The sequence below is a fragment of the Sorangium sp. So ce131 genome, assembly GCF_051519095.1.
Lineage (GTDB): Bacteria > Myxococcota_A > Polyangia > Polyangiales > Polyangiaceae > Sorangium.
On sequence record NZ_CP150455.1, the window covers coordinates 8866112 to 8923782 of the forward strand.

Annotated in this window: 43 protein-coding genes (2 of these 43 running past the window's edge); 21 read left to right on the forward strand and 22 right to left on the reverse strand. The window is 70.3% G+C overall.

The genetic code is table 11. The features are described 5' to 3' along the window. Nucleotides 1-634, reverse strand: partial view of a protoporphyrinogen/coproporphyrinogen oxidase gene (locus WMF43_RS31935; RefSeq protein WP_437670523.1) — the 5' portion only. The gene continues 437 nt to the left of window position 1, outside the view; the window shows 634 of its 1071 coding nt (coding positions 1-634); it begins with the start codon at nt 632-634; the stop codon falls past the left edge of the window. Nucleotides 635-878: 244 nt separating this feature from the next. Between WMF43_RS31935 and WMF43_RS31940 the strand changes: the two genes are divergently transcribed. Further along, nucleotides 879-2600, forward strand: coding sequence for an NAD-dependent malic enzyme (locus WMF43_RS31940; protein ID WP_437670525.1), 1722 nt, complete (start codon nt 879-881; stop codon nt 2598-2600). A 103-nt stretch (nt 2601-2703) separates the two neighbouring features. Here the strand turns inward: WMF43_RS31940 and WMF43_RS31945 are convergent, their stop codons facing one another. The 3 genes from WMF43_RS31945 to WMF43_RS31955 all read right to left on the reverse strand — a co-directional run bounded on the left by WMF43_RS31945 (nt 2704) and on the right by WMF43_RS31955 (nt 6728). After that, complete coding sequence (locus WMF43_RS31945) at nt 2704-3117, reverse strand: hypothetical protein (protein ID WP_437670526.1); 414 nt, start codon at nt 3115-3117, stop codon at nt 2704-2706. A gap of 193 nt (nt 3118-3310) precedes the next feature. Continuing rightward, nucleotides 3311-4798: a hypothetical protein gene (locus WMF43_RS31950; protein WP_437670528.1), complete on the reverse strand. Its 1488-nt coding sequence runs from the start codon at nt 4796-4798 to the stop codon at nt 3311-3313. A gap of 265 nt (nt 4799-5063) precedes the next feature. Next, the gene (locus WMF43_RS31955) at nt 5064-6728 is read right to left on the reverse strand and encodes a Ppx/GppA phosphatase family protein (protein ID WP_437670530.1); all 1665 of its coding nucleotides are present in this window, start codon (nt 6726-6728) and stop codon (nt 5064-5066) included. Nucleotides 6729-6778: 50 nt separating this feature from the next. On the opposite strand from WMF43_RS31955, the gene WMF43_RS31960 reads away from it, so the two are divergent. The 4 genes from WMF43_RS31960 (at nt 6779) to WMF43_RS31975 (ending at nt 10571) form a co-directional block, all read left to right on the forward strand. Continuing rightward, entirely contained in the window at nt 6779-7378 is a 600-nt protein-coding gene (locus WMF43_RS31960; protein WP_437670537.1) for a hypothetical protein, read from the forward strand. Continuing rightward, nucleotides 7375-7623, forward strand: coding sequence for a hypothetical protein (locus WMF43_RS31965; RefSeq protein ID WP_437670539.1), 249 nt, complete (start codon nt 7375-7377; stop codon nt 7621-7623). Before WMF43_RS31960 ends, WMF43_RS31965 begins: the two co-directional genes overlap by 4 nt. A 52-nt stretch (nt 7624-7675) precedes the next feature. Further along, the gene (locus tag WMF43_RS31970; protein ID WP_437670540.1) at nt 7676-7852 is read left to right on the forward strand and encodes a hypothetical protein; all 177 of its coding nucleotides are present in this window, start codon (nt 7676-7678) and stop codon (nt 7850-7852) included. 352 nt (nt 7853-8204) lie between these two features. Then, nucleotides 8205-10571 (forward strand): hypothetical protein, encoded by a 2367-nt coding sequence (locus WMF43_RS31975; protein WP_437670542.1) that lies wholly within the window; start codon nt 8205-8207, stop codon nt 10569-10571. A gap of 89 nt (nt 10572-10660) precedes the next feature. Here the strand turns inward: WMF43_RS31975 and WMF43_RS31980 are convergent, their stop codons facing one another. After that, nucleotides 10661-11188 carry a hypothetical protein gene (locus WMF43_RS31980; protein WP_437670544.1) on the reverse strand — a complete coding sequence of 176 codons (528 nt, stop codon included), beginning with the start codon at nt 11186-11188 and terminating at the stop codon, nt 10661-10663. A gap of 135 nt (nt 11189-11323) precedes the next feature. Continuing rightward, nucleotides 11324-12487 (reverse strand): class I SAM-dependent methyltransferase, encoded by a 1164-nt coding sequence (locus tag WMF43_RS31985; RefSeq protein WP_437670546.1) that lies wholly within the window; start codon nt 12485-12487, stop codon nt 11324-11326. 49 nt (nt 12488-12536) lie between these two features. Here WMF43_RS31985 and WMF43_RS31990 point away from each other — a divergent pair, with 49 nt between their 5' ends. From WMF43_RS31990 to WMF43_RS32000, 3 genes are all read left to right on the forward strand, one after another. Further along, nucleotides 12537-13475, forward strand: coding sequence for an aldo/keto reductase (locus WMF43_RS31990; RefSeq protein ID WP_437670548.1), 939 nt, complete (start codon nt 12537-12539; stop codon nt 13473-13475). A gap of 86 nt (nt 13476-13561) precedes the next feature. Further along, the gene (locus WMF43_RS31995; RefSeq protein ID WP_437670550.1) at nt 13562-14236 is read left to right on the forward strand and encodes an HAD family hydrolase; all 675 of its coding nucleotides are present in this window, start codon (nt 13562-13564) and stop codon (nt 14234-14236) included. 256 nt (nt 14237-14492) lie between these two features. Next, nucleotides 14493-15452, forward strand: a complete 960-nt coding sequence (locus WMF43_RS32000; protein WP_437670552.1) for an N-acetyltransferase family protein — start codon at nt 14493-14495, stop codon at nt 15450-15452. A 77-nt stretch (nt 15453-15529) separates the two neighbouring features. Here the strand turns inward: WMF43_RS32000 and WMF43_RS32005 are convergent, their stop codons facing one another. Further along, nucleotides 15530-17149: an ABC-F family ATP-binding cassette domain-containing protein gene (locus WMF43_RS32005; RefSeq protein ID WP_437670554.1), complete on the reverse strand. Its 1620-nt coding sequence runs from the start codon at nt 17147-17149 to the stop codon at nt 15530-15532. A 609-nt stretch (nt 17150-17758) separates the two neighbouring features. Between WMF43_RS32005 and WMF43_RS32010 the strand changes: the two genes are divergently transcribed. Together WMF43_RS32010 and WMF43_RS32015 are read left to right on the forward strand one after the other, a co-directional pair. Next, nucleotides 17759-19123, forward strand: a complete 1365-nt coding sequence (locus tag WMF43_RS32010) for an ABC transporter substrate-binding protein (protein WP_437670556.1) — start codon at nt 17759-17761, stop codon at nt 19121-19123. 83 nt (nt 19124-19206) lie between these two features. Next, nucleotides 19207-20349: a substrate-binding domain-containing protein gene (locus tag WMF43_RS32015; protein ID WP_437670558.1), complete on the forward strand. Its 1143-nt coding sequence runs from the start codon at nt 19207-19209 to the stop codon at nt 20347-20349. A 12-nt stretch (nt 20350-20361) separates the two neighbouring features. On the opposite strand, the gene WMF43_RS32020 is transcribed toward WMF43_RS32015, so the two are convergent. The 5 genes from WMF43_RS32020 to WMF43_RS32040 form a co-directional block, all read right to left on the reverse strand. Then, nucleotides 20362-21792 (reverse strand): hypothetical protein, encoded by a 1431-nt coding sequence (locus WMF43_RS32020; RefSeq protein ID WP_437670560.1) that lies wholly within the window; start codon nt 21790-21792, stop codon nt 20362-20364. Nucleotides 21793-22003: 211 nt separating this feature from the next. Beyond that, entirely contained in the window at nt 22004-22618 is a 615-nt protein-coding gene (locus WMF43_RS32025; protein WP_437670562.1) for a TetR/AcrR family transcriptional regulator, read from the reverse strand. Between the two features lie 223 nt (nt 22619-22841). Continuing rightward, on the reverse strand, nt 22842-26072 hold the full coding sequence (locus WMF43_RS32030; RefSeq protein WP_437670564.1) for a type 2 lanthipeptide synthetase LanM family protein: 3231 nt from the start codon (nt 26070-26072) through the stop codon (nt 22842-22844). A gap of 109 nt (nt 26073-26181) precedes the next feature. Further along, nucleotides 26182-26397, reverse strand: coding sequence for a mersacidin/lichenicidin family type 2 lantibiotic (locus tag WMF43_RS32035; protein WP_437670566.1), 216 nt, complete (start codon nt 26395-26397; stop codon nt 26182-26184). A gap of 194 nt (nt 26398-26591) precedes the next feature. Further along, nucleotides 26592-27641, reverse strand: a complete 1050-nt coding sequence (locus WMF43_RS32040; RefSeq protein ID WP_437670568.1) for a hypothetical protein — start codon at nt 27639-27641, stop codon at nt 26592-26594. Between the two features lie 664 nt (nt 27642-28305). On the opposite strand from WMF43_RS32040, the gene rph reads away from it, so the two are divergent. After that, nucleotides 28306-30924 carry a rifamycin-inactivating phosphotransferase gene (gene rph, locus WMF43_RS32045; protein ID WP_437670570.1) on the forward strand — a complete coding sequence of 873 codons (2619 nt, stop codon included), beginning with the start codon at nt 28306-28308 and terminating at the stop codon, nt 30922-30924. Between the two features lie 692 nt (nt 30925-31616). Further along, on the forward strand, nt 31617-33200 hold the full coding sequence (locus tag WMF43_RS32050) for a serine/threonine protein kinase (protein WP_437670572.1): 1584 nt from the start codon (nt 31617-31619) through the stop codon (nt 33198-33200). Nucleotides 33201-33388: 188 nt separating this feature from the next. Here WMF43_RS32050 and WMF43_RS32055 read toward each other — a convergent pair whose 3' ends face one another. Beyond that, on the reverse strand, nt 33389-34327 hold the full coding sequence (locus WMF43_RS32055) for a PEGA domain-containing protein (RefSeq protein ID WP_437670574.1): 939 nt from the start codon (nt 34325-34327) through the stop codon (nt 33389-33391). A gap of 298 nt (nt 34328-34625) precedes the next feature. On the opposite strand from WMF43_RS32055, the gene WMF43_RS32060 reads away from it, so the two are divergent. Beyond that, the gene (locus tag WMF43_RS32060) at nt 34626-37757 is read left to right on the forward strand and encodes a hypothetical protein (protein WP_437670576.1); all 3132 of its coding nucleotides are present in this window, start codon (nt 34626-34628) and stop codon (nt 37755-37757) included. 207 nt (nt 37758-37964) lie between these two features. Here WMF43_RS32060 and WMF43_RS32065 read toward each other — a convergent pair whose 3' ends face one another. Both WMF43_RS32065 and WMF43_RS32070 read right to left on the reverse strand, forming a co-directional pair. Continuing rightward, a complete protein-coding gene (locus WMF43_RS32065; RefSeq protein ID WP_437670578.1) occupies nt 37965-40331 on the reverse strand; it encodes a hypothetical protein in 2367 nt (788 codons plus the stop codon). 239 nt (nt 40332-40570) lie between these two features. Further along, nucleotides 40571-41938, reverse strand: coding sequence for a glycoside hydrolase family 16 protein (locus WMF43_RS32070; RefSeq protein ID WP_437670580.1), 1368 nt, complete (start codon nt 41936-41938; stop codon nt 40571-40573). 333 nt (nt 41939-42271) lie between these two features. Here WMF43_RS32070 and WMF43_RS32075 point away from each other — a divergent pair, with 333 nt between their 5' ends. After that, nucleotides 42272-43036: a hypothetical protein gene (locus WMF43_RS32075; protein ID WP_437670582.1), complete on the forward strand. Its 765-nt coding sequence runs from the start codon at nt 42272-42274 to the stop codon at nt 43034-43036. A gap of 82 nt (nt 43037-43118) precedes the next feature. Here WMF43_RS32075 and WMF43_RS32080 read toward each other — a convergent pair whose 3' ends face one another. From WMF43_RS32080 to WMF43_RS32090, 3 genes are all read right to left on the reverse strand, one after another. Continuing rightward, nucleotides 43119-44633: a glucose/sorbosone family PQQ-dependent dehydrogenase gene (locus WMF43_RS32080; RefSeq protein WP_437670584.1), complete on the reverse strand. Its 1515-nt coding sequence runs from the start codon at nt 44631-44633 to the stop codon at nt 43119-43121. 388 nt (nt 44634-45021) lie between these two features. After that, the gene (locus WMF43_RS32085; protein ID WP_437670586.1) at nt 45022-45498 is read right to left on the reverse strand and encodes an OsmC family protein; all 477 of its coding nucleotides are present in this window, start codon (nt 45496-45498) and stop codon (nt 45022-45024) included. Between the two features lie 292 nt (nt 45499-45790). Beyond that, nucleotides 45791-46429: an ABC transporter permease gene (locus WMF43_RS32090; RefSeq protein WP_437670588.1), complete on the reverse strand. Its 639-nt coding sequence runs from the start codon at nt 46427-46429 to the stop codon at nt 45791-45793. A 442-nt stretch (nt 46430-46871) separates the two neighbouring features. Here WMF43_RS32090 and WMF43_RS32095 point away from each other — a divergent pair, with 442 nt between their 5' ends. Continuing rightward, on the forward strand, nt 46872-47525 hold the full coding sequence (locus WMF43_RS32095; RefSeq protein ID WP_437670590.1) for a TetR/AcrR family transcriptional regulator: 654 nt from the start codon (nt 46872-46874) through the stop codon (nt 47523-47525). Nucleotides 47526-47552: 27 nt separating this feature from the next. Here WMF43_RS32095 and WMF43_RS32100 read toward each other — a convergent pair whose 3' ends face one another. After that, complete coding sequence (locus WMF43_RS32100) at nt 47553-48419, reverse strand: AraC family transcriptional regulator N-terminal domain-containing protein (protein WP_437670592.1); 867 nt, start codon at nt 48417-48419, stop codon at nt 47553-47555. 107 nt (nt 48420-48526) lie between these two features. On the opposite strand from WMF43_RS32100, the gene WMF43_RS32105 reads away from it, so the two are divergent. Beyond that, nucleotides 48527-49189 carry a glutathione S-transferase family protein gene (locus WMF43_RS32105; protein WP_437670593.1) on the forward strand — a complete coding sequence of 221 codons (663 nt, stop codon included), beginning with the start codon at nt 48527-48529 and terminating at the stop codon, nt 49187-49189. Between the two features lie 107 nt (nt 49190-49296). Here the strand turns inward: WMF43_RS32105 and WMF43_RS32110 are convergent, their stop codons facing one another. Continuing rightward, entirely contained in the window at nt 49297-50253 is a 957-nt protein-coding gene (locus tag WMF43_RS32110; RefSeq protein ID WP_437670595.1) for a helix-turn-helix domain-containing protein, read from the reverse strand. Between the two features lie 195 nt (nt 50254-50448). Here WMF43_RS32110 and WMF43_RS32115 point away from each other — a divergent pair, with 195 nt between their 5' ends. The 3 genes from WMF43_RS32115 (at nt 50449) to WMF43_RS32125 (ending at nt 52540) form a co-directional block, all read left to right on the forward strand. Beyond that, nucleotides 50449-51204, forward strand: a complete 756-nt coding sequence (locus WMF43_RS32115) for an SDR family oxidoreductase (protein ID WP_437670597.1) — start codon at nt 50449-50451, stop codon at nt 51202-51204. Nucleotides 51205-51531: 327 nt separating this feature from the next. Next, nucleotides 51532-51768, forward strand: coding sequence for a hypothetical protein (locus WMF43_RS32120; RefSeq protein ID WP_437670599.1), 237 nt, complete (start codon nt 51532-51534; stop codon nt 51766-51768). Between the two features lie 217 nt (nt 51769-51985). Further along, nucleotides 51986-52540, forward strand: coding sequence for a dihydrofolate reductase family protein (locus WMF43_RS32125; protein ID WP_437670601.1), 555 nt, complete (start codon nt 51986-51988; stop codon nt 52538-52540). Between the two features lie 5 nt (nt 52541-52545). On the opposite strand, the gene WMF43_RS32130 is transcribed toward WMF43_RS32125, so the two are convergent. Next, nucleotides 52546-52695: a hypothetical protein gene (locus tag WMF43_RS32130; RefSeq protein ID WP_437670603.1), complete on the reverse strand. Its 150-nt coding sequence runs from the start codon at nt 52693-52695 to the stop codon at nt 52546-52548. A 107-nt stretch (nt 52696-52802) separates the two neighbouring features. Next, nucleotides 52803-53864, reverse strand: coding sequence for an AraC family transcriptional regulator ligand-binding domain-containing protein (locus WMF43_RS32135; RefSeq protein ID WP_437670605.1), 1062 nt, complete (start codon nt 53862-53864; stop codon nt 52803-52805). A 347-nt stretch (nt 53865-54211) separates the two neighbouring features. On the opposite strand from WMF43_RS32135, the gene WMF43_RS32140 reads away from it, so the two are divergent. Continuing rightward, entirely contained in the window at nt 54212-56461 is a 2250-nt protein-coding gene (locus WMF43_RS32140; RefSeq protein WP_437670606.1) for a membrane dipeptidase, read from the forward strand. A 196-nt stretch (nt 56462-56657) separates the two neighbouring features. After that, on the forward strand, nt 56658-57671 hold the 5' end (the start) of the coding sequence (locus WMF43_RS32145; RefSeq protein WP_437670608.1) for a thiol-activated cytolysin family protein. It continues 2232 nt past the right edge of the window; the window shows 1014 of its 3246 coding nt (coding positions 1-1014); the start codon lies at nt 56658-56660; its stop codon lies beyond the right edge, outside the window.

Sequence of the window (57671 nt, forward strand, 5' to 3'; positions counted from 1 at the left end):
CGCGCGGGTACGCGAGCGACACGGTCACGCTGGAGAGGGTCGGCGCGCCGACGAGCGGGCGCGCCGGCTCGCCGAGCAGCGCGGCCGCGCCCGCGGCGTGGGTGGCGATCACCACCACGTCGGCGTCGATCGCGCCGCCGCCGGCGAGATCGAGCCGGAGGCCGCCGGCCGCCCGCGCGAGCGAGGCGACCGGGGCGGAGAGCCGCACGTCGGCGCGCGCCTCCACCGCGGCGCGCGCGAGGGCGTCGGTCAGGTGCGCCATGCCGAGGCGGAAGGTCCGGATCCCCTTGCCGAGCTCGTCGCGCGGCACCTGGAAGCCGAGGAACGCCGCCGCCTCGCCCGGCGCGAGCTCGCGCAGCGGCCCGCCGTCGTAGCCGAACGACCGCACTACCTCCTGGCCGACGAGCTCCTCGCCGAGGCCGAGCGCGCCCGCGAGCGCCGGGACCGCCTCGCTGCGCGCGATGAACCCCTCGGCGCCGTGCTCGATCACGAAGCCGCCGGTCCGCTCGGTCCAGAGCTGCCCCCCGACGCGCGGCGCCGCCTCGACGAGCGTCACCCGGTCGCCCGCCGCCGCGCGACGGTACGCGACGATGCACCCGGCCAGACCACCTCCGACGATGACGACACGACGCATCGCCCGTCTATACCACGAGGCGCGACGCGGGGCCGATCGTGCCTTGAGCCTCGGAGAGGAGCCGAACCGCGCCGGGCGCCCGGCGATGAGCAGCGATGTCCCCGCCCCAGCCCCTCTCGCCAGTCGCCGAGTTCGTCGACGGCCGGCGCCGGACAGGCAAGGCGGACAGACGCCGCGCGCCGCTCGTGAGCGCGGCGGACATCTCACCTGGTGATCTGCGCCGCCACGGCCTAGGCTGCTCTCCATGGCGAGGATCTCGAAATACTTCGACATCAAGAGAGACGCGCTCGGCCGCGAGTACATGGAGGTGTACCTCGACGGAATCGCGCTCCTCCGGCTGGTCATGACCAACAAGGGGACGGCCTTCACGCCCGAGGAGCGCGTGAGCCTCGGGCTCGACGGGCTGCTTCCGCCCCAGGTCAACACCATGGAGCAGCAGCTCGCCCGCGTGTACGGCGGGTTTCGCCGCGAGCCGACGCCGATCGCCAAGTATCAATACCTGCGGGCGCTCCAGGAGCGCAACGAGATCCTGTTCTATGCGCTGCTCGAGCGCTACCTCGGGGAGATGCTCCCCATCGTCTACACGCCGACCGTGGGCGAGGCGGTGCAGCAGTTCAACTTCCTCTATCAGAGCGCGCGCGGCGTCTCGTTCTCTCCCCTCAACATCGACCGGGCCCGGCGCGCGCTCGCGGGCTTCCCCTGGGAGGACGTCCGCATGATCGTCGCGACCGACTCCTCCGCGATCCTCGGGATCGGCGACCAGGGCTACGGCGGGCTCGCCATCCCGATCGGCAAGCTCGCGCTCTACACCGCGGGCGGCGGCGTGAGCCCGTTCCACACGATGCCCGTGGTGCTCGACGTGGGGACGGACCGGGCCGACCTCATCCACGATCCGTTCTACCTCGGCGTCCGCCAGCGCCGCCTGCGCGGAGAAGCCTATTTCGATTTCTTCGACAGGTTCGTCGACGCCGTGAAGAACAGCTGCCCGCGCGCCGTCATCCAGTGGGAGGACCTCTCCAAGGAAGCTGCCTTCTCCGTGCTGGAGCGGTACCGGAAGGTGCTCCCGTCCTTCAACGACGATATCCAGGGGACAGGGGCCGTCACGCTCGCGGGCGTGGCGAGCGCGTGCAGGCTGCGCGGCGAGTCGATCAAGGACCAATCGGTGGTGATCCTCGGCGCGGGGGCGGGCGGGATAGGCGTCGCGTGGGCCATCTGCCAGGGCATGATCCGGGACGGGCTCACCGAGGAGGAGGCGCGCGCCCGCATCTTCGTCCTCGACTCGAAGGGCCTCATCACGAAGGACCGCCCGGTGGAGGAGTACAAGCGCAAGTTCGCGCAGGACCCGGAGAAGATCGCCTCGTGGAAGAGGGCCGGCGCGGTGCCGACGCTGCTCGAGACGATCCAGAACGCGCGCGCGACCGCGCTCATCGGGCTGTCGGGGCAGCCGCGCGCGTTCAGCGAGCCGATGATCCAGGCGATGGCCGAGAACAGCCCGCGGCCGATCATCTTCCCCCTGTCCAACCCGACGAGCTCGTGCGAGGCGCTGCCCGAGGAGATCCTCGCCCTGACGAAGGGGAGCGCCCTCGTCGCCACGGGAAGCCCGTTCGCACCCGTGGAGATCGACGGCAAGACCATCCCCATCGGTCAAGGCAACAACGCGTTCATCTTCCCGGGGCTCGGGTTCGGCTCCATCCTGTCCGACGCGCGCGAGATCACGGACGGGATGGTGCTCGCGGCGGCCTACGCGCTCGTCGATTACACGGCGGAGAAGCACCTCGACAAGGGGCTCATCTATCCCCCGGTGGAGGAGCTCCAGGAGGTCTCCCAGCGGGTCGCCGTCGCGGTCATCCGGGCGGCGTTCGCGGACGGCGTCGCGACCAGCGCGAAGGTGGACGCCGAGGGCGCCGAGGCGTACGTGAAAGCGCGGTTCTGGCGGCCCAGGTACCTGCCGGTCGTGCGCGGATGACGAGGACGACGACCCGCCCCGGGGAGCGCGCGCGCGCGGCGACACCGCCGCGGGCTCCGCGGGGCACACGCCGCGGCCGCGAGCGACGAAGGGGGGCGCCGCCTCAGCTGAGCTGCGCCAGGAACTTCCGGAGCTGCTGCGACTCCACCATCGTCATCACCGGGACGAGCCACGCCTCCAGCGAGGTGGTGTCGCGGAACGCCTTCCGGCTCGAGTTGTGCGCGTCCCGGATCAGCCGCTCCACCTGGAGGCCGAGGATCGCGTTCGTCACCGGCAGCAGGTAGGCCGTCCGATGCACCGTGGCGTTCTGGACGCGCATCATCTCCAGGAACTTCTCCGCGCTCTCGGGCGCGAGCACGTCGACCTGGAGCAGCTCGATGCAGACGATGGCCCCGTGCCGGTTCTGGGTCACGATCCCCTGGATGCGGGCGATGCACGCGTCGACCTCCCCGGGCGGGAGCGGTGATCCAAGCCTCACCTCGATGAGGCGACCGGCCCTGTTGTCGACGGAGTACATGAGCAGAGCTACCGTAGCGTAGACGTTCGAGCCGGAGCGCGTCAATCCGCGGCAAATCTCTGCTCGTACGCGCGCACACGCCGGCGCCGCTTTTATCGCGCGGCCATGCCGGTGTGGTCGGTTGGCATCGGGCGACCGACGTCCCCGACATCGATGCGACAGCGGCCCGGCGAGGACGCCCGAGACGGCTTGCTCACACGTCCGAAGAGAAGATCACCTTGCCGGCGCGCGCCTCTTCCTCGGACGCCGCCTCCCGCTCGGCCTCGACGGCCTTGGCCTCGATCTCCAGATCGGGAAAGCGGTACCGGATCCCCTCGCCCGACTCGAGATCGACGTCGCCGCCGAGCGCCGCCACCTCGCGGGTGATCTCCTCCGGGCGCGGCGCCTCCCCCGCCGCCTCCTCCCAGGCCCGTCGCAGCGCGGCGTCCGTGATCGGCTCCCGGCGCTGCGCGGGCCCGACGCGGGCGAGGATCGCCTGCAGCACCGCCCGCCGGGCGTTCTGCCGGGCGAGCCGACGCTGCTTCAGCGGGCGCAGGAGCGCGCGGCCGAGCGGGAGCGCGAAGAGCGCGAGCGAGAAGACGAACGGGACCACGCCGAGCGCGACCGCCGTCCCCCCTGCGGGCAGCGCCCACAGCGGCTCCCCGCGGGCGAGCAGCCCGAGTTTCTCGATCGTGAGGTGCGCGCCGAGCGCGTAGGCGCTCATCAGCAGGTTGAAGCCGTTGAGCGCCACGATGAGCGCGTTCACCCCCTCGCCGTTCCCCGTGAGCGGCGGCAGCTCCTCGCGCTTCGCCCAGACCGGCGGCGGGGGCGGCGGCGACCCCACGTCCGCCGCCGTCCTGCGGATCGCCTCGAACCGGTAGACGATGCCGCCCTCCTCCGACACGTCGACCGTGCCGTCGTAGTCGAGCATCAGCCGCGCCATCAGCGGGTCCGCCTCGTCGCGGGGCAGCCCCGTCACGCGCATCACGTCGGCGAGCCCGATCCGGCCCCGCTGCGCGCGGATCTCCGCGAGCAGGAGCTTCTCGGTCTCGAGCGGATCGCGCGGGGCCGGCGCCGGGCCGAAGAAGAACCGGTTCACCTTCTCGTAGAACGGCGTCTCGTCCCTCTGCGGCGCGAGGGCCCGGCGCTCGGCGTGCGGCGCGTGCGACGACCACGCCGGCTCCGCCGTCCACACGAACGGCGAGAAGGGGTGGAACGTCCAGAAGAGCGCGTCGGCGACCAGGCGGAACAGGAAGTCGCCGGCGAACGATCCGGAGAAGCCGCCGCCCTCGCGCGAGTCGCTGCTCGATCGGGCGAACATCTGCGCGACCAGGATCGCGAGGAAGATCGCGACGTACGCGATCAGCACGATCGCGATCCACGCGCGGACGACGAAGCGGGCCGCGCCGGCGGCGCCGCGGAGCACCGCGCCGAGCGCGCGCTGGACGCGCGTGCGGGTCTCCCACGGCTTGGTGAAGCCGTGCGGGAAGCGGAAGAGCAGCTCGCCCTCGGTCGTCGCCTTGAGGTGGCCGCGGTGCTCGCTGACGAGCAGGTGCAGTCCGCTCTCGGCGTCGCGCAGCGGCAGGCCGCTCCTCGCCGACGCGTCGGCGAGCGTGAGATCGCCGGTGTGCCCGCGCAGGGCGGACTCGAGGATGCCGGCGGCGCGGCGGGCCTCCATCAGCTTCGGCGTTTCCAGTGTCAACGGTCGCTCGCGTTGGTTCCGCGGCGGGACCGCCGCGCTCGTCGCACGGTCCAGCCGCGCTTGGTCGCGGAGGCGAGGCTGCCCCCGTGCCTGGCTTCATGGTAGCGCGCCGGGCGCCGCGCAAAGGGCGCGGCGAGTTTTTCCGGCGTCAGATTCCGGCGCCAGCTTCCGGTGTCCGATTCCGGCGTCAGCTTCCGGCGTCAGCTTCCGGCGTCTGCTTTCGGCGTCTGATTCCGGCGTCTGCTTTCGGCGTCAGCTTCCGGCGTCAGCTGCCCGCGGTCGCCGCGGCGGGCGGCGGGTGCGACCTCGGCGAGGCGTCGATGATCCGCACCTCCAGGCCGAGCGCTTCGCGCAGCATCCCGGCCTTGGCGACCACCGTCCACTCCTCGAGCGCGCGGTCCTCCGCGCCCTGCACCTCGAGCACCAGCGTGTCGTTCTCGATGCGGCCGGTCACCTCCGCGACCTTGGCGCGGTGCTCGCGATCGAGCGCGTCCGCGATGCGCAGGATCGACGCCATCGCCTTCACCTTGGCGCGCGCGTCGCGCGAGAGCGCGCGGAAGTTGTCGTGCTCCATGCTGGGCGGGGACTTCCGGTGGTAACGCGCGATGTTCGCGACGAGCGCGCGCTCCTCCGGGGAGAGGCCCATGAGGTCGCTGTGGATGATGATGTAATAGCTGTGCTTGTGGTGCCCCTCGTACCGGACGAAGTCGCCGACGTCGTGCAGCAGGGCCGCCGCGCGCAGGAGGATCCGGTCGCGCGGGCCGAGGCGGTGGCGCGGGGCGAGGTCGTCGAAGAGCCGCTCGGCGAAGCGCGCCACGAGCGCGCCGTGCTGCTCGTCGAAGTGGTAGCGGCGGCCGAGGCGGGTGCAGGCGTCGGTGACGGCGGCGGTCTCGCCGCGGAAGTCGGGCCCAACGAAGTGGGCGTGGGCGAGGTCGACGAGCACGCCCTCCTTGAGGCCGACGCCGGGCGCGACGATGAGCGGCTGCGCGAACGCCCGGGCGATGCGGCGGAGGACCGTCGCGGCGGGGACGATGGTGTCGGCGCGGTCGGGGCGGAGGCCGTAGATCTGCGCGCGCTCCTCGGGCGTGCGCGCCGACATCTCGTCGAGCAGGCGCGACATCGCGGCCACGTCGATGGCCCGCCCCTCGGGCGGCGAGCCCGGCGCGGGGCAGAGGTCCGCGAGCGTCTCGATGTTGCCGCCCGTGCCGACGAGCAGGTCGATCCCGGAGCCCGCCCGCTCGCCGAGCAGCTCCGTGATCTCCCGCGTCGCCTCGACCATGACGCGGTCGACGTACTCCTCGACGAGCCGCCGGTGGCTCGCGTCGATGGGGCGGCGATCCTCGAGGAACGTCTCGACCATGCGCACGGTGCCCACGGGGAGCGAGCGCGAGAAGACCGCGCCGCGGCCGCGCAGCAGGGTGAGCTCGGTGGAGCCGCCGCCGATGTCGACGAGCAGCGCCGTCCGCTCGCCGAGCGCGACGCGCTCGCGGACGGCGAGCTGGACGAGCCGCGCCTCCTCGACGCCCTCGATGACCTCGATGTGGAGGCCGGCCTCGCGCGCGGCGCGCTCGACGAAGAGGTCGCCGTTCTGGGCCTCGCGCGCGGCGCTCGTCGCCACGGCGCGGTAGCGGTCGACCTTGGCGGCGTCCATCGCCGCGCGGAAGCGCCGGAGCGCCTCGCAGGCGGCGCCGATTACGCCCGACTCGAGCCGGCCCTTCGTGAACACGTCGTGTCCGAGGCGCACGGACGCGCGGTCGACGTGGACGTCCCGGAACGGGTGGAAGCGCGGCCCCTCGAGCGGCCCGTTCGAGGGCCCGGGGAGCGCCGGGTCCCAGCCGGCGCCGAACGCCCCGAGCGCCGGAGGATCGACGTCGACGATGCGAAGCCGTATCGCGTTGGATCCGATGTCGATCGCAGCGAGCCGCGCCATGTCGGGAGAAGTAGCGAAGCTCCGGGCCGTTGGCTACTCTCATCCCGCTCATGTGGAGGAAGCATCAACGCGGGTCGGGGCCCCGCCTTCGCGGACCCCTTCAGCATCGGCCTTCGGAGGGCGCTCGTCGCCTCTTCGCCGGCGCAATCCTGGGCGCGCGCCTCGCGCTCTCCGCCGCGGCGGCGGCCGGCGCGCTCGCGGTCGCCGGCTGCGGCGGGGGTGAGGCGCGCGCGCCGAACCCGACGCGCGCCCTGGACGAGCGCAGGGCGATCGAGGTGATCCGCAGGGCGATGGCGCAGGAGGGCGCGAAGCCGGCGCTCGGGCGCGAGGTCGAGCTGCTCAGCGGGGCGAAGGTCCGGATCGACGTCGGCGTGCAGGGCCGCTCGTACGGCGTCGCCTACGTGACCGGGGAGGACGCCCAGAAGCTCGGCGCCGCGATCCCGCCCGCGAACGGGCGCGATGAGAAGCTGCGCATCGTGCGCGGCGGGCCGGACGGCGCGGTCCGCATCGTCCTCCTCTACCAGGACAACTACTTCTTCGACGATCTCGTCGGCGAGTCGCACGAGCGCACGGCGATCAGCGCCGAGCGCCAGCTGACGCGCGACGTGCAGGACTTCATCACCTACGCGCGGACGCAGAAGTTCCAGTGAGCGCGCGGGCGGACGTGGACACGCGGCGCCGCGGCGAGGCCGAGCGCCTCGCGCGCCGGGCGCTCGGCGGCGGGGGGCTGCTGCTCGTGGCCGGGCTCGCGCTGGTCGGGGTCGGGCCGTCGGACGCGGGCATGGCGCTCACGGTGATCGCGCTCGCCGCGCTCCTCTACGGCATCCACAGCTTCGGCCGGCTGGGGCCGGAGCGGGACGGCCCGGGGGAGCGGGCGCAGCCTCCGCCGCCTTGAGGCTCGCGTTGAGGCTTGCGGAGCGCGGCGCGTTCGAGCAGCATCCGCCGCCATGCATCGCCCCACGCGTCAGCACCAGCACCTCACCGAGAAGCTCGCCCAGAAACAGCAGCGGAGCGCCCAGAGCTCCCGCAAGCCCGGCCGCAAGACCAAGCGGTGGGGCAAGTGGCTCACGCAGTACGCGCCGCTCGTCGCCGGCGCCGAGGCGGCCGCGCCCGCCGAGAGCTGAGCCCCGGCGGCCCGCCGCGCCGCGGGCTCCCCGCGCCGCCGCGCCGCCCTCCCCCGCCCTCTTCCTGTCCTCCTCCCTTTCAGATCCATCCAGGTCGATGACGACGCCGTGAGCCGGCGCGCGCCGCCGCCTCCCGTGAGGGTGGCGGCGCCGGCTTCGCGCGCGACTTTCTGTGATGGCGGCGTCGATCTCTTGCCACCTAGCCAAGAGCACGACCCCTCGCGAAGTCTGACTACGCGAGCGCCCGGCCGCCTGTCATCAGGTCCGCGCGAGACGAGCGCGCCGGCGCGACACGCGCATCGCATGCGACGCGCGCAAGGGACCACTCCATCTCTCGCGCAAGGAAGGATCCATGGTCGACCGTCCGCCGTCCCTCGCGGCCCGGGCAGCCGCGCTCTTCGCGTCTTCCCTCGTCGTGAGCGGAACATCGCTCCTCGGAGGGTGCCTGAGCCGCCCCATCGAACCGCAAGACACGCGCACGACCAACACCATCGTCGAGCGGCTACCGCAGCGCGTCGACAAGATCGATCTCCTCCTGACCATCGACAACTCGACGTCGATGAAGGACAAGCAAGATATCCTCCAGGACGCCGTGCCGGACCTCGTCGGGCGGCTCGTGAACCCCCGGTGCGTCGATCCGCTGGATCCCAAGAGGTCTTCCGCGCCGAAGCTGCCGAGCGATCCGTGCCCGTCCGGCATGGAGCGCGAGTTCCTGCCGATCACCGACATCCACATCGGCATCATCAGCACGAGCATCGGCGACCACGGCGCGGGCTCGTGCCCGGTGGAGGGGAGCTCCGAGACCGCGCACTTCTCCAAGAACGACAAGGGGCACCTCGTCGCCCGGAGCGACGTCGACGACGCGAGCAGCAATGACAACGATCCGCCCACCTACCAGGGGCTGGGCTTCCTCGCCTGGGATCCGGAGCAGAAGCTGAGCCCCGCGGGCGAGGCGGTCTTCGACGACCTCGCCGGCGGCGGCCTCGTGCCGACGCTGAAGAACATGGTGAGGGGCGTCGGCGACCGCGGGTGCGGCTACGAGTCGCAGCTGGAGAGCTGGTACCGGTTCCTCGTGGACCCCTCGCCGTACGCGAGCATCGCCATGGAGGGCCGCACCGCGGTGCTGAAGGACGTGGACGAGGATCTGCTGGCGCAGCGCCGCGCGTTCCTGCGGCCGGACTCGCTCCTCGCGATCATCATGCTGTCGGACGAGAACGACTGTTCGATCCGCGAGGGCGGCCAATCCTATGTCGCGGCGTATACCAGGAACAACTGGCGGATGTTCCGGCCGCGCAGCGAGTGCGCGGAGAAGGGCCCGGCGGACGCGTGCTGCAAGTCGTGCTGGGAGCCGAGGGGCGACTGCCCGGTGGACCCAACCTGCGGCCCCGAGGGGGAGCCGGCGCGGCTCACCGAGGAGGGGGAGGACCCGTACAACCTGCGCTGCTTCGACCAGAAGCGGCGGTTCGGGATGGACCTGCTCTACACGATCGACCGCTACACGAAGGCGCTGACGGAGCCGACGGTCGCGGACCGCGACGGCGAGATCGTCCCCAACCCGCTCTTCTCGGATCTCGACCCGACCGACGCGAACAACACGGTCCGGTCGCCGGATCTCGTGTTCTTCGCGGGCATCGTCGGCGTGCCGTGGCAGGACATCGCGCGCGTGAACGAGGCGGGGAAGCCCGACCTCATCGCGGGCAAGGACGGCGACGGCAACGACGTGGGCGGCTTCAAGAGCGCCAGCGAGCTCGCCCGCCCGAACGCCGGCGCCTCGAGCACCTGGGAGATCATCCTCGGCGATCCCGCAAAGTACGCGCCGCCCCTGGATCCGCACATGATCGAGTCCCCCAAGCCCCGGAGCGGGGAGAACCCGATCACCGGGACGGCCATCGCCGGCCCGGATTCGCCGGACAACGCCAACGACATCAACGGCCACGAGTGGTTCCCCGACGAGGGGTTCGGCGACCTCCAGTATGCCTGCGTGTTTCCGCTGAAGACGCCGATGGAGCAGGGCGACGACTGCAACGACGTGGTGGACCGCAAGAACCCTCTTTGCGAGAACAGGGCCGACGGCACGGACAGCCCGAGGCAGGTGAAGGCGAAGGCCTATCCAGGCCTGCGCCAGCTCCAGCTCATCCGGGATCTCGGAGACCAGGGCATCGTCGGATCGGTGTGCCCGAAGCAGCTCGAGGACAACCAGAAGGCCGACTACGGGTATCGGCCGGCGGTCGGCGCGATCATCGACCGCCTGAAGACGAAGCTCGGCGGGCAGTGCCTGGCGCGCGCCCTCACGCCCGACGAGAACGGGCAGGTCTCCTGCCTCGTCCTCGAGGCGCGCACCGTGCCCGACGGCCAGTGCCGCTGCGACGAGCACCCGGCGCGGCGGAAGGTGCCGGACCAGCACGCCGTCGCGGAGCGCGAGGTGCTCCAGGACCCGATCTCGAAGGCGAGCGGCAAGAACTGCGTCTGCGAGGTCGAGCAGCTCATCGACCCTGCCGAGCTCAAGGCCTGCCAGGACACGGCGCCGCCGGCGCCGGTCGAGGTCGGGGGCGAGCGGGTGAACGGGTGGTGTTACGTCGACCCGGGGATCGGGGTCGGTGAGCCCGAGGTCGTCGCCAAGTGCCCGTCGACGGAGCGCCGGCAGGTCCGGTTCACCGGCGAGGGCGAGGCGCTGCCCGGCGCGACGCAGTTCGTCATCTGCTCCGGCGACAGCCGGTAGCGCGAGGGCGCCGGCTGCCGAACGGCAGCGGCGCCCGCCCTCCCACGGACGCTCGGGAGGGTCGGCAGCGGCCTCTCACGGCTGACGGATCAGCTGAAGCGCGCCCGGACCGGCGCCGGCTCCTCGCAGATCGGACACACGTCCACGCGCTCGTCGATCTTGCCGCAGTCCTTGCAGTCGACACGATAGCCGTGGAACCCGGGGTCGTGCAGCTCGACGCTCGTCTGCGCCTTGTCCGCGCGCTTCCCTTCGTACTTCACGCGCGCCGGCACGAACGCGATCAAGCGCACCTCGATCTGATCGCACCGCGGGCACCGCTCCGGGACGGCGTACGTGCTCGTCGTCGTGAGCCCGCGCGCGAGGCCGCCTTCGCCGTGGCACCGCGGGCAGCGATCGTCCGTGAACAGCAGGTGCTGGCACGCGCCGCACGCGATCTCGTACAGCCCGTCGACGAACATCTCCCCCTTGTAGACCCACTTGACCCGGCCGACCGGCTCGCCCTCCATGAGCGGCACGAGCCCGTCCACGTAGGAGCGCAGGTTCAGCTGTCGCCCCCCGCACGAGGGACACCCCGCCTCGACGATCTCGGCAAACGCGCGCTCGGAGAGCCTGCTCATGGGGGCCGTCTTCTACCACGCCCCGGCCGCGCGAGGTCGAGGCAGGTGGCTGCCCGGTAGGGACCATAGAAGCGGTCGCCCCGGGTGTACGCATACAGCGAGGCGAGCGTCCCTGTATTCTTTGGCGACGCGGTACTAATTGCCCGCCGTGTGCGCGATCGCGAAGATGAGGTTCCGCTCGAGCCGGATCCCCTGCGGCGTGCGCCACGCCTCGAGCTCCTTGGCCAGCCGATCGCGCAGCTCGCGCTTCTCCTCGGGGCTGAGCTGCGAGAGGTGGTTGCCGAACGAGCCCGCCCCGCTCTGCCGGAAGATCTCGTCGACGTCGGCGGCGTGGTCGACGAAGGTGCGGATCTCCACCGTGTCCGCGATGAACCCGGTGCGCTCGAGCAGCGCCCGGACCTCGTCCACCGTCAGCTTGTGGGCGTTCGTGCCCCGCGCCTCCTTCCCGAGCTCGGCCAGGATCTTGCGCTGCAGCGGCTCGATCTGGTGCGGCCGCTCGCGCGATCCGGTGCTGAACCCGAGCTTGCCGCCGGGCTTCAGCACGCGCGCCGCCTCGCTCAGCGCGCGCTGCTTCTGGTCGTCGTTCAGCCAGTGCAGGACGCTGTTCAGGTACACGACGTCGAAGCTCTTCGTGGCGAAGGCGGAGAGATCCTCGGCGCGGCCGACCGCCGTCGCGAGGTTCGCGCGGGTCTTCTGCCGGGCGATGTCGACGCGGAGCGGGAGGGGGTCGATCGCCACCACGCTGCCCTCGGCGCCGACGATCTCCGCGACGTGCGCCGCGAGCCGGCCCGTGCCGGCGCCCACGTCGAGCACGCGCTGGCCGCTCCGCACGCCCAGCTCGGCGATGAGGAGCTTGCCGTGGTTGAATTGCCGATCGCTGCCGTGCTCGTAGGCCTGGGCGAGCTCCGGGGTGTCGAGTGCAAGGCTGATGGTGGTCATGAGGGCGGCCCGAGCAGGCGCCGTGCCGGCCACGGCGGGAGCGGCGGCGGCCGGCCGCGCGCGCCGGGGGTCCACGCCGCCGCGGGCGACCTGCGCGCCGCAGCCCGCGGCCGCCGCTGCTCCTGGGCCAGCAGGGCTGCTGCCCTGGTGCTGCACCGCGGACAGCGCCGCCGCCGGCGTTTCACGCGGCGGCCCCGAGGCGCCCTGCGCGCCGGGGGCCGGCGGGAGCGCCAGGGATCGCGGTCCCAGCAAGCCGACGGCGGCGACGGCGGCCGCATCGTCGGCGGCGTCGTCGGCGGCGTCGTCGGCGACGGCGACGGTGGCCCGCGGCTCGCTTCTCCTCCCGCCGACGCGCGTCATGGCCTCGTCCGTGCGAGCCGCCAGGGTGACGTCTGGAAGGGATGATCGGATGGAGAAGAGGCGGATCGGGTCGCTCGAGGTGTCGGTCGTGGGCCTCGGGTGCAACAACTTCGGCGGCCGCATCGACGCGCAGCGGACGGCGGACGTCGTCGGCGCGGCGCTCGACGCGGGCATCAACTTCTTCGACACGGCCGACGTCTACGGCGGGACGCGCAGCGAGGAGCTGCTCGGCCGGGCGCTCGGGCGCCGGCGCGGCGAGGTGATCATCGCGACCAAGTTCGGCGTCCCGCTCGACGACCAGCGCAGGGGCGGCGCCAAGCCGGCGTACATCCAGCGCGCCGTGGAGGACAGCCTGCGCCGGCTGGGCACCGACTGGATCGACCTCTACCAGCTGCACCGGCCCGACCCCGAGACGCCGATCGAGGCCACGCTGGAGGCGCTCGACGCGCTGGTCCGCGCCGGCAAGGTGCGCGAGATCGGCAGCTCGAACTTCTCGGCCGACCAGCTGCGCGGCGCCGAGCAGGCCGTCCGCCCGGGCGCGGCGCGCTTCGTGAGCGTCCAGAACGAGTACAGCCTGCTCCAGCGCGAGCCCGAGCGGGACGTGCTCGCGGAGAGCGAGCGCCTCGGCATCGCCTTCCTGCCGTACTTCCCGCTGGCGAGCGGCCTGCTGTCGGGGAAGTACCTCCCGGGCCGCCCCGCGCCGGAGGGCGCCCGGCTGGCGGCGCCGGCAGCGCCGCTCACGGCCCGCTTCCTCACCGACCGGAACCGCAGCGCCGCCGAGGCGCTCGCCGCGTACGCCTCGTCCCGGGGCCGCTCGCTCCTGGAGCTCGCCTTCTCCTGGCTCGCCAGCCGACCGGCGGTCGCGTCCGTGATCGCCGGAGCGACGTCGCCGGAGCAGGTGCACGCGAACGCCGCGGCGGTGGGCTTCCGGCTGACCGCGGACGACCTCCAGGAGATCGATCGCCTGGCGCCGCCGCCGCCGCGCTAGAGAGCGCTGCGCGGGCGGGGGCCGCACCGGCGCCGGTCCTCCGCCTGCTTCCCGTCTCTCCGCAGGCGTCGCTCGGGAGCTCGCCCTTGGCCTCATCACCTCTCCGGGACATCAAGGCCGTCCTGTTCGATCTCGACGGCACGTTGTTCGATCGCGAGGCCGCGGTGCGCGACGTCGTGACGCGCCAGCACGCGGCCTTCTCGGCGGAGCTCGCCGGGGTGCCGCGCGAGCGCTTCGTCGGCCGCGTGCTGGAGCTCGACGCGCACGGCTACGGCGACAAATCGGCGATCTACCCGCGCCTCGTCCGGGAGCTCGGGCTCTCCGAGCCCCTCGCGGCGGCGCTCGAGGCGCACTTCTGGGACACGTACGCCCGCGTGGCCCCGGCGATGCCCGGCGCGTCGTCGACGCTGGCCGCGCTGCGCGGCCGCGGCCAGCGGCTCGGGGTCGTCACCAACGGCAGGGTGCACGTGCAGGAGGCCAAGCTGCGCGGGCTCGACGTCCTCCGCCACCTCGACGTGGTGCTCATCTCCGAGCGCGAGCAGCTCCGGAAGCCGGACCCGGCGATCTTCCGCCGGGCGGTCGAGCGGCTCGGCGTGCGCGCCGAGCAGGCCTGCTACGTCGGAGATCACCCGGTGAAGGACGTGCTCGGCGCCCGCGACGCCGGGCTCCACGCGGTCTGGATCCGCACGCCGCACTTCGCGCCGCCCGCGATCGATCACACGGCGGTCGACGACCTCGGCGAGCTCCTCGCGCTCCTCTGACCCGGCCCGGACGAGGCGCGCTGGAGCCGCGCCGGAGCGGGCGAGGCGGAGGCCGCCGGCCCTGCTTGCGGTCCAAAACGAGGCTTGGCATCCTGCACCGGCGTCCCATGCCGCGCCCGCGCACGACGGCCGTCCTGTCCACCGCCGCGCAGACCGCGCCGCCGGCCCTGCCGCCGCTGCCCGGAGCGGCGCGCGAGGGCGGCGCGGAGCGCGCCCCGGAGGCGCCCGCGCGCGGGCCCTCCCGGAAGGGGGCGCGGTGAGCGCGGGGGCCGGCCTGCCGCCGTTCGCCGACCGCCCGATCGCCGAGGCCGACCTCGCGGCGCTCGCGGCGGCCGTGGAGGACGCCGCGTTCCCGCAGGGCGACTTCTCGCACGCGCGCCACGTGCTCCTCGCCCTGCACCACGTGCGCGCCCACGGGCCCGAGGGGGCGCTCGCGCACATGCGCTCGGCGCTGCAGGCCTTCAACACGCGCCACCCCCCGAGCTTCGGCTACCACGAGACGATCACGGCCGCCTGGATCGCCCTCGTCGCGGAGCACGCGGCCGGGCGCGGCGGGGCCGGCGTGCACGAGCTCGCGGCCGGCCTGCTCCGCCGCTACGGCAGCAGCAAGGCGCTCTTCGCCCATTACTCGCGCGCCCGGCTGCTCTCGGACGAGGCCCGCGCCGCCTTCGTCGCGCCCGATCTCGCGCCGCTGCCGTCCCCGCGCGACGACGTGTACATCCGCCTGGCGACGGAGGCGGACCTGCCCGCGATCGACGAGATCTACGCGCTCTACGTCGAGCGCTCGACCTGCACCTTCGCCACCACGGTGCCGACGCCGGCGGAGCGGCGGGCCTGGCTGCTCGCGCACGGCCCCGCGCACCCCGTCACCGTGGCGGTCGAGCGCGAGGGGGCCGTGGTCGGCTGGGGCTCGCTGTCCACGTGGAACCCGCGCGAGGCGTACGCCCGCTCCGTCGAGGACTCGGTGTACGTGCGCGACGGCCACCACCGGCGCGGGCTCGGCCGCCGCCTCCTCGCCGACCTGGTGAGCCGCGCGATCGTGCTCGGCCACCGCACGATCGTCGCGCAGATCGCGGGCGACCAGGCGCCGAGCCTCGCGCTGCACCGCGCGCTCGGGTTCGAGGACGCCGGCAGGCTCCGCGACGTCGGGTACAAGTTCGACCGCTGGCTCGACGTGGTCCTCATGCAGCGGGCGCTCCCCCACCCCGCCCCCTGATCCTCGCCCGACCCGCCGAGGAGGGCCGGCCGCCGCGCGCGCCGCGCCCCCCGCGCGCGGCGCGGCGAGGCCTCCCGCTACGAGGCCTTGGCGCCCCGGAAGGCGTCCGGGTTCCCCGGGCCCTCGAGGTACTCGTCGTAGGTGCCGTTGAAGAGGCGCGGCCCGCTGGCCGACAGCTCGAGCACGCGGGTGCCGAGCTTGCCCACGAAATGCCGGTCGTGGCTCGTGACGATGACCGTCCCCTTGTAGGCGATGAGCGCCTGGAGGAGCGCGTCGATGCTCTCGACGTCGAGGTGGTTCGTCGGCTCGTCGAGCACCACGACGTTGTTCTTCACCAGGATGAGCTTCGCGAGGAACAGGCGCGCCGCCTCGCCGCCCGAGAGGTTCTCCGTCTTCTTGAGCCCGGCCTCGCCGCTGAAGAGCAGCTTCCCGAGCACCGAGCGGACGTGCTCCTTCGGCGCGCTCGGATCGAAGCGGTACAGCCAGTCGTAGGCCGTGTACCCGGGCTCGATCGCCTCGTGGTGGTCCTGGGCGAAGTAGCCCACGCTGGTGTCGTGGCCCCACGTGATCGACCCGGCGTCGGGCGTGAGCTCGCCGACGAGCAGCTTGAGCAGCGTCGACTTGCCGATGCCGCTCGGCCCGATCACGGCGAGCTTGTCGCCGCGGTTCAGGTTCATGTCGAGCTTCTCGATGACGCGCAGGTCGCCGAAGCTCTTCGCGATCCCGTCGACGCGCAGCACGTCGCGGCCCGAGGGCTTCTCGATCTCGAACTTGATGTAGGGCCGGACGACGCTCGTGCGCCGCACCTGGATGCCCGCCTCGAGCTTCTCGATCTCCTTCACGCGCGACTGCGCCTGGCTCGACCGGCTCGCGCTCGCGCCGAAGCGGGCCACGAAGTCCTTGAGCTCGGCGATCTTCTTCTTCTTCTGCGCGGCGTCGGCGTCCGACTGGCGCTGCCCGGTCGTCTTCTGCTCGATGAAGTCGTCGTAGTCGCCCGTGTAGACGGTGACCGTCTGGTAGTCGACGTCGGCGACGTGCGTCGCGATCGCGTTCATGAAGTGCCGGTCGTGGCTCACGACGAGGAGCGTGCCGCGGAAGGTGTCGGTGAGGTACGACTCCAGCCAGCGGATCGAGTCGAGGTCGAGGTGGTTCGTCGGCTCGTCGAGCAGCAGCACGTCGGCGCCCGCGAAGAGCGTCTGGGCGATGAGGACGCGGAGCTTGTACCCGCCCGCGAGCGTGCTCACCGTGCTCGTGTGCCGCGAGGTCGCGATCCCGAGGCCCTCCAGGATCTCGGCGGCGCGCGCCTCGGCGGTGTAGCCGTCCTCCTCGCCGATCGTGCCCTCCAGCTCGGCGAGCCGCATGCCGACCTCATCGGTCATCTCGCCCTCGAGCAGGCGATCGCGCTCGTGCATCGCGTCCCACAGGGTCCGGTTGCCCATCAGGACGGTGTCGAGGATCCGGCTGGACTCGTAGGCGAAATGGTCCTGCTTCAGGACCCCGACCCGGAGCTGCCGCGGGATCTCGACCGTGCCCTGGTCCGACTCCTCCTCGCCGGAGACGATCTTGAGCAGCGTCGACTTCCCGGCGCCGTTCGCGCCGACGAGCACATACCGCTTGCCGGGGTCGAACCGCATCGAGACGTTCTCGAAGAGGATCTTGGGGCCGTATCGCTTGGTGAGCTTTTCGAGCGTGATCATTGCAGCGGCCGGGGAGTAGCACGGCTCGGCCCGCGGTTCCGGTGAATTTCGGCGGACGCGCGCCGGCGCCCTCCCGCCTGCGCTGGTGGGCCCCGGGCGGGGCGCGGCGCGTGGACCGCGCGGCTCCGGTGTAGGATCCGCGCCGCGGCGGGGAGGAGGTCCGCGCTCGGCGAGGACCGCTGCCGGGCGCGGTCGGCGGGCCTCGGGATCCGGCCAGGCGAAGGCCGGCGCGCGCGCCGGCCCGCTCGCCCATGGAGTCCTCGTCCTCCTGGCGCGCTCAAGGTCGATGGCGGCTCCGCCACCATGGAATGATCGGTCGGCTATCCGTGTGTCTCGAGGCGCGGCGCGCCGGAGGCGCTCGCGGCCCCGCGCTGAGGAGGGCCTCTGTTCTCGCCGCTGTGCTCACCTCTCAGCCTAGCGACCGCGCTCCTCGGAGATCGCGGCATCCAGGCACGGGCGAGGCCCCCTGTGTTCTGCGTTGCGTGAGGGTGTGGGTGTCCGCTCGAGTTCTCGCCGTTTGTTTTTTTCCAGCGTCCCCTTGACAGATCCGCCCTTGGTGCGTTGTCATCGCCGCCGGGTCAAGCATGCACCCTGGGGGGGCCTGCCGCTTTGGATTGCTTCTATCGAATCGGGGCGGCGTTCGTCTCCGCTCACCGCGGGCGATGCGAGCGCTCCCTGCGCGCCGGGCTGCTCGTGGGGCTCGCGTCGCTGAACTCGGCATCATGCGCTTCGACGGCGCCCGATCGGCCCGAGGACGCGGTCGTCATCGGGGCTCTCCTGCCCTTCTCCGGTAGCGAGTCGGCCATCGGCCGCAACCTGGAGCAAGCGATGCTGCTCGCCCTCGAGGACCTGAACGACGCGGGAGGGCTCGACGGGAGACCGTTCTACGTCCGGAGCCGAGACAGCCACTCCAGCTCGGTGCGCGGGCTCGATCAGCTGCTCGAGCTGCTTTACACGGATGGGGTCAACTACCTGGTAGGGCCCGAGGAGAACGAGCTCGCCGGCAAGATCGCGCAGGACGTGAGGTTGAACGACACGTTTCACATGCTGCCGGGGTACGCCGCGCCCACCGTGGCGCGCAGCGAGGCGAGAGGAGGCCGGATGCGGCTCGCCCCCTCCTCGCTCGACGTCGGTTGCGCCCTGGCGAAGGTCGCCGCCCTCGCGCACATCAAGACCGTGAACACCCTCGCCGCGCAGGACGACTACAACTCCACCGTCAGCAGCGCGTTCACGACCCAGTTCGAGTATCTCGGGGGCAGGATCCTCCCCTCCGTGTCGTTCACGTCGGGCGAGCAGACGTACACGAGCAAGATCGACTCCGCGTTCAAGCCGGACGCCGAGCGCACGCTCCTCGCCGCCTACCCCGCCACCGCCTCGACCATCGTGACCGAATGGGCCGGCTCCGGACGCCCGGGCACCTGGCTCCTCGGTCCGGCGCTGCGCGCCGAGGTGCTCCTCGCCAACATCCCTGCGGGCTCCCTCGACGGATTCCTCGGGGTGTCGCCGTCGCTCAGCCTGCGGAGCGAGTGCGATGTCACCGGCGAAGACGAGGAGACGGTCGACTGCACGACCGGGAACGCCGCCGCCTTCATCGAGCGCTTCTCGCGCCGGTGGGACGGCGACACGCCGCTGCCCGCGGCGCACTTCTACTACGACGGCGTCGTCCTCATCGCGATGGGGCTCGTGTACGGAAAGGCGAAGAGCGGGGAGATCCCTTCGTCCGGGCACGCGCTGGAGAACATCATCCGCGAGCTCAACAGCCCCGACCACGAGGCGGTCTCGTGGCGGGATCTGAGGGCGGCGATGCCGAGGCTCCGCGCGGGGATCCCGCTGCGGTACGTCGGGGCAGCCGCCGAATACGAGTTCGACGAGTACGGGGCGAACAGGCATTATTTCATGCAGAGGTGGACCGTCGACGGGGACGCCTTCGTCGATCTGCCCCCCGTCTCCGTGGCCTGCCGCACGCCGGAGTGATCGCGCTCTACGCTCGACTCCCACGCAAATCGACTCTCGCGCAGGGGTTCCGCGCTATCGACCTATCGACGACAAGGAGGGGTATGATGCTGAGGATTGGACGATGCTGGATGGCGGCGCTCGGGCTCGTGCTGGCGACGGCGGCGTGCGGATCGGACGACACGTCGGGCACGAACCAGCAGGCCGCGCCCATCAAGCGGCCGAGGACCCTCGAGAACGAGTTCACCCCGGTGGAGCTCGAGGCGATGATCGACGACCTCGTCGCCGAGATCAACGAGGGCCCGATCAAGCCGATGCAGATGACGGTCCTCCTGAAGACCATCGAAGCCTTCTTTGCGCCGGTCGCCACGGGCGCGAGCCGGGCCATGGGCGAGCTCGGGGTCACGGGGAACGTGATCGGGGCCCAGGCCGTGACGAACGATCAGGCCGCAAAATCGGAGTACCAGAACGATCAGATCGCACAGACGGTGCTCGACGGCGCCGAAGGGATCGGCATCTCGCCGTTCGGCGATGACAACGCGGCCGCCATCGACGAGGCCATCGCGGAGGGAGTCCACGTGGTGACGCTCGACAGCGACGTGGCGCAGTCGAAGCGCGCGCTCTACGTCGGCACCATCAACGAGCCCGCCGGGGCCGCGGCCGCGGCGACCCTGCTCAAGCTGCTGCCCAAGGAGACGCCGGGCACGGTGGTCATCCACGGCAGCACCGACCCGACCTGGGCCCCCGGCCTGGAGCGGACGCGGGGCGCCCGGACCGTGCTCGAGCAAGCTGGTTACAGCGTCGTCGTGCGATCGGTGACCTGGGGCGAGGGCGGCGAGGACGGCGACGTCGAATGGATGAGGAACGAGATCGAGACGGCGGATCCGCCCGTCGTGGGGCTCCTCGGCCTGTTCGACGTCTCGTACTGGTGCGCGCTGGCCGCGGAGGCCGCGGGCAAGCCGGAGCTCCCCGTCGTCGCCTTCGATTTCAACCCGAAGACCGTCGACTACATGAACAAGGGCCTCATCCAGGCCACGCACGTCCAGCGGCAGTACTACGAGGGGTACCTCGTGCCCTACATCCTCTACGGCATCAACAGCCTCGGCCTCAAGGCGACCAAGGCGATCCTCGATCGGCATGACGCGATGATCGACGGCGACCTGGTCAACCTCGGCATCGACGTGGTCCCGGGGGACAAGGTCGATGCCTACAGCGCCTTCCTCGACGAGATCGGCGCGACCCAGTAGCGGCGTCGCCCGTCAGTTCTTGACGAACCCGTTGAAGAGGCCGATGCACATCTCGTCGAGCGAGCTCTCGCCGAGGACGATATCCCGCGGCGCGGTGAGGTTCTCCTCGAGGAGCGCCCGCCGCACGAAGGGGTTATCCATGGTGTTGTCGTAGAGGCAACGCAGGGTCATGACGTCGCCGGTCTTGAGGACGGGGAGCTCCTCGATCGGCGCGTCGAGGGTGTACGTCTGCTGCCAGTTGAAGTCCCACCGCGGCGTCTGGACCACGCACTCCTCGGCCGGATCGCTGCCCTCTGGGCTCGGGCGCTGGACGTCGACCAGCATGTCTGTCCCGACATAATGCATGTGGGTCATCGCGCTGTAGAGCCTGATGCCGTCCACCAGCGACTCCCCCATGAACGTCTCGGGGAGCGTGACCTTCATGACCTCGGTGTGGTCCTTGGCCCCTGCGGGGACGAAGAACTCGGGCCCCTCCCTGTCGTTGGGCCCCGGCTGGAGGCCGTCGCCGTTCGGCCATTGCGACGGGAAGTTGCCGAACGCGATGAAGACGACCCGGTACTCCGGCGGCTCCGGGAGGAACCGCAGCTGTACCTTGGTCGCGTCGGGCTCGGCGACCGTGCCCGCCGGGTGGTAGTGGACCTGCATCACCAGCCTCGAGCCCGCAGGGACGAGGAAGCCGGCGTTGGGCGGGAACTCGGTCGGCCGCCCGCCCGGCACCCACACGCCGAGGACCTGGGTGTCCTGGACGCCGGAGCTGCCGAAGCACTCGTAGCCGCCATCGGCGTCGGCCAGGGCGTCGCTCTCCGCGTGCGGGTCGGTGAAGACCACCACGTGGTGGACGACCTTCGAGTTCCCCGGGACCACGTTCATGCCGTTCACGAACGTGTCCTGCGTGAGCTTCGGATCCATGACGAAGCAGCGGAACTGGTCGTCGTCGCCGCCCGTCACGAACGGCGCCGCGGGCTCGATGGTGGCGCTGACGCCCTCGAGGCCGTGGAGCCCAGGCGGCTCGATCGCGGGGGGCGCGTCCGCGGGGTCGCCCTCGGGGGCGCCGGCGTCGTGCCAGGCCTCGAGGGTCGCGAGCTCCGCGTCGGAGAGCCTGCTGTCGTCCTTCCAGCCGAAGCGCGGCGTGCACTCGTCCGTCTCGATGGCGCCCCAGGGCGGCATGGTCCGCTCCTGCGTCACCGTCACGATCCGGCTCGAGACCTGCTTCACGTCGGCGTAGTCGTTCAGGCTGAAGGGCGCGATCTCGCCCGGCGAGTGGCAGCCCTGGCAGCGCTTCTGCAGGATGGGCGCCACGTCCTTGTGGAACGTCGGACCCGCCGTGGCCGTGGGGTCCTTGTCCGGGGGGCTCACGTCCACAGGGTTGACCGGAGACTCGCTGGCGCAGCCCACGAGGGCGACGAGCGAGCCGAGAACGATAGTCCAAGGCCTGTTGATCATGATCATCATCTCCTCTTCTTTTACGCGTCCTGATTCCACGCGTGCTGAAGACCCGAACGATGGGCGCCTCCGGGGGCGCCGTTCACCCCTGGCGCGCCGTGAGCACGTCACGGCCGGAGGTCCGCGGCGCGGCGCGATCGTGCGCTCGGCGCGCGGCGCCCCGCCGGCGCGGCAGCGGCGCGGCGGATCCCCCTCGCGGCGCGCCGGCCGTCTACCTGCTCGCGGAGGCGCCGGTCAGAAAGAGCGCGGCGGTCCGCTGGAGCGCTGTGCTGAGCGGCAGCGCCGGATCGGCGAGCCAGGCGATCGTCGTCGTGAACAGCTGACCGAGCAAGAGGCTGCAGAGCCACTCCATCGGGAGCTCGCGCCGGAGCTCGCCGCGATCGGCCGCCAGGCGGAAGCGCTCGGTGAGCAGGCTGCCGACCGGGCTCATGTCCGCGGGGGGCGTGCGCACCATGCCTTTGCGGATCATCGCCGCGGCGAGATCCGGCACGAGCGAGCTGTCGCGCTCCCACTCCGTGCCGAAGGCGGCGCACAACGTGTCCAGGAGCCCACGCAGCGGCGCGTCCTCGGGGAGCGCCGAGAGCGCGGCGACGACGCGCTGATCGAGCTCCCGGTGGTGCTGGAAGAGCACGTCGTCCTTGGTGGGGAAGTGGAAGTAGAACGATCCGTGGCTGACGCCCGCCAGCCTGGCGATGTCCTCGATGCGGGCGGTCGCGAAGCCGTCGCGCCGGAAGACGGCGATGGCCGCCTCGTAGATGCGCTGCCGCGTGTCCTCGCGCTGGCGATCCCGCACCGTGGAGCCAGCCTTCACCGGACGAGGAGCCATGGACCGATGCCGCCTTGGGGCGAGATCTATCGGAGAACCCGGCTCCGCTCCAGCGCGGATCGTCCGTCCTTGGTAGATCGATCGGTCCGCTGACATTCGTCATTGACGTATGTCAATGGTTTTTCGCCGGCCCGCCGTCAACAAGGAAGAGCTTGATTGAGCGGTCCGGACCCGCCCGCCGCCCGTGGTCCGCTCGGACAATCGATCGCCGAGGCATCCGAGCTCAGGAGGACCGCGCGGGAGGCGGCGCGAGGAGCAGCACGGACGGCACGACCGTGGGCTCGGCGAGCCGCAGCAGCCCGTAACCGATCCCGGCGATACCCACCATCAGCCCCGGCTCCTCGGCCGCGAGCGGCAGGCCGCAGATCGGCCCGTCGCGATCCAGGCTGTCGAGCAGCACGGCGGCGCGGCGATCGGCCTCGGCCCGGTACCTCGGTTCGTCGAGCACACGGGCAGCCTCGGCGAAGAGCTCGATGTTCCCGAGATCGCCGTGGCAGAGGCTGTGATCCGACGCGTACCGTTGCTGGAGCGTCAGCTCCAGCGCGGCGAGCACCTCGGCGCGCGCCGTCTCGTCGCCGTCCGCCGCGACGATCGGCAGGCGGGACAGCCCGATCCCTGGCGCCCCGTGGCACCACGCCGTCTCGTAGCTCGGCTGTGACAACGATGCGCCCTCGGACTTGCGCCAGTCGGGCCAGCCTTTCCCGGGCACGAACGCGCCGCGCTCGTAGGCGAGCGCCTGCTGCGCGGCCGCCTTGAAGCGGGCCTGCCCCGTCGCTCTCGCGAGCGCGTGGAGCGCCCACGCCACGCCAGCCGCGCCGTGCGCGAAGCCCGTGAGCGGCGCGAGGACCTCCTCGGGGCACGGCCACGCGACGCCCTTGCCGGCGGGCTGTGCGCGCTCGAGCAGGTGCGCGCCGCACGCGACCGCCGCGCGCAGCGCCGCTTCGGACGGCGCGACGGCGTGCAGGCCGAGCAGCGCCGCGATCGCGCCGGCCGCGCCGCCCACCAGATCGAGCTGCACATCCTCGGGGACGAGCGCCTCGATGCGCGCGGCGATCGCCGCGGCGTCGGCGAGGAGCGCGGGATCGCCCCACAGGACCCCGAGGTGCGTCGAGGCGTAGAGCAGCGAGCCCCAGCCCTCGAACGCTCCGATGCCCCGCACGCTCGCCGCGCCGCGCTCCATGCTCTGGTGGGCTTGCCGGAGCGTCGCGTGCGCGAGCGCGGCCGCCTGCGCATCCCCCGTGACCGCGCCCGCGTAGCCGAGGAACAGCGCGATCCCGCTGGCGCCGCTGTAGAGATTGTTCTCCACCGAGCCGAAGCTCCACCGGTCGCCGCGCAGCGTCACGCCGTAGTAGATAAGCTCGTTGTCCGCATGCGCGAGCGCGCCGATACGCTCGCTGATCCTGCGCGCGGCCCGGAGCAAGCGCGAGCGCGCGATCGGCGCCGCCGTGTCCGCAGGCGGGCGGCGCGGGCGGCGGCGGCCCGTCGTCGCGCGCGTCTCCAACGTCGCGAGGGAGGCGCGCAGGAACCAGATCTGCCGGTCGAGGTCGCGCTCGTCGAAGCTGCGGAGATGCCGCAGGACTTGCCGGTAGCTAGGCTCGTCGAGCACCCCCTCGATCGGACGGCCCATGCTGTCGCGGAGCGTCGTCTCGCTCGGCGTCGTGAAGAACATGGGGATGTCGCCGCGCCACAGATCCTCGCGCTCGGAAGAGATGAGCTTTGCCAGCGAGGGCACGCTCGCGACGTCGTTCCACAGCCTGTCGAGCGCTCGATCGCGATCGAGCGCATCGCGGAGCAGGTTCGGATGGCGAGACTCGTAGCGCAGCACGGCGTAGCGCTGCGAGCTGCGGACGATCACGCGCACCTCGTCGTGCGCGAAGCGGGCGATCGGGCCGTCCTGTGCGAGCAGCGCGTCGCGCAGCGCGACCACGAGCCGGTACGCCGCCGAGAAGCCAGCGACGATGTCGTCGATGTAGTCGATCACGTCGATGTGGGCGCCGTTCAACGTCGCCCGGTTGTGGCCAGCGTTCAGGCCCATGACCTTACGCGTGAAGCGCAGCCGATCGGTGCCTTCCTCCTCCCAGGTGGGTATTCCTACCGAGGTCTTCTGTCCGGGCGGGGTGCCGAGCCCGCTGATGTCCACGCCCGAGAGGCCGATGTCGTCGCTCGCCGAGGGCAACAGGCCAGATCGCAGGACGGACCTGTAGAAGGACCCGTCCGTGGGCGCAGGCACATCCCTGCGTGGGCTCGGGTACGGATGGAACAACGTCTCCAGATCGATGAGCACGGGGTGCTCGCCCACGGCGATCACGTTCTCGTAATGGAAGTCCGTTGCCCCCAGCATGTAGGTCAGGAGCACCAGCGCTCCCTGCCGGCGGTAGAACCGGCGCACCTCGTCCTCGGAGGCGCACGTGGCGGGCGTCGCGTGCTCGAGCCAGCCATAGGCGCCGCGATCGAGCACCGTGAGCTCCCGCAGCGCGGGGTCGAGGCCGCGCGCGTTCAAGAAGGCCACGAGCTCCTGAAAGTGGACATCGACCGCCAGCGCCTTGGGCTTGTAGACGAGCTTGAGGCCTGACGAGAAGCGGAGCAGCAGGACCGATCGGCCCTGGCGGTGCGCATCGCCCGCGCCGGTCTCGATGCGGACGAGCTCGCCGGGGTCGGAGGACGGACAGTATGCAGCGCGGATCACCTCCCAATCGGCGATCAGGTGGCGGAGGAACTCGAGGCCGTAGGCGACCCATTGATCGACGCAGACGACGAGGTCCTTCGCGAGGACCGGGTACTCCCGGAAGATGGCGAGCACGACCGCAGGATCGCGCAGCCGTTCGAGGAAGCTCGCGAACCGCTGCTCGGGCGTGTCGCCGGAGAGCAGGCCCTGCATGCGGGCCACGTGCATCTCCAGCGCGAATGTCCGATCCATCACGGCCAGCATCGCGCCTGGCAGATCGAGCAGCCACAGCCGCTCGGCCACCGCGGGATCGAACGGCACGAACGGGGCCGCCTCGACGAGCGCGTGGAGGCCCTCGCGCAGGCGGGCGCGGGCCCGCCGGAGCAGCGGCTCCACGGCGACCAGGAACCCCGCGGCGCCGCGGATACGATGATCGAGGCGCTCGGTGTCATGGAGGAAATCCTCCACGGAGACGTCGGAGGGACGCTCGTACGCGGCGACGAGGCCCGGCACGAACGACGGCGGCCCGCCCGCGCGTTCGTGCACCATGGAGGCCCGCTCTCCCACGAGGCGCCTCCACTCCTCCTCGACCAGCCCCTCGGAAGCGAGCTTCTGTGCGAAGAGGGAGGTGTCGGTGAAGGGCGCCTGCGCGCGCCAGCGCCGCGCCCGCTCCGACTCCAGCGGATCTTCTGCTGCGCCGGCGCCGGGGCGCGCGCGCAGGAGGACCAGCCGCTCCTTCAGGGCTGTGGCCTTTTGCCAGTCGGGTACATCGAACAGGCGCGGGGTCATGACGGAGAGCCTCCGGTGAAGTCAGAGAGAAAGGCGCGTCGGATGGGCGCCGCGTGCCCCGCGGCGCCCATCCGACACATGGCTTATGCCTCGGCGAACGCGGTCAGCATCACATCGCGCAGACGCAGATGCTCTTGGTCGAACAGATACACCACGAAGCCGGCTGGGTGATCTTCGCCATCGCGCTCGCGCCAGCGCCGCCTGCAGCATCACCGAGCTCCACAGGACCCGCCGGGCTCTCCGGAAGGAGCGCACGTTCGGCGTCGCTGAGGCTCAGGCGGTAGGACTCGTCTTTCCAGGCGCGGATGATATCGATATTGGACATGGGATTGTTCTCCTTCGTACTGTCAAGATCCAGCTTTGGGCCGGACGCCACAGGTGAAACACGCCGCTGCCCGCGGGGCATCACGGCGCAAAGTCGACCAGCCGAACGCCGGTGCGTCGCGCGGCACGTCGCGCGGCAGAAGATAAGCAACGTGCATACCAGGCGAAGCTCCGCTCAGGTGCGGCCGGGCCGCGTCACGGGGTCAGGCCATCGTTCTGGGACTCGATGTGCCACAGCGTGTTCGAGCTGTCCCGCGCCAGGACCTGGTGTCGGCCCTGATCGAACGGCACACCGCCGACCACCGAGGGCGCGCTGCGGAACTGCTTGTTCAGGTCGCCTCGAATCGGCAGGATTCCGTGCTGCCCGTAGTCGTAGAGGAAGCCGGAGGTCTGGTAGATGAAGTCGCCGACTCGGTAGTAGAGCGTGCTGGTGAACAGCTGGTCGCCGTCCCACTCGAGCCCGGGCTCGCTGTCCGCCGTGGGCGCCGTGGCCGTGCTGCTCGCGAGCGGCAGCTGCTCGAACGTCGCAGCAGGACCGCCGGTGGCATCGACGAAGTTCGTGCCGTCGAAGAAGGTGTAGTAGAATCTGAACTGGGTAGAGCTGGCGTTCCTCGCGAGGACGACGATCGTGTACTTCTGCAGCCAGCTCTCCAGGAACGCGATCGCGGGAGTTCCGATCGCCGTCCAGCCTGCTGGCATGTCCGGCCCCTCTATCCTGTTGCTCCAGTTTTGGTTCGGATCCTTGTAGTAAGCATGGAGCTGGCCGTCGTCCGCGAGGAGGGTAACGACGACCTTGTCGTTGCGCGAAGCGATGGCCGGGCTCCCCCCGCTCGCGTACGTGTTGTCGTCGATAGCATTCCACGAGCTCGCGGTGGACACCGGTTCCGGGGGATTGGCCGTAGCCCCGCCCACCCACTTGCCGTAGCTCCAGAACAGCCTCCGGTCCGTCTGATTCAGGGGGTTCGTCGACCCGCGCGCCACCACGATGAAGTGCCTCTCGGAGCTGGTGGGGAAGATCATGGCACACGCAGGGCTCGTGCCGAACTTTCGCTGCGACGGCGTGTATTTCGCCCAGCTCGAGAACCCGGGCGTGTTGTCGCTGACCCCATACAGGAAGCCGCTCGAGGTGAGCGAGAAGGCGATGTAGGCGCGCGCCGCGTCGGTGCAGAGGGCCGGGTCCAACGTGGCGTTCGCCAGCGCCGGCAGCTGTCGCCAGCCTTTGAACTCTTCACCAGCGATATTCAATGCGGCGGGAGCGCTTCCAGGCTCCAGAGGCTCGTCCGCGCCCGGTCCCTCGACCCCGCCGCAAGCCCCCACGCTCGCCGACATGATGACCGCAGCAACGAGCGTCGAGCTCCTGCGAGGCGCGCGCAGGAGGCGGCGACGCCGCGGCTCGTTCCGATGAGCGCGCTCCAACCCAGTGTATTCCATGATGACTCCTTTCGATGCGACAGATCCGCGGCGACAAGACCCGACGTTCGCCCGGATCCGAAAGGGATGGCCCATGCCCCTGCCGAAGCTGGGTTGCAAAGCAACGTGTGTACCAGGCCCGTATGTCTGCCTGCGCGCCAGCGGCCGTCCCCGTCGCCAGCGCTCGGTGGCACGACGGCACGCCGTAACGGCGTGGCACGTGGAACGTGCCACTTGCAATGTGCCACGTGCCATCCGACCGGAGGTGTAGAGTTGCACCCCAAACATCCCCCTCGGTTCGGTGGCCGCGTGGATGGCGGTCGAGAACGCGAAGGGGCACGCCTGTGCGTGTGGGCGCGGTCAACGACGGCCTGAAATCCAGTCGTAGCGCCAGTTTGAACGGCGCGGAGGTTCGCGTTACAGTGGCGCCCTTCGACAAGGGGGGCGAGGCGATCCGTGGAAGCGAACGAGCTGCCGACGCCCCGATGGAGGTCAACGGATGCGAACCTATGTGCTTGGTCTCCAGGAGGCCGATCGAACGAAGGCCAAGGTGGTCGGGGGGAAGGGCGCGAACCTGGGGGAGCTGACCAGGATCGAGGGGATCCGCGTGCCCGCGGGCTTTTGCGTCACGACCGAGGCCTTCCAGCGGATCATGGGAGAAGCGCCGTCGATCGGCGGGTTGCTCGATCGGTTGTCGTTGCTCGAGGTGGAGGACCGGGACGGCATCCGCGAGCTCAGCGGCGAGCTGCGCCGGATCATCGAAGGGACGGCCATCCCTGAGGACGTGCAAGAGGCGCTCACCCAGGCGCTTTCCAGGCTCGGCGCGGACGACGCCCACGCCGTACGGTCCAGCGCGACCGCGGAGGATTTGCCGGGGGCTTCCTTCGCGGGCCAGCAGGATACGTATCTGAACGTGATCGGGGCGCAGGCGATCCTCCAGCACGTCCGCCGGTGCTGGGCATCGCTCTTCACCGACCGGGCGGTGACCTACCGGATCCAGCACGGCTTCGACCACCGCAAGGTCCACATGGCGGTGGTGGTGCAGAAGATGGTCTTCCCGCAGGCGGCCGGGATCCTCTTCACGGCCGATCCCGTCACGTCGAACCGGAAGGTGTCGTCGATCGAGGCAGGCTTCGGCCTGGGGGAGGCCCTGGTCGCCGGCCTGGCGAGCGCCGATCGCTACAGGGTGCGGAACGGCCAGGTCATCGAGAAGGCGATCGCCAGGAAGACGCTGGCCACGCGCGCCCTGGAGGAGGGCGGCACCGAAGAACGGGCGATCGAGCCCGAGCGGCAGGACGTGCAGGTGCTGACGGACGCGCAGATCCTGCGGCTCGAGCGCCTGGGCCGGCAGATCGAAGGGCATTTCGGCCATCCCCAGGACATCGAGTGGTGCCTGGTCGAGGAGGAGCTCCACATCGTCCAGAGCCGGCCGATCACGACCCTGTACCCCATCCCCGAAGCAGGTGCTCGAGGCAACCACGTCTACGTATCCGTCGGCCACCAGCAGATGATGACCGACCCGATGAAGCCCTTGGGGCTGTCCTTGTTCCAGTTGACCGCTGCTGGCCCCATGCACGCAGCGGGCGGCAGGTTGTTCGTCGATCCCACGAAGCAGCTGGCCTCACCGGCCAGCCGGGACGCCCTCCTGGATCTCATCGGGCGCTCCGATCCGTTCATCAGGGACGCCCTCTTGACCATCATCGAGCGGGGAGATTTCATCGAGCCGTTGCCCGACGATCCGACGGCCGCGCGTCCCGGCCCAGGCAAACAAGGGACGGCGCCCGGCCGCTTCGACGCGCAGGTCGAAGACGACCCGGCGCTCGTCGCGGGGTTGATCGAGCGCAGCCAGGCCGCGCTCGAGGAGCTGAAGCGCGACATCCGGACCAAGACCGGAACGGCGTTGCTCGACTTCATCGGGGAGGACATCCAGCGCTTGAAGAAGTCCTTGTCCGATCCACGGAGCATGGGCGTGATCATGGCGGCCATGAACGCTTTCTGGTGGATCAACGAGAAGATGATGGCGTGGCTCGGCGAGAGGAACGCCGCGGATACACTCTCCCAGTCCGTGCCGAACAACATTACGTCGGAGATGGGCCTGGCGTTGTTGCATGTCGCCGACGTGATCCGCCCTCATCCGGACGTGGTCGCTTATTTGCAGAACGTGAAGCACGAGGGCTTCTTGGATGAGCTGGCCGAGCTCGACGGCGGGCGGGAAGCCCGGGACGCCGTGAGGGCTTACCTCGACAAATACGGCATGCGATGCGCCGGGGAGATCGACATCACGAGAGCCCGCTGGAGCGAGAAGCCGACGACCCTGGTCCCCTTGCTCCTGAGCAACGTCAAGAACTTCGAGCCTCATGCCGGCGAGCGGAAGTTCGAGCAGGGGCGGCAGGAGGCCTTGCAGCAAGCGCGCGTGTTGCTGGGCCGGTTGAGGCAGCTGCCGGATGGGGAGCAGAAGGCCAGCGAGGCCCAGCGGATGATCGACCGGCTCCGGAGCTTCCTCGGTTATCGCGAGTATCCGAAGTACGGCATCGTCAACCGCTACTTCGTTTACAAGCAGGCCTTGCTGCAGGAAGCCGAGCGGCTCGTGCAGGCCAACGTGATCCGCGACGTTGAAGACATCTACTACCTCACGTTCGACGAGCTTCGCGAGGTCGTGCGCACGCATCAGCTGGACGACCAGCTCCTCAGCAAACGGAAAGCCGAACACGAGCTCAACAAGAAGCTGACGCCGCCGCGCGTCATCACGTCCGATGGGGAGATCGTGGGAGGTGCGTACAAACGAGGCGGTCTCCCCGCCGGAGCCATCGTCGGCCTACCGGTCTCCTCCGGCGTCGTCGAGGGACGAGCTCGCGTCCTCTTGGACATGGCCGATGCGGACCTGGAGGCGGGGGACATCCTGGTCACCACCTTCACCGACCCCAGCTGGACGCCCTTGTTCGTGTCCATCAAGGGCCTGGTGACCGAGGTGGGGAGCCTGATGACCCACGGCGCGGTGATCGCCCGGGAATACGGCTTGCCGGCCGTCGTCGGCGTGGAGAATGCGACCAAGTTGATCCGGGACGGGCAACACATCCGCGTGCATGGAACCGACGGGTATGTCGAGATCCTGACATGAGGAAGGCGCGGCCTTCCGGCAGAGGCCGCGGGACACATCGAGCGAATCGGCACGGAGATTGAGCGCCGGTGGCGCGATCGCTCGTGCTTCTCGTGATGGTTTATCGAAACATTCTCGTGTATCTGCAGCACATCGGCGGGCGGCCCGCTGACCAGCGGGCGATGGCCGAAGGCGACCCGGACTTGACTCCGATGTTGACGGGGTAGGAACCAAGACATGATCCGAAAGTCAAGCTCCTCGTCGCGACCGTCCCACCCATCATACAGCCGCGCTGCACGCGCTGATTAAAAGCCGTCTTGGACGCAGGCTAGACGGGGCCGAAGGTCGGGCGCCAAGGGGAAGGTCGGGTCCGCGTTCATCGTCAGCGAGCCAACACCTCTCGACACGTCGACGATGCAGGCTGCCGGCTCACGGTCGCGCTCGCGTGGGCGCCCGTTCCAGCCTCCTGAAAAAGCAACGTTGTATCTACAACTCATCCATGCACTAAACGGGCCGCCTTCACCCCACGACCTGCGGACGCGGCAGCTGCCACCTGCGAAGCGCCGCCGCCGGCTGCCGGTCAATGTAAGGGGATGGGGGCGTGGGTGCGACAGCCGCGACTCGTCTCCGACGTGTTTCTTCTCGCTAGGCACTTGCTTGGTTTCGTCACACACTCGTACAGTTCAGGGAACTTAGTAGACATCCTGAGTAGCGTGAACACTGCGCCGAACATCTTACCGAGCACCCCGGCCGAGCTCGGTCCCGGGTCCGTGCTGGGTCGTTACGAGCTGCTGCTGCCGATCGCATCAGGCGGCATGGCCATGGTGTGGGCGGCGCGGCTGAAGGGAACGCGCGGCTTCCAGAAGATCGTCGCCGTGAAGACGATGCTGCCGAAGCTGTCCGAGGACGACCAGTTCGAGCGCATGTTCCTCCTGGAGGCGTCGCTCGCGTCCCAGATCCGCCACCCGCACGCCGTCGAGATCCTCGATCTCGGCGAGCAGGACGGCGTGCTGTTCCTGGCGATGGAGTGGATCGACGGCGTTCCGCTCAGCCAGGTGATGAAGGTCGCGAAGAGGCGGAACGGCGTGCCGATCCCGATCGCCTTGCGCATCGTGGTGCAGGCCTGCGCCGGCCTGCACGCCGCGCACGAGCTCAAGGACAACAGCGGCAACCTCGTCGGCCTGGTGCACCGCGACATCTCCCCGCAGAACATCCTGGTCACGTACGACGGCGTGGCCAAGGTGGTGGACTTCGGCGTGGCCAAGGCCACCGCGTTCAACGACAGCACGACGCAGGCCGGCCAGCTCAAGGGCAAGGTGAGCTACACGGCGCCGGAGCAGGTGCGCGGCGACGCGATCGACCGGCGCGTCGACGTGTTCGCGATGGGCATCGTGCTCTACGTGCTCACCACCGGCAAACACCCGTTCCGCAAGGAATCCGAGGGCGCGACGCTGTTCGCCATCTCGTCGCCGGAGCCGGTGGTGGCGCCGCACACGTTCCAGCCCGACTACCCGGCCTCGCTCGAGGCCGTGCTGCTGCGCGCGCTCGAAAAGGATCGCGACCAGCGCTACGCCACGGCCAACGAGCTGCGGCGAGCGCTCGACAAGGCGCTGCCGCCCAACCAGCGCGCCGCCGACGAGGACGTCGCCAGTTTCATCCGCGAGCTGTTCGAGGAGCAGCACCAGCAAACGCGCGCGGCCCTCACCGAAGCGCTGGAGCGCGCCGACCGCAATCCGCCGAGCGGCAACCTCGGCCTCTCCGACGTGACCGGCACGAGTCACTCGGTGGTGAGCGCCTTCAACGCCGTCGACATCCGCCGCGCGCCCCCGGGCGAGGTGGGAACGACCACGCCCGACGACGAGATCCCTCCGTTCGCGCGCACCAAGAGCCGCGTGCCGCTCGCCGTCGTGACCCTCGCGCTCGTCGCCGCCGGCGTGTTCGCCGTGCTGCAGCTCCAGAGCGCCGACGCACCATCCCCTCTTCCTTACGTCGCCGCGCCCGCCGCCCCGGCGCCGGCGCCTCCCAACGCCGAGGCGCGGGCGCCCGCGCCTCCCAACGCGGAGGCGCCGGCCCCCGCGTCTCCCAACGCGGCGGCCCCCCCTGCGACCGAGCCCGGCGCGCCCCCGGGCGAGCCGTCTGCCCCCGTCCCGGCCAGCACAGCGACGGCCTCGCGCCCGGGGTCACACGCGAGCCCAGCGCCCCGCCGTCAGAGCAAGCCCGCCGAGCAGACCAAGTCGCCGAGCCCGACGCCAAACCCCGCGCCGACCAGGTCGTGGAAGCACGATCCGGGGTTCTAGGCTCTGTCTGACGAGCTGCTGCGCGGCCGGATCCGTCGGTCGCGCTCGCTCGAAACACGGCACGTCGTGCGCTGCGGGCTCATCCGTGTCGTTCGGCTCGCTGCAGCGTACTTTCGTACCCTCACTCGCCTGCTTAACGGCTGAGCCCGCATCCCATGAATCTGCAACCCCGCTCTGACACAACCCCCTCAGAATACTCCTGAGAGACTCGCGCCTATCTCGGATCCGCCCGCGACGGGCACGAGCTCGAGCGAGGTCTTCGCGGGCTCTTTTGGCTTCTTCTGAAGGAGCAAGATCGCGGTCGCCGTGCCGACCGCGGCGACGCCGACGCCGAGCGCCACCTGCGCGCCGTAGTGGTAGAATTTGAGGTCGTCGTAGCGCGACCCCATGGAGGGCGGGCACGACTTGCCGCCCGGACCGCAGGCGTCTTCCAGATCCTGGAGCGCTCCCTGGCGGAGCACGAACAACACCCCGGAGCCGATCAGGCTCGCGGCGCCGACGCCCCCGACGACGTACGGCACCACCTTGGACGGCGGCTTCTCCTGCAAGGCGCCCGCCTGGATCAGCAGCTCTTGCGGCAACGCTTCGAGCGTGACCTCGACGCGCGTCACCCCGTCCTCCTTCAGCTCCACCGTTTGTTGAAACGGCTTGAAATTGGGAGCCTTGGCGGTGAGCGCGTGAGGCCCGGGATCGAGCGGCACCTCGACGCCGACGGACGTACCGCCGAGGGCGACGCCGTCGAGCGCGATGGCCGCGGAGGCCGCCCCTTTGCCGCGCACGATGACGAGCCTCGGGATCCGGGCGCGCAGCCGGCCGATCGACTGCTCGACCTCGGCCCGGAAGTCGGGCCCCACGGCGTCGGCCTCCGCGAGCGCCAGCTCGTAGCCGCCGAGCGCGGCCACGAGCCGCCCCAGATTCTCCTCGCACACGGCGATGTGGAAGCGAACCTGCGGCGTCATCCGCACCTGACCGACCTCGCGGAACCGCTGCAGGGCCGCGGCCCAGTTGCCGGCCTGCTCGAGCTCGGTCGCCTGCTGGAACTGCGCGCGAGCTTGCTTGAGCTCGTCGGCGTCCTGGGCGAGCGCGGGCGCCTCGAGCAGCAGCAGCGCCGCTGCGACGAGGAACATTCGTGGAAAATTCCGCAGCGCTGCGACGCGGAACATCCGTGGAAAATTCCTCACCGCTGCGACGCGGAACATTCGTAGAAAATTCCTCATGCTACGTTGACCATAGTGACTTGACGTCTCCGCTCCTGTCAACGTGGCGGCGCGGCCTTCGCGGCGCGCGACGCCGCGCCGCGTCGTCGTCGGAGGTGCGAGCGCGCCGGCAGAGCCCCGGGCGCGGATCCTGGCGCGGCCTCGATTTGTGGCCGCGAAATCCGCCAGAGGATGGTACTTTTCTCGCTGGATGTCGACCCCGAGCTTTATGCGTTGCTTCGCGCTGCTCCGCGCGTTCCTGGCCGCCGCGCTGACGGCGGGGCTCTTCGCTGTTTCGTGCAGCGTGCCGGACTTCGCGTTCACAGACGGGCCCGTCCCGGCGCACTGTATCGACGACACGCAGTCCGACGGCGAGACGGGCCTGAACTGCGGCGGCGAGTGTGCGCCATGCCCGCTCGGCTCCGGCTGCGCCGCGAGCCGCGACTGCGCCGAGGGCGAGTGCATCGACGCCGTTTGCCAGGAAGCGGGTTGCATGAACGACGCCCGCGACGGCTCGGAGTCGGACATCGATTGCGGCGGCAGCTGCGACAAGAAGTGCACGACCGGCCAAACCTGCAACGAGGCCAGCGACTGCGAGAGCGGCGTGTGCCAGGAGAGCCAATGCGTCGCGGCGACCTGCACCGACGGCGTGCCCAACGGCACCGAGAGCGACGTGGACTGCGGCGCCAACTGCGAGGGCTGCCAGGACGGCAAGAGTTGCCGCTCGAGCAGGGACTGCCTCAGCAACGATTGCATCGACGAGGTGTGCGGCCCCACCTGCCCGGATGGCTACGCCAACTGCGATCGCCAGTCCGGGGGTGAGTGCGAGGTGAACGTGCGCACCGACGCGGACAACTGCGGCAGCTGCGGCCAGAAGTGCACGCTGCCGCACGCGACCGCGGAGTGCCAGGGCGGCGCCTGCAGGGTCGACGAGTGCGTGGCGCCTTTCGCCGACTGCGACGGCGATCCCGAGAACGGCTGCGAGGTGAACACCTCGACCGACTCGAGCCACTGCGGCGGGTGCAACGAGCTGTGCCCGGCCGAGCACGGCGACGCGTCGTGCGAGGGGTCGGAGTGCAAGATCGCGTGTGACGAGGGCTACAGCGACTGCAACGGCGACATCGTCGACGGCTGCGAGAGGCTGATCACCCGCGACGTGCTCAACTGCGGCGGGTGCGGCAACCCGTGTGTGCCCACGGCGGGCGGCAGGCCCTGGTGCCGCAACGGCGTGTGCGGCGAGACGGTTTGCCCGGCCGGCAAGGGCGACTGCAACGGCGATCCCGAGGACGGCTGCGAGGTGGATCTGGCCGCCGATCCGGAGAACTGCGGCACGTGCGGCGGCCTGTGCACGGTCGCCAACGGCACCGGCAAATGCACGGCCACCGGCTGCGCCATCGACAGCTGCGACCCGGGCTTCGCCGACTGCGGCGGCGGCTACAGCGACGGCTGCGAGACCAACACGGAGACGAGCCTCGGCCACTGCGGCGGCTGCGGCGAGGTCTGCACCGTCGCCGGCGGCACCCCCAAGTGCGAGGGCGGCGACTGCCAGGTGAGGACCTGCAACAGCGGGATGGGCGATTGCGACGGCAATCCGGACAACGGCTGCGAGACGAACATCAACTCCAACCAGACCCACTGCGGCGCCTGCGCGGCCGCCGGCGGCGTCGACTGCAACACCATCTACGCGAACGCCACCGCGACCTGCCAGAGCGGCACCTGCAACTTCGTCGGCTGCAAGGCGGACTACGCCAACTGCAACAGCTCGCTGACCGACGGCTGCGAGGCCAACGTCAGGACCGACGAGGTGCACTGCGGCGACTGCAGCACCCAGTGCAACACCATCCACACCACCAGCAACCAGTGCGTCGACGGCACCTGCAACCCGGTGTGCACGACCGCGCAGTACGACGACTGCGGGGTGCCGAAGAACGGCTGCAACATCGACCTGTGGAACGACGAGAACAACTGCCTCGGCTGCAACCTCGTGTGCCAGAGCGGGACCAGCGCCCACGTCGTCAGCAACACCTGCAGCGCGTCGGGCTGCAACCCCGTGTGCTCCGGAGCCTACGAGAGCTGCGACGGCAACGTGAACAACGGGTGCGAGACGGACACCGCCACGAACGCGAGCCACTGCGGCGATTGCGGCCGGGTGTGCAGCACCGCCGCCGGCGCGCACGTGACCAGCAACAGCTGCCGGTCCGGCGACTGCCAGCCGGCGTGCAGCGGCCTGTGGCGCAACTGCGACGGCAACGGCACGAACGGCTGCGAGAAGGACACCTCCAGCGACATCAACGCCTGCGGCGATTGCGGCACCCGGTGCCTTCAAGCGCACGCGAGCGCCACCACCTGCACGGGCGGCGCCTGCGTGCCCACCTGCAGCGCGGGCTGGAAAGCGTGCGCGAACCCGGAGAACGGCTGCACCACCCAGCTCGGGACCGTCAGCAACTGCGCTGACTGCGGCGACGTGTGCAGCAGCATGAACGCGAGCGCCGTCGCCTGCACCGCCGGCACCTGCGTGCCCACCTGCAACGCGGGCTGGAAGGCTTGCGGCGACCCCGGTGACGGCTGCACCACCCGGCTCGGCACCGCCAGCAACTGCGGCGACTGCGGCCACGTGTGCTCGGGAGCGAGGCCCATCTGCTCGAGCGGCAACTGCGTGGTCACGCCGGACATCATCGTCGTCAACTCGGACAAGACCGGCATGACGAACGCCAGCGGGGCCTCGACGCCGATCATCACCATGACCCACACGCTGGAGACGCTGCCGGGCAACGATCGCATGGTCCTGCTCGGGGTCGTCGCCTCCGAGAACTCGCTCGTGCCGGTGAGCGTCACCTACGCCGGCGTGGCGATGACGCTCTTCAACGCGCAGCAGGTGCCGGGCGAGCTCAACGCAGCGGCGCGCATCTACTACCTCCTGGACAGCCAGCTGCCGACCACCACCGGCGACAAGTCCGTGGTGGTGCGGATGGCGAACTCGAGCAGCTGGGGCGTGTACTTCGCCAACGTGGTGGAGCTGAAGGGCGTGCATCAGTCGAACCCGTTCGCGAGCACCACCACGACCGGCATCCACGCCAGCGCGACCGACTGCGGCGCCTCGGCGTCCCGAGGGGTCAGCACCGACTTCAGCGCGACCGGCTCGTTCGTGTACACGGTGATGGCGGCGCGCAACGGCAACGCCGGCGCCACCATGAACCTCGAGGCGGCGACCTCCACCATGAACCTGCGCCAGACCTCTCCGGCGACGATGGTCGCGCTGGCCGGCTACCTCGTGGCCAACTCCAACACCACCCTCTCCTGGACGATGGGCGGCTGCTGGAGCACCGCCGGCGTCGGCGTCGCCGTGCGGCGCGCCGGCTGAACAGCGCGATGAAGACCCACATCTCCGGCAGCACCACGGCCTTGCCCACGATGCGCGGGTAGACGCTCCTCGGCCCATCGCCAGAACGAAGAACACCGATCCGATCTTTTACATCGATGGCGCGCTGTGCCTGCTCCAGGCCCCGATCCGGGGCACGCGCGCATGCGGGCGGCGATTACCGTGGACGAGGGTTCTTGCTTTCGCCCGTCACGCGATATCGACGCAGGGCGAACAGGGCGCCGAGGCCGAGCGCGAGCATCCCCGGCGCGCCGGCCGGCGGCGAGGACGAGCCCACCGCGCAGGCCCCACAGCCGCCGCCGTCGCCGGGATCGTCGCCGGGCTGGCCCCCCGCGCCCGAGGTGCCGCCTCCGCCGGCGCCCGAGGTGCCGCCTCCGCCGGCGCCCGAGGTGCCGCCTCCGCCGGCGCCCGAGGTGCCGCCTCCGCCGGCGCCCGAGGTGCCGCCTCCGCCGGCGCCCGCGGTGCCGCCCGCGCTCGCGGTGTCACCGCCGGAGCCGCCCGCGCCTCCGCTCCCGACCGCGCCGTCGCCACCAGAGCCGCCCGCACCTGCGCTGTCGCCGCCGGAGCCAGCGGCTCCCCGTCCGGGCTCACCCGCCGCCCGCGCAGGATCCCGGGCTCGTGCCAGACCACGAGGTAGCTGTTGCTGCCGAACGCCACCTGCGGCGCCATGACCTCCGTCGCTTCGGTCGCGGGAGCGAGCGCGACCGCGGGGCCGGGCACGCCCTCCCCGTCGAGCCGCACCGCGGCCACCGCCAGGTCCTCGTAGTCGCAGCCGTTCGCCACGACCAGCGTGCCCGCGCCGTCCGACGCGACGGAGGGAGGGACCGAGTGGGGGGCCTGCGAGCAGACCGGCAGCTCGATCGACGCCGCGTCGAGCACGACGCCCCCCGGGCTCACCCGCACGGCCCTCAGAGGATTGTTGCTGTCCGCGCGCCAGCGCGCGAAGACAACGACGTAGTTGGCGCCGTCATAGGCGACGCTCACGGCGTCGACCGGCGCGCCGGTGAGCAGGATGCCGGCGGGGTCGAGGACCTCGCCCGACGCGGAGATCCGCGCCCCGTAGAGGCCCCGCCCGTCCAGGCTCGGCCAGCGGCTGTCGTTCCAGACGACGAAGAAGCTCTCCCCGTCCGACGCGGCGGCCCGCACCTCCTCGGCGTTGGCATGCGTCGCCAGCGTCAGCGGCGTCCTGTCGAGCGAGACGCCGTCTTCGCTGAGCCGCGCGGCCTTGATGCGGGCATGGGAAGACGGCGGGTCCGGCCAGTCCCGGAGCGCCCAGAGCGCGAGGGTGCCCGCCCCGTTCGAGCAGAGCGAGGGGCCCACGCCGCGCTCGAGCTCGGAGGCGAGCGGGGTGATCACCGAGCCGTCCGGATCGAGCTGCATGACGCGCACGGGAAGGGCGAACTCTCCGCCGTCGTCCGAGCCCACCTCGCTCCAGGCGATCACGGTGCGGGCGCCGTTGAAATCCGCGTCGACCGAGCCGATGCGCGTGAAATCCGCGCTCGACGAGCCGAGGAGGATCCCCTCCGGATCGAGCACCGTGCCCGAGGGGGTGACCCGCGCGGCGTGGACGTTGTTCGTGACGGTGGTCGAATCGCTGGTGCTCCACGCGACCACGTGGTTTGCGCCGTCGAAGCTCGCCGCCGCGTGGTTGCCCCGGCAGGACGTGGCAGGGAAGAGCGGGCCGATCGGCAGCCCCTCGGGGTCCAGCGTGACGCCGGACAGCGGGCTGACGCGGGCGCCGCGGACCTGGACGCCCAGGCCCTCCCGCCACCCGATCCAGGTCAGGAAATGGTGCTCGCCGTCGAACGACACGCTCACGAGCGGGCTTTCCAAATCGCCGCAGGCGACGCCGCTCACCACGAGCTTCCCGCCCGGATTGACGACAGCGCCGTCCGGGGTGACCTCCGCCCAGTAAATGCCGTTGCCAGCGCTGCCCCCGAGGCGCGCCCAGGCGACCACGTAGTTTGCCCCGTCGAAGCCGACCGTCGGGCCGTAGCTGTCGCCCCCCGCCGAGATCGCGAAGCCGTGAGGATCGAGCACCACACCGGCAGGGCTCACCCGCGCGCCGCGCACCTCGCCGGCGACGTCCGCGATGACCAGGAAGTTCGTGCCGTCGAAGGCGACACCGACGTTGTCGAGGTTCGGGTTGCCCGCCGCGGGCGGCGACGTGTCCTCGAAGATCCGGATGCCATAGGGATCCAGGACCGTGCCGTCGGCCGCGACCCGCGCGCCATAGACGGAGGGTCGCTGCGTGCGGACGTCGGTCCAGGCGACGAGGTAACGCGTCCCGTCGAACGCGGCCGCGGGACCGTAGCCCGGCGCCGCGCTCAGGATGGGCGCGTCGATCGCGATCTCCGGGAAGGCGCGCCGCGCGGCGTCGCCGCCGCGCGCTGCGGGCGCGATCTCCGCCGCGCGCGACACGGCGGGATCGATCTCCTGCGCCGGCGCGCGGGCGCACGCGGTGAGCGGGCCGGCCAGGAGGAACGGGAGTGGTCCGAGGAGCAGGGAGGGCCGGCTCCTCAGGAGCCATGGCGGACGGCGACCATGAATCTGCATCCTGCGAGGATAGAGCAGCCAGTGACGACGACAGATCGCGGAGCAGATCAAGCCAGCGCGGCGTCGAACAGGCGCGCGCAGCAGGGGGCAGCGGACATGGTGCGCCTGCGTGGGACACGGCGCTGGCGCGAGCAGATGGCCTCACGACGCTCGACGGCCGCACGATGCTTGGCGGCCGCGAGCCGGTCCACCACGGTGGCCGAGGGGCATCGTGAGCGCCGCGTCCCGCCTCGCGACGGTCAGAGGCGGATCAGCTCGACGTTATCCATGTGGATGAAGTTGGCCGGGTTGCCGGAGGTGGCCTTCGTGTGGAAGCCGAACTCCAGATAACCGCCCGTGACGTGAATCGCGGGCGTCTCGATCTGCGTCCAGCCCTCATGGGTCCCGACCGTCGTGTAGACGGGCGAGCACGAGCCGCACGTCTTGGCCTGGAGCCGGCTGAAATCGTAGCTGCCGGCTTTCTTCACCCACGCTCGGACCTTGTAGTCGCCCGTCGCGAGGCCCGAGCGCGTCTGGTACGTCCACACCTCGAACGGAGATCCATTGGTCCAGTGGGTGAGGTGGTAGGAGCCGGATTGCGCGCCGCCGTACGTCTCGCTGAAGCTCGCTGCCCCGGTGCCGTTCGGGCTCCAGTTGGTCCAGCCGGTCAACCCGGACTCGAAGCTCGGGTTGGTGAGGGAGATGCCGCTCGAGCCGCCGCCCTGCTGGTACCAGCGCACCCACTCGACCTCCATGGTCTTCGTGGTGCCCGACGGCAGATCGATGCTCGCGGGGCTCGGGTTGCCGTACCAGTTGCCGCCGATGGCGAGGTTCAAGAGGATATAGTGGTTCTGCTGGAACTCCGCCTCGTTATGGTAGTACGTGTTATTGGCCACGATGCTGCCGTCGAGCCTGAAGATCATGCTGCTCGACGACCACTCGACCTCGTAGACGTGGAAGGAATCGGCGAGGCTCGATCCGCGGCTCGCCCCGGTCCCCCAGTCCGCCTGCCCACCGTTCCACCAGTGGACCGCAGACTGCATCCAGGTGGGCTCGGTGGATCTCCACTCGAGGATGTCGATCTCGCCCGAGCGCGGCCACGCGTTGGCGCCGGAGTCGACGTTGGCGCCCAGGGTCCAGAACGCCGGCCACATCCCGTAGCCGGAGGGCACCTTGATGCTCGCCGCGATCTTGCCGTACCGTCGCTCGACCTTGCCCTTCGTGTGGATGCGGCCGGAGTAGAAGGAGCGCCCGCCGTACCCGGTGCACTGCGGCGCGGCCGGGTTGTCGCTCGTGCGCTGCGCGGAGAGGATCAGCTTGCCGTCGCGGACGGCGACGTTCGAGGCGCGCGGGTACTCGAGCTCTCCGGTGCCGAAGTTGCAATTGTTGGTGACCGGATCGTAGTTGCTCGTGAGCACGTTCCAGTTGGCTGTGTTCAGGCTCGATCCGTCGAACTCGTCCGACCACACGAGGTTCCACCCCGAGCCGGGGCCGTAGGACACCTCGGCGTACCCCTGGCTCGCCGTGTCCTCCGCGCCTTCCGGCTCGTCGGCCGCCGTGATGCACCCCACGAGAGTGCCGAAGCAAACCAACGTCAGCAGCGCTGTGCGACCATCTCTCCGACCCATGTGTCCTCCTCCGGTTTTCACGGCGATCTGCGTGCTTCGCTCGTGTCACTGCAGCTTGCAGCGTCCGTGCCTGTCAGTGCCGGTGAACGATTCCAGTCGCGACCAGGGCCGAGGTCGAATCGAGGCGAGAGCGGGGTCGACCGCGCGCGCTCGGGGCGATCCGGGAGATCACCCCCGGCGATCCGGGCGATCGCCGGGGGCCGGGATGTCGCCCTCCCCCGCGCTTGAACCGCCGCTTGCTCACAGGCATCATGCGAACCAGAGCGTGCAGCGTGACTGTACGACGGAGCGTCCAGCTGTGGAGCACATGGCGAGCAGCGCGGGAGGAACGTCATGAATCGACCGGAGCAGCTACACGAGCGGCTGGACGCGATCGGCCGTTCGCTCGAGAGCAGCGGCAAGGCGCTCGCGTTGATCGGGCTGGGCTCGATGGGCGTCGAGACCGCGCGGGCCGACAGGTACTCGGACCTCGACTTCTACGCCGTCGTGCGCCCCGGCCACAAGGCCGAGCTCCTCCGTGATCTGCGCTGGATGAGCGCGGCCCACCCCGTGGCGTGGAGCTTCCAGAACACGCCGCACGGCTACAAGCTGCTCTACGAGGACGGGATCTTCTGCGAGCTCGAGGTGTACGAGCCAGAGGAGCTGCCCAAGGTGCGCTACGCCGAGGGGCGATTCGTCTGGAAGGCGGGCGACTGCGATGAGTCCTTGCGGATCCCGGCCCAGGAGATCGCGGATCGACAGGAGCGGTCCGTCGCGTGGAGCGTGGGCGAGCTGGTGACCAACCTGTACGTCGGTCTATGCCGGTATCGGCGCGGGGAGAAGCTCTCGGCATACCGGTTCGTGCAGGGATACGCGGTCGATCGGGTGATGGAGCTGCTCCCGCACATCAGGACGCCCGAGCCGGTGCTCCGCGATCCGTTCGGCCGCGAGCGGCGCATCGAGCAGCAGTATCCGGACATGGCGGCTGATTTCGCCTCGTTCATGCAGGGCTACGAGAGGACGCCGGAATCGGCGCTTTCGCTCCTGCGCTGGGTGGAGCGGTACTTCCCCGTGAACCCCGCGATGCGCAGCCTCGTCGAGGAGCTCTGCCTGAGGTGAGGCACAGTCAGCGCAACGGCTCGACGTGGCCGGGTCGCGGACCTGCGCCGGTGCGACGCAGGCCCGCTCCTCGGGCGCTGGCTCAGTGTGATCCCGTGTACTTGAACTCGAGGATCGCTCCCGGGTTGTCCAGGACCGACGTGCCCAGATCGTTCAGTCCGCTCGTGCTCCCCGACGGGTCCGTGATCACGTACAAGGTCCGGCGGTCCGGGGTGATCGCGAGGTCGCGGTAGCGGTTGTTGGTATGGAACAGGCGGACAGGCTCGCCGACCACGGACTTCCCGTTCGCGCTCAGCTTGACCCGGAACACCGAGCCCCTCTTGAGGCTGGTGATCAGGAGAGAGTTCCCCCACCCCGGGACGCCGCGCCCCGCGGGGTAGTAGTGGAGCGAGGAGGGCGCGATCGTGGGCCAGCAGATCCAGTTGAACACTTCTCCGCACACCGAACTGGTGAAGTCGTGGTCGTCCGCGACGGTGTAGAAGGTGAGGAGCGGCTCCCGGAAATTGGGGTGGCTCCAGGCGCTCTCCTCCTGCTGCGGGACGGAGGGAGGCGCCTCGAAGTCGTTCCACTCGAGCGCCTCGCAGGGCGTCGGGCTCGAGGCCGACCAGTTGTCGTACGTGTACGCTTGGTCGTCCTGGTAGCCGGCGACGTGCGGCCAGCCGTAGTTCTTGCCGGGCAGGATGAAGTTCAGCTCGTCGTCGCTCTTCGGCCCGTGCTCGTTTGCATAGAGCTTGCCACCCCGGCCGAACGTGAGCCCCTGCGGGTTGCGATGGCCGTACGAATAGATGTGGCTGCGGACGCCGCCGATCCGCGGGTTGTCGTGCGGGATCGAGCCGTCGAGGTTCAGGCGCAGGACCTTGCCCTGGTACGCCTGCCAGTCCTGCGCCGCGACCTGGGCCGCCGTGGGCAGGTCCTGCGCGCGGATGCGCAGGCACTTCCTGCCGAACTGGTTGTTCCCCTGGTCCCCGATGGTGTAATAGAGCTTCTGATCGGGGCCGATCAGGATCCGCGCGGAGTTGTGATCGTCGCTCCCCGGCAGGCCGGTGATGAGGTCGACGGGGCTGCCCAGGGTCTGGGTCGCCGCGTTGTACGTGTAGCGGCGGATCTTCGTCCTGCGGTCCACGGCCGGGCCGGGATCGACGTCGTAGGTGAAGGAGACGTACACGTAGTCTCTTCCCCTGCCCTGGAGCAGATCCGGGTGCAGGGCCAGGCCCAGCACCCCGTCCTGTCCCCCCGACTGGAACGCTTCGTCGATGGTGACCGCGGTCGTCTGCTGGCCGTCCGCCGGGCTCACGCGCACGACCCGCTTGGCCACGCGCTCGGTCAACCACAGGAAGCCGTCCGGCCCCAGGAGGATCCGCATCGGAGCCTGCAGGCCTCGCGTGATCTCGCGCGAAGCGAAGGAGGCTCCCTCGCCGGCGCTGCTCTCTTCGACCTCGTCGCCGGGCTCGCCGTCGACGATGGCGTCGCCGTGAGCTCCGATCGGACCGTCCAGGGGATCCGCGGGGCCGCACCCCGCGATGCTCCAGGAAGCCGTGGCGAGCAAACCAACCTGAGCCAGGAATGCAGCTGGGCTGCGTGAGATGAAGAGGAACATAGAACTACCTCACAGTTTCTTGCAATCAAGGACGCGGATCGGGGTCTGCCGCCCCAGCGCGATGGATGGGCAGAGAGAGCTTCCAGCATTGCGGATGCGTACGGCGTCCGACAAGCTGCGTCCCGATCAAAGTGATCGGTATTTACAATCAGTACAACACGGAGGCACCTCCGATTGTCAAGTTGATTCTGTGTCGCAGCACAATTGACACATCGCGTGAACGCGTCGCCGAACACAATGGCCTGGACGTTGCGGCAACCACGGTGATGGACACGGCGGCACACGCGGTGGCAGACATAACGACAGCTGCGGCAGACCGCCGATTGTTATCGTCGCGGCGCTTCACATCCGGCGCGAGCGCGGACGACCGCGCGGTCGCCGCCGGCTTCTATGCGCGAGCCTCTTCTTCTCGGGAGGGCAGCTCGGATCGCGCACCGGCGTCCACGAACTCCACCGGGACGCCGGCGAGGGTGTCGCGGACCGGGCAGATCCGGCGGATGTGCGCGACGAGCGCCTGCACGTTCTCCGCCGGCGAGGGCGAGTCGACGTCGATGTGGCAGCGGATTTCGAGGAAACCTGGGCGGACCGACGCCTTCTCCTGGAAGCCGTCCGGATCGAGGTCGCCGTCGACACGCACCCGGAAGCCCCGGAGATCGACGCCGTGAGTCGGGGCATAGAGGGACGCCAGGACCGTCAGGCACGATCCGAGCCCGCCGAGGAGCAGCTCTACCGGGTTCGGCCCCTCGTTCTTGCCGCCAAGCTCCGGCGGCTCGTCGACGATCAACCGGTGGTTGCGCAGGCGCACATCGGCGCGTGTGCCCTCACCGCTCCACGTGGTCTCTCCGGAAAACGTCATTTTGGCCATCGGTCACCTCCGGGCAACAGCTCTCCCGGAAGCGCAGGAGCGGCGTGCGCCATGGTCCACGTGCCGCGTCCCGCAGCGGATCCCTTCGCACGCCCTGAAGATGGTCCAGCATTGATCCGCAACCATTGATCGAATGAGGGCCTGGGTCAATGCCCAAAGCACAAGAAGTCGCGCCGGCAGCGCCGGAGGGGATGGCGGTGCCGGCAGCGATGGTCAGGGCCGGGGGTGAGATGATCGAGCTGGCGCCGGAACAGCGCTTCGACGGGATGGCCTCGACGCGATCACATCACCTTCACTTCATCCCGGAGGGGCGCTGCATGGGCTTCGCGCGCGCGGTCAGGCGACGGGGCTCGAGGACCGTGGCGACGGCGTAGCCGCCGCCGCCGGCGATGGCGAGGACCCAGAAGAGGCCGGGCGTGCCGAGGAAGAGCGCTGCGGTGGAGATCAGGGCGAGCCAGGTGCCGAGGCCGTAGTGCAGCAGGTTGCGGCGGGCGGCGCCTTCGCTGACGTAGATCAGGCCGACGATGAAGCCCGAGCCGGTAGGCCAGAGCATGGTCTGCAGGTCGGGCATGTCGAGGGTGTACGCCAGGCCGGTGATGGCGAGGAACAGCGCGGTGAACGCGCTGAGCCAGGAAGCGCCGAGCAACTTGCCGGACAGGGCGTCGGGCTTGCTCGCGCCGCGCTGGGCGCGGGTGGCGGCGATGGTGGCGTAGACGGTGCCGACCGCGAGCCCCGTTCCCAGGAGCATCATGGGCAGCCAGTTGGGCAGGACGATCAGGGGGCTGGCTCCCTTGGAGACCGCGGCGGCGCCGTGGCCGAGGAAGTAGGCGAGTCCGAAGCTGATGTAGGTCGCGCGGTTGTCGACCTCGCTGGAGGCACTGGAAGCATGTGTGGGCAGGGCGTTGGTGGTGGCGGTGATGGCAATGGACATGGCGGGAACCTCCGGGGTCATGGGTACGAGCCGAGACGGTGGGGTGTTGAAAGCAAGCAGGAGACGCCAGCGGCATCGACTTACATGCGTAACCTTATGATCGTCACCTAACGCTTGTCAACTGATGCCGGTGACAAAAGCGTCCCGGCGCCTGGGCGGCGGCGGGACGCGGCGTGAGGCGGCTGGCCCGCGCGCTCTCGCCGGCCGGGCGGAGGTCCGCGCCGGCCGTACTCCGTCGCCGAGGGCAGTCGCCGAGGGGCGTCGCCGACCGCCTCGACGCAGCGCAGCGCGCCCTCCAGGCCGGCGAAGGCCTGGCCGGCGCAGGCAACTCGCGGGTGCGGACCTGCAGGCGGTCGGCAACTGCTTCATTCTGTGATCTTAATTACTTTTCGTGAGCTTGCGAAAGCTAACGGCGATAAGTTTTTAGGTGTAAGGTAACACCATGGGAGACAGCGGAACGGCGGCGTCGGCCGCACCGAAACCGGCCCGCGGCCGCAACCGCCGCGGCGAGGGCGCCCGCCTGCGCGCCGACATCGTGGCTGCGGCGGTCGAGCTGCTGGATGAGACCGGCGACGAACGCGCCATCACGCTGCGATCGGTAGCCCGCCGGGTCGGGATCGCCGCCCCCTCGATCTATCCCCACTTCCCAGACCAGCCGGCCATCATGTTGGCCGTCGTGCAGCAGGCCTTCGCCGAGCTGGAGAACAGGCTGCGCTGCGCCGTGGAAGAGGCCAGCGACGATCCACGACAGCGGCTGTACGCCGTCTGCAACGCGTATCTGGAGTTCTCCCGGAGTCATCCAGAGCGCTACCGCACCATGTTCGGTGGCCTCTGGATGCCCACCCTGGGCGACAGTTCCGTGACGGAGCGGGACCTGACCACGCTCGGCCGAGAAGCCCTGAAAATCCTCACCGACGCCCTCGGCGGCTGCGTCACCGCCGGGTACTCCACCAGCACCGACCCGGTCGCCGACGCGGTCGCGCTGTGGCTCGGCCTGCACGGATTCGCACACCAACGTGCCGTGAGCCGCGTCTTTCCCTGGCCCGCCGACACCGCCGAACGCATCATCACCGCGCTTGCACACCTCGACACCTGAGCCGCGCACCGGCAGACGTGAGAGCGATCAAACTGCCGGGATGTCGTGCTTCGGCGAAGCACCGAACTTGCGCGTGTAATCGCGGCTGAACTGTGCAACGCTCTTGTAGCCGACGTCGAACGCCGCCGCGGAGACCGAGAGCGTGCCGGCGCGCAAGAGGCGGCGGGCCTCGAGGAGCTGCAGGCCCTTTCGATACTGGAGCGGCGACGACGCCGTGATCGCCTTGAAGTGCTTGTGAAACGAAGGCGCGCTCATCCCGACGCTGCGCGCGAGCTTGGGGACCTCGACGGGCGATCGAAAGTCGCGCCGCAGCTGTGCGATCGCGCGCGCGATCGCGCTGGCGTGGCTGTCATGGCGGATCAGATCGCGCAACATGCCGCCGAACGGCGCCGTCGCGAGCCGGTAGTGGATCTCGCGCGAGACGAGCGGACCAAGCACCGCCGCGTCCGTCCGCGCACCCGCGAGCGCGAGGTAGCGATGGAGCGCGTCGACGAGCTTGGCATCGCAGGTGTGGACTGCGAGCGAGCGAGGCTGCGCGGTGGAGGGAAGCGAGTCGGCGATGGCCTCGTACAGGTCGCGCAGCGTGTCCAGCTCGACATCGAAGAGCAGCACGAGGTACGGGGCTCTCGTGACGCGCGCGATCACCGGAAGGTCGTGACTGATGAGCAGACACTCGCCAACGCCCATCGGAAACGAATCGGCACCTAGCACCGTTTCTTTTCTTCCCTGGAGTACGAGGCCAAGGACCGGCTCGTAGACCGCGGCTTCGAACGATGTGGGCCGGTGGTGCCGGAGGATGCCGAGGTTCTTCAGCGGCCGCACGTACTGGCTAACGCGGCCATCCGGGCGAGGGAGATGGCGCGCAGCGAGCTCGGCGAGATCCGCCAGGTTCACGCGGCGAACGTAGCACCATGGCGCTTTTTTGTCTACGGGAGAGGATCGAGCAAGAAGCAAAGAGCTACCGGCAAGCATCCCGCGGCGTGCAGCCGTACAATGAGCTCATGACGAACACCACGCTGACCGTGCATCACCTCGGGCGTTCCCAGTCGGAGCGGATTGTCTGGCTCTGCGAGGAGCTTGGGCTCGACTACGAGCTGAAACGGTATGAGCGCCGGAAGGACAACATGCTGGCGCCGCCGGAATACAAGGCGCTGCACCCGATGGGGACGGCGCCGATCATCACCGACGGGCCGCTGGTGCTCGGCGAGTCCGGGGCGATTGTTGACTATCTGCTCGCGACCTACGGCGACGGACGGCTCGCCGTGAAGCGCGGCCAGCCTGGATTCGCCGACTACCTCTACTGGTTCCACTTCGCCAACGGGACCTTGCAGCCGGTCGTCTTGCGGGTGCGGTACCTGGAGCGCGTCGATCCGTCCGAGAAGAACGCGGTGCTGCAGGCGGCGAAGGGGCAGTTCAACCTGGTCTTCTCCACGGTGGAGAAACGTCTGGGTGAGGCGCCTTATCTCGCCGGTCCGGAGCTGACGGCGGCGGACATCATGACGGTGTTCTCGTTGACCACCATGCGGCTGTTCAAGCCGTACGATCTCTCGCCGTGGCCGAACATCCTGGCTTATCTGCAGCGGATCGGCGCGCGCCCCGCGTATCAGCGCGCGATGCAGAAGGCGGATCCGGACATCACGCCGTTGCTGAGGGCCACTCCGTAACCGAGAGGGCCGTCAGCAGCGGGCTCGATCCGCGGGGTTGGTGCTCGATTGGAGCGAGATGCCGGGGTTGTTCCGATCCAGGGCGAGCCGAGCGCTGCGAGGCGCGCTCACACCACGGCACGCGCGAACTGTCCCGGCGTGATGCCGACGATGCGCTTGAAATGCCGGTTGAGCTGACTCTGGTCGTAGAGGCCGACGCGCGCGGCGATCTCGGACGGCGGCACGCCCCGCGTGAGGAGCGCTCGGGCGCGACCGATGCGCAGCTGCGTCACATAGGCATACGGCGTCACGCCGAGCTGGTCGCGAAACGCGCGGATGAGCTGGAACTTGTCGAGCCCTACGTGCAGCGCGATCTCGTCGAGAGAGAGCGCGGTGACGAAGCGCTCGCGGATGAGCTCGAACGCGCGGCGCAGGGGAGCGCCCCATACGTACGGGCGTCCGCGCTCGGCGTGACCCCGACTGGTGAGCGCGACGACGGAGCGCAGCGACTCGGCGAGCGCGGTCTGGAGCGCGAGGGGCTCGGCGTCGCCCTCGCGGACGAGCGCGTGCAGGGCGAGGAGCGGCGCGCCGTCGGGCTCTCCGCGCTCGAGAAACAGGCTTCGCGGGGGCGCGAAGGGCCGGCCTCCGAGCGAGAGACGCGCTTCGTTGACCAGCGCGTCGTTGAAGAGCACCACCTGGAAGCGCGCCGGCCCATCGCGGCTCTCCTCGCGATGGACCTCACCCGGGAGCATGAGCGCGAGCGCGCCCGGTTTCGCCGTCCACGTGCGCCCGCGCGCCCACCACGCGCATTGGCCGGCCGTGAAGGAGACCGAGGCGAAGCGGTCCTTCACGGAGCGGTGGCGCCGGGCATCGCCGCGGCAGCGGGCCACGGTCACGCCGGAGAGCGCCTTCGGTTGCACGATTTCGATGCGCAGCGGCTCGTCCGGATCGCAGGCTGGCAGAGCGCTCGGCATGCTCCGGATCCTAGTGGGCCAAAGAGCGCTGCGCCAGGCCCATCTCCGTGGATCGCGCGCTGCGCGGGTCCCGTCAATTTTGCCCAAGCCGCGCCGGCGGAGGGTGGACATGCTCCGTCCCGAGGTCGCGGGTCTTCATCCTCGACCCACCTGCGCGCGAAGCTGAAGGACGTCGCGAGCGCAGGCGATTCGCTGCGTTTCGACTCGGGCGCTGCCCTCCTCGACGCGCGGCAGAGCGCCTCGGCGCCGCGCGCTGGCATGACATGGCCTGTCGTTCATCAGGCCCACAGATCTGGAGCGAACCCTATGGGACGGTTGCAAGATAAAGTCGCGCTCATCACGGGTGGAAACATGGGGATCGGCAAGGCCGCAGCGCTGCTGTTCGCCCAGGAGGGCGCCAAGGTGGTCATCGCCGCCCGCCGGGTGGCCGAGGGCGAGAGGACGGCCGCGGAGATCGTCGCCCGAGGGGGAGAAGCCATCTTCGTTCCGACGGACGTGTCGCGCGCGGCCGACTGCGCCGCCATGGTCGCAGCCGCCGTGAAGAGGTACGGGCGGCTCGACGTCGCGTTCAACAATGCAGGCGTGGAGCAAACCGTCAAGAGCGTGCCCGAGCTCGAGGAGGACGAGTGGGATCGCGTGATCGACATCAACCTGAAGGGCGTCTTCCTGTCGATGAAGTTCCAGATCCCGGAGATGCTCAAGGCCGGCGGGGGCGCGATCGTCAACACGTCCTCCGTCGGAGGACTCGTGGCGACGCCTGGTCTGTCCGCGTACGTGACGTCAAAGCACGGCGTCATCGGGCTGACCAAGGCCGCGGCCATCGATTTCGCCGCTCGCAACGTGCGGGTGAACGCGATTTGCCCTGGGGGCACGCACACCGCGATGTTCGACAGGTGGATAAAGGATGGGGCCGTGGAGCGACACGTCCTCGCGAGCCACCCGATCGGCCGGTTCGCGGACCCGATCGAGCCGGCTCGGGTGGCCCTCTTCCTGGCGAGCGACGAAGCGTCGTTCGTGACCGGGGTCGCCCTGCCCATCGACGGCGGGCTCGTCGCGGCCTGACACGGCCGCTGTGTGGACGCGTCGCCGAACGGCTTCGACTGCTGCCGCCCCCGCCGCCGGACCCCGCCAGATCGCCGCGGAGCTGCGGAAGATCGTCCCCGCGCTGCTGGAAGGGCAGGCTCGATCGGACGGTGCGGTTCATCGACAAGGCGAGCTGGCTCTGTCCTGCGACGGCCGCGGAAGCCCGAGTCGTCTCGGCGAAGCTGATCACATCGGATGTTCCTTTGCCTGTCCGGTAGCTCGGCACGACGACCTTCATCGCCATCGCAACGGTTTTCTCTGCCTCGCAGGTACCGCAACCTCCGCGCGGCCCCGCGCATCGCCCTCGTGATCGGCTGGGACGATGAGATCACCGCGCAGATCGAGGGCGTCGCCGACTTCCCAGCCGGCACGGAGCTGGAGCGCGTGCGGGAGTGCTACTTCGTGGCGTACCCGGATGGACGCGATCGACTCTCGTGGCCGGGCATCACTCACGTGCGCGTGCGGCCGACGTGGATCCGGTACAGCGACTTCACGAAAGACCCTCCCCACGTCGTCGAGGTCAGCACCGAACAGCTCGCCTGACGGAGGCAGCGCGTCTGCGGGATGTGCGGGATGCCGGGTTTGTTCTCCCGCACCACATCCCGCAGTCGCCGAAGGCCCGCGCCGTCGCTCGGCTTTCCTTGCGGATGTGGTGCGGGATGTCGCGATCCCACATCCCGCAACATCCCGCTGCCGCGTCGCTCGAGCGCCAGCGACCGGAAGTCTCCTGCCGGCTGCTCCGCCGTGGTAGATCGGCGCCATGGGCCTCTTGACCTTCGGACTCAACGTGACGCTGGACGGGTGCTGCGACCATCGCGAGGGGATCGCGGACGACGAGCTGCACGACCACTTCACGCAGCTGATGGACGCAGCCGGGGCGATGCTGTGGGGGCGCGTCACGTACGAGCTCATGGAGAGCGCCTGGCCGGCGGTGGCGCGCGACGAGAACGCGCCACGCGCGATGCGGGAGTGGGCGCGCAAGCTGGAGGCCAAGCCGAAGTATGTGGTCTCGGCCTCGCGCCGCGACTTCCCGTGGAACAACACCTTCCGCGTCGAGGGGGATCTGCGTGAGGCCGTAACGCAGCTGAAGGAGAAGACCCCGCAAGGCGTGCTCGTGGGCAGTCCCACGCTCTCGGCGGCGCTCGAACGGCTGGGGCTGATCGATGAGTACCGTCTCGTCGTCCACCCCGTCATCGCCGGCCACGGGCCAACCTTGTTTCAGGGCCTGGAGCCCTCGCGGCGCCTCGAGCTCGTCTCGACGAGCCGCCTGAAGTCCGGCCAGGTCGCGCTGCATTACCGCCGCAAAGAGGGATGACCCGATCAAGCCGGGCAGTCCTCGTCGTCGAAGTCGAAGTACTCGCAGACCTCGTTGAGGACGCCCTGGATGATCTGGTCGACGATCGCGTTCTCTTCAGGCGTGTCGGTGTGCTTGTGCGCCCGTCGCCAGCCGTACGTGGCGCCGTCCTCCACCGCGCGGCGGAGGACGTCGTAGGCCGAGCGCGGCGCGTCGTCGCCCCCTCGGCGCTGCCGCGGCGCTACCGGCGCTCCACGGTACTTCCTCCTTGGCCGCCGCAGTCCTAGGGCCGCCGCGCCGCCGCCTGCTCCCCGTCGCCGCCCTGCAGCCCGCCCCAGCCCACCCCCGCCGGCGCCGCGGCCACCGCTCCCGGCGCCGCGGCCACCGCCCCCGGCGTCACCCCCGTCCACCGCTTGAACGCCCGATGGAAGGCGCTCGGGCTCGAGTACCCGAGCTCCTCCGACACCTCCTTGGCCTGGGCGCCGCCGAGCGCGCGCCGCGCCCGCTCCAGCCGCAGCTCCTGGAGCAGCTCCCGGTGGCTGACGCTCGCCGCGGAGAGGCGCCGCTGCAGCGTCCGCGCGCTCATCCCGAAGCTCTCGCCGATCCGGGCCAGGCTGGGATCGCCCGCGTCGAGCGCCTGCGACAGCGCGTGCCGGAAGGACGCCACGAAGTCGTCCTCGGGCTCGACGCGCTCGATCACCCCGCGCAGGTCGAGGCGGGCGAGCGCCGCGTCCGCCTGCGCGATGAGGATGCCCCGGAGCGCCGGGTCGCGGCTGGCGATCGGCGCCCGGACGACGTCGCGATCGAAGACGAGATCGTCGAAGCCGCCCCCGAACCGCACCGGGGCGCCCAGCACCTCCTCGTACACGCTGACCGGGGCCGAGGGGCGGTGCGCGAACTGGACCAGCTGCGGCGCGGTGGCCGGACCGAACAGCTCCCGGCTGCGCGCGACGATCAGCCCGAACAGGAGCTCCGACAGCGACGGGAGGCCGCCGGGCGACGCGTGACGGACCCGCAGCCGCTGCCGGTCGCCCTCGATCCAGACGCGCCCGGCGTCCGCGAGCAGCGGCAAGTACCGCGTCAGGTGCTCGAACGCCTCCTCCCCCGTCGTGCTCGTCTGCGCGAGGTAGTCCAGGAGGTCGAGGCTGCCCATGGGGAGCTGCCGGGCCGCACGGAGCGCCAGGAGCGGACCCGCCGCCCGGTCCGTGAACCCGTTCCACACCCGGCGGACCGTGGCGATCGGGATACGGACGCCCCGCTTCTCGAGCAACCCGCTCGGGAGCGCCACCTCGCGCCGGACCTCCTCGACCTCGACCCCGTCCCGCTCCGCCGCAGCCGCAAGCACCCGCAAGAACTCCGTCGACCCCGATGAGCTTGAACCTTGTGCCGGCACGATGGCGCATTATGCGAGCGTGTCGCAAAATGTAAACCGCTCGATCGGCCGCGCGACCATAACGGAGATGCCTCGGGGCCATAGACTCCCAGGACGACGCCAAACCACCGTCCCAGGATGCTCTTCCGATGACCTGCCCCGACCATCTCCCGCAACGTGCTCAGTCGACCTCATCCGGCGCAACCCCGCGTCCGGGCCGCACACGCCGCGCGCGCCGCTTCGCGACAGCGATCCTGGCCGCCGTCGCATTGCTGCCGTTCGGCTGCGACTCCGCGGTCGCGCCGCCCCCCGACGACTCGATGGGAGAGCTCGTCGGCGGGGACCCGGGCGAGCTCGCCGAGGCGCCGGCGCCGCTCGGCGCCCTCGCCGCGCCCGCGATCAGCGGGTTCGCGGACCTGCACTTCCACATGATGTCCGAAGAGGCCTTCGGCGGCGGATGGCTGCACGGCAAACACGACGGCGCGCTCGACGACTGCGACGGCGGCATGCCCGAGAGCGACCACGCGCGCCTCCGCCAGAACCTCAGCGAGCTGCTCGACAGGTGTCCCCAGTCAACCATGCTGGATTTTTCCACCGGCGGCACGCTGTCGGCCCTCGTCGGCCTGGGCGGCGGCGTCGTCGGCTCCGAGGCGATGGGCATGATCGAGGGGACCGACGGCGACACCGGGCTGCACCTCAACCGGTCGGAGCTCGGCGAGGGGTGGCCGCGCTGGGACACCATCGCTCACCAGCAAGGCCACGTGGACTGGCTGCGCAGCGCGCACGATCGCGGCCTGAACCTCATCGTGATGTCCGCGGTGAGCTTCGACTGGCTCTGCTCGATCCTGCCGGAGCAGAACCGCGAACGGCCCTGCGACGAGATGGTCGACGTCGACCTCCAGCTGCAGATGACCCACGCGCTCGTGGCGCGGAACTCGAGCTGGATGGAGGTCGCGCTCTCGCCGGCGCACGCCCGGCAGATCATCGGGGCAGGCAAGCTGGCGATCGTGCTGTCGATCGAGGCGAGCCACCTGTTCGGCCGCGACGTCGACGCGGCGAAGATGCGCGCCGCGCTCGACAAGTACCACGCCCTCGGGGTCCGGACGCTGCAGCCGGTGCACCAGGTCGACAACGCGTTCGGCGGGGCGGCGCTGCACAACCCGATCCTCCAGTTCGCGCAGTACACCGAGAACTGCTTCATCGACACCGACTGCGACGCCACCCTGGCGGGGGTGACGCTCGGCATGGACGTCGACGCGCAGTGCAACAACATGCGCGGGCTGACGCCGCTCGGCGAGGCGCTCGTCGGCGAGATGATGGACCGGGGGATGCTGATCGACGTCGCCCACATGGCCGAGCGGGGCGTCAATCGCGTGTTCGAGCTGGCGCAGTCGCGGAGCTATTACCCGATGTACATCTCCCACGGGCACTTCCGCGAGATCATGGGCCCGAAGGTCGCGGAGACGGAGAAGTCCACGCCGGCGCGGGTGATCCGGATGCTCCGGCAGACCGGCGGCATCTTCGGCCTGCGCACCGCGCACGACGAGACGAAGCAATACTCGCGCACGCCGGTCCTGAACAGCTGTCAGGGCTCGTCGCGCTCCTTCGCCCAGGCGTACGAGTACGGGCGGCGCGGGCTGAAGGTCCCGATGGCCTTCGGCGCCGATCTCAACGGGTTCATCCAGCAGACCCGGCCGCGCTTCGGCGAGGACGGCGCCTGCTCGGCGGCGTTCCAGGCCGAGGCCGATTGCCAGGCCCGCGACGAGCGGGAGCACGGGCCCGCGCCCCTCGGCACGGAGTTCGACGAGAAGGGGCTGGCGCACGAGGGCCTCCTGCCCGATCTCGTGGCCGACCTGGAGCGCCTCGGCGTGGACACGTCGGGACTCCGGTCCTCGGCCGAGTCGTTCATCCGCATGTGGGAGCGCGCGGCGGGCCCGCGCGCCGGCATGGCCGACCCCGCCACGGACCTCGACGAGGGCGGCATCGCGCCGTTCGCGACCGCGGAGGAGCGGGAGCTCGCCTACCCGACCAAATGCGGGGCGGCCTATTGCCCGGGCTTCCAGGAGCTCGGGGGGAGCTGCCGCTTCAACGAGGAGTGCGAGAGCGGCCAGTGCACGGCCGTCGCCTGCAACGCGATCCCCGGCCGCTGCGTCTGCAACGACGACGCCGACTGCGGGAGCGGGACCTACTGCGCGATCAGGACGCCAGGGGTCGGCGGCGACAACGAGTGCGTGGCCGGCAAGGCGGATCATCAGATCTGCACCCGCGACAGCCAGTGCGCGTCGGGCCACTGCGGCGGCTTCATCGCCGGCTCGGGCTGGTGCTACACGCCCGGATCCAAGCCCATCGGGGCGGGGTGCCGGGTGAACGAGGAGTGCCCGACGAACCGCTGCGGCGACACGAGCCAGGTCTGCATGTGCCGCTACGACGAGCACTGCGGCGCGAACCAGTTCTGCGGCTGGGGCGCCAACGAGGGCAAGTGCATGGACAAGCGCGGCCGGGGCGGCGCGTGCACGAAGGACAGCCACTGCCTGTCCGGTGACTGCCGGTTCACCTTCACCTGCCGCTGAGCCCCGCCCGGACCGAGCGCCCATGACAGGACGGCCGCGCCGGGCTCGGCCCCGGCGCGCGACGGAGCGAGCTGACGTCTAGAGATCATCGCCTGTCGCAAACTGGCAATTTCGAATCACATCAAGAGCTGACAAACACTCTCTTCGAGGGGAGCGGCGCCACCGCTCCGCCGTACGACGCCTGAAACGAGGAATCATGCGACACCACAGGTCCATCTTGAGAACGTGCGCCTTCATCATCCTGCCGCTGCTCGCCGCCTGCTTCGCCCCCGAGGGCGCGGACGAGGCCGGAGGCGAGGGCGCGCCGGAACTCGGCGTCGGGGAGGCGCAGCAGGCCATCGGCAACACCCCGCGCGAGGAAGGCATCAACGAGATCATCTACAACACGGCCGATATCACGGCGACGCCGGAGGAGCAGACCGAGCTCGGCGACTGGTCGAGCTTCGAGTACCGCAACACCGGCACCTTCAAGTGCACCTACCGGGAGGTCGACGAGGTCAAGAACACCGACGAGATCTCCGCGTACAGCCCGAACGCCGGCGTCCTCTTCCCGGGCGCCATCATCCAGGGCGACAGCGTGGAGAGCGGGATCCTGGAGCTCGTGGGGCTGCCCCGGTCCGGCGGGACCGTCGCGGTGAACTCCATCAACATCGCGCCCGGCAGCACGCCCCCCTTGTTCTCGCGCGCCGTCAGCGTCTTCAACTCGGGCAACGTCGACAGCGCCGTCGCCCAGATCTTCCAGGCCGCCGGCGCGGGCGGCACCTTCACCGCCGCGGACTTCCAGTACGAGGTCGAGGACGTCCGCAAGCTCGACGAGACCCTGCTCGAGGCGGGCGTGGACGCCGAGTGGGCGAAGGCCAAGCTGGGCCTCGACTTCTCGCTGAGCGAGTCGCACACGCGCACGGATCTCTACGTGTACTTCCGCCAGAAGTTCTACACGGTGTCCGTGCAGGACTGGGAGAACCCGAACAAGGCGCTGAAGTTCGCCGACAGCGTGAAGCCGGAGGAGGCCGCGCTCACGATGTCGCCGCGCAACCCGCCGGCTTACATCCAGAACGTGTCGTACGGACGCATGTTGATCATGCGCATCCGGTCGAACGCGGACGAGAGCACGGTCAAGCTGGCGCTCAACGCGCAGTTCGAGCAGAACGGCGGGCAGTTCGGCGTCAACCTGGGGTTCGAGCAGAGGCAGCTGCTCTCGCAGAGCTCA

What these genes read in the sequence shown, in the direction of transcription:
- WMF43_RS31990 (WP_437670548.1), top strand. Translation starts at nt 12,537, where the DNA reads ATGGAGAAGAGGCGGATCGGGTCGCTCGAGGTGTCGGTCGTGGGCCTC.
- WMF43_RS32015 (WP_437670558.1), top strand. Translation starts at nt 19,207, where the DNA reads ATGATGCTGAGGATTGGACGATGCTGGATGGCGGCGCTCGGGCTCGTG.
- WMF43_RS32090 (WP_437670588.1), bottom strand. Translation starts at nt 46,429, where the DNA reads ATGTCCATTGCCATCACCGCCACCACCAACGCCCTGCCCACACATGCT.
- WMF43_RS32110 (WP_437670595.1), bottom strand. Translation starts at nt 50,253, where the DNA reads ATGTCCACCCTCCGCCGGCGCGGCTTGGGCAAAATTGACGGGACCCGC.
- WMF43_RS32070 (WP_437670580.1), bottom strand. Translation starts at nt 41,938, where the DNA reads ATGGGTCGGAGAGATGGTCGCACAGCGCTGCTGACGTTGGTTTGCTTC.
- WMF43_RS32025 (WP_437670562.1), bottom strand. Translation starts at nt 22,618, where the DNA reads ATGGCTCCTCGTCCGGTGAAGGCTGGCTCCACGGTGCGGGATCGCCAG.
- WMF43_RS32060 (WP_437670576.1), top strand. Translation starts at nt 34,626, where the DNA reads ATGCGTTGCTTCGCGCTGCTCCGCGCGTTCCTGGCCGCCGCGCTGACG.
- WMF43_RS32085 (WP_437670586.1), bottom strand. Translation starts at nt 45,498, where the DNA reads ATGGCCAAAATGACGTTTTCCGGAGAGACCACGTGGAGCGGTGAGGGC.
- WMF43_RS32035 (WP_437670566.1), bottom strand. Translation starts at nt 26,397, where the DNA reads ATGTCCAATATCGATATCATCCGCGCCTGGAAAGACGAGTCCTACCGC.
- WMF43_RS32055 (WP_437670574.1), bottom strand. Translation starts at nt 34,327, where the DNA reads ATGTTCCTCGTCGCAGCGGCGCTGCTGCTGCTCGAGGCGCCCGCGCTC.
- WMF43_RS32080 (WP_437670584.1), bottom strand. Translation starts at nt 44,633, where the DNA reads ATGTTCCTCTTCATCTCACGCAGCCCAGCTGCATTCCTGGCTCAGGTT.
- WMF43_RS32075 (WP_437670582.1), top strand. Translation starts at nt 42,272, where the DNA reads ATGAATCGACCGGAGCAGCTACACGAGCGGCTGGACGCGATCGGCCGT.
- WMF43_RS32115 (WP_437670597.1), top strand. Translation starts at nt 50,449, where the DNA reads ATGGGACGGTTGCAAGATAAAGTCGCGCTCATCACGGGTGGAAACATG.
- WMF43_RS31985 (WP_437670546.1), bottom strand. Translation starts at nt 12,487, where the DNA reads ATGACGCGCGTCGGCGGGAGGAGAAGCGAGCCGCGGGCCACCGTCGCC.
- WMF43_RS31940 (WP_437670525.1), top strand. Translation starts at nt 879, where the DNA reads ATGGCGAGGATCTCGAAATACTTCGACATCAAGAGAGACGCGCTCGGC.
- WMF43_RS31945 (WP_437670526.1), bottom strand. Translation starts at nt 3,117, where the DNA reads ATGTACTCCGTCGACAACAGGGCCGGTCGCCTCATCGAGGTGAGGCTT.
- rph (WP_437670570.1), top strand. Translation starts at nt 28,306, where the DNA reads ATGCGAACCTATGTGCTTGGTCTCCAGGAGGCCGATCGAACGAAGGCC.
- WMF43_RS32105 (WP_437670593.1), top strand. Translation starts at nt 48,527, where the DNA reads ATGACGAACACCACGCTGACCGTGCATCACCTCGGGCGTTCCCAGTCG.
- WMF43_RS32020 (WP_437670560.1), bottom strand. Translation starts at nt 21,792, where the DNA reads ATGATCAACAGGCCTTGGACTATCGTTCTCGGCTCGCTCGTCGCCCTC.
- WMF43_RS32125 (WP_437670601.1), top strand. Translation starts at nt 51,986, where the DNA reads ATGGGCCTCTTGACCTTCGGACTCAACGTGACGCTGGACGGGTGCTGC.
- WMF43_RS32005 (WP_437670554.1), bottom strand. Translation starts at nt 17,149, where the DNA reads ATGATCACGCTCGAAAAGCTCACCAAGCGATACGGCCCCAAGATCCTC.
- WMF43_RS32030 (WP_437670564.1), bottom strand. Translation starts at nt 26,072, where the DNA reads ATGACCCCGCGCCTGTTCGATGTACCCGACTGGCAAAAGGCCACAGCC.
- WMF43_RS31980 (WP_437670544.1), bottom strand. Translation starts at nt 11,188, where the DNA reads ATGAGCAGGCTCTCCGAGCGCGCGTTTGCCGAGATCGTCGAGGCGGGG.
- WMF43_RS31970 (WP_437670540.1), top strand. Translation starts at nt 7,676, where the DNA reads ATGCATCGCCCCACGCGTCAGCACCAGCACCTCACCGAGAAGCTCGCC.
- WMF43_RS32140 (WP_437670606.1), top strand. Translation starts at nt 54,212, where the DNA reads ATGGGAGAGCTCGTCGGCGGGGACCCGGGCGAGCTCGCCGAGGCGCCG.
- WMF43_RS31975 (WP_437670542.1), top strand. Translation starts at nt 8,205, where the DNA reads ATGGTCGACCGTCCGCCGTCCCTCGCGGCCCGGGCAGCCGCGCTCTTC.
- WMF43_RS32065 (WP_437670578.1), bottom strand. Translation starts at nt 40,331, where the DNA reads ATGCAGATTCATGGTCGCCGTCCGCCATGGCTCCTGAGGAGCCGGCCC.
- WMF43_RS32095 (WP_437670590.1), top strand. Translation starts at nt 46,872, where the DNA reads ATGGGAGACAGCGGAACGGCGGCGTCGGCCGCACCGAAACCGGCCCGC.
- WMF43_RS31955 (WP_437670530.1), bottom strand. Translation starts at nt 6,728, where the DNA reads ATGGCGCGGCTCGCTGCGATCGACATCGGATCCAACGCGATACGGCTT.
- WMF43_RS31960 (WP_437670537.1), top strand. Translation starts at nt 6,779, where the DNA reads ATGTGGAGGAAGCATCAACGCGGGTCGGGGCCCCGCCTTCGCGGACCC.